This window comes from Massilia sp. SYSU DXS3249, from assembly GCF_053668055.1.
This window is the reverse complement of record NZ_JBSIPX010000025.1, coordinates 1-56,541: the sequence shown is the minus strand read 5'-3', so window position 1 is coordinate 56,541 and position 56,541 is coordinate 1. Positions and strand designations below refer to the sequence as shown.

Genomic DNA, 56,541 nt, shown 5'->3' with positions numbered 1-56,541 from the left:
GGGATGTGATGGAACACATCAAGGGATTAGCCGGGGATACCAAGTAGCCCAAAACTGGGGCTGCCGCGCATATACGGCGGTGAAGATACGCGGCGGATATCGTCATAAGGTCCGGCGAGCATGAGCCAAAAGCGCATAAATCCCACGCTGAAATACTGTCTATGCCCCCACTAGATTTAGACGCCTCGTTCTCTCCAGCGATCGTCAACGCGCACGTCGCTATAAACAGACAGTCGCCAAGCAACCAGTGTACTCAGCCTTGATGACGAAGCAATTACTGAGCAGGTGTCAACAACAGCGCCTCAATGGCTTAGTGGTGTGTGCAGAGGTACATGCTACGAAGTCTCATCGCAGTCATATAAACGGTTGACGGGAGGAGATCCTCATCAACAGCCGTGCAGTCCGACTGATTATTCATGCTCAGGCGCTGTTCGCTTCCCACATGTCTTCCAGATCGGAAAATGCCCGCAAGATCGTATGGATTTCCAGGGGCGGTCTAGGTAAGTAAGGCAACATAGAGGGCGGACATAAGAAATTAGACCCAAGCATTAACCAAGCCCAATTCCCGTTTTTTCTCTGTTGTGCAAGATGCACTTCAAACGCATGCGTGAGCCACTGAAGGGAACTGTGGCAAAGGCGGCGCGCTGCGAGCGTATCGCCATTGATCATCGCGATCGCTGCCGCGCGGTCGAACAATGGTCGCGCGAGCAGATGCAGAGCGTGCCGCGTCAGATTACAAATTTTGTCGTGCCAAATGCGAGTTGATGAAATCAGAGGCTGGTTGGTGTGCCCGGGGTCAGTCGGGAGTGTAATTCTGCAGTTCGTGAGATATCGCTGCAGGGCCCGCTGGGCTGGGGGGACAAGCACGATCTCGCGTGTAGCGCTGGAGCGACCTTCCAGCGATAAGGTCCAAATTGGGAAGGGATCCGTTGCAATTTCTCGTATCGATGCGATGCGCAACGCACTGATCTCGCCTGGTTTGATGTCGGCAAAGTAGGTCAGGTAAAAAATGGCGCGGACTCTGGCCGCTATCAGGTTTTCCTGGCTTTCTTCCATTTCCTCCAACGCAATTCGTACGTAAGACCACTCTACCGCAGTGGCTATGTCCGGATGTTCGTTGGTGCCCAATGCCGGGGCGATTCTGTTCTTTTCTACCGCACTACGCACGCACAGCGTTCGCGCCCAAGGATTGTCATAAACATATCCACGGTTCTGGAGCCACGTCCACAGGGTCGAAAGAATTCCTATCGCGCCGTCCCGGCTTCGAAGCGACATGCGCGCCTGGAAAGGACGCCACGCAGGGTCGGCACGACGGTATCGCCCAGGGCACAACCAGCGTTCGCAAGGCTGAAGGTGAAGCAGGAACTCCCCATATGTATGGGCATCCGCTTGACTCAGTGCGCTCATTGGCTTGCCAAGCTCGACTGTGGCCCACAGCAGGCAACGCTCGGCAGTCAATAAGTATGCCTTGCGTGTGGCAGGAGTCCTGGCGACGTCGGCCAGCCACATCCCAATCGCATCCATGTCATTGCGGGCCTTAATCCCCGCAGTGCCCTCATAGCCGTACTGGTGCGGAACGAGTGATCCATCCAGATGAGCAGGAAGGACCAGGCGCTCGAACGGTGCAATGGCGACCGTTGTATGCAAATCTTTGGTCATGTCCGTCGACTGTGGCGCATAAGCGTTAAAGGAAAAATCTAGGGATCCGTCTTACTCCGATACGAAAGTAGCGCTGCTTCGTCCAGATCAAGGCAACGACATTTCTTGAAGATCGTCAAAAGCCTGCAAAATAATGTCAACCGACAATGGAAGCCGCGGCGGCAGGTATGACTTGAAAGCAGATGAAGCCAGCCAGGACGCCCCAATGAGCGGCCAGCACCATTCACGGGAAATCCCATACTGAGCCGTGTGAACTTCAAACGCGTGCCTGAGCCACTGCAAGGTGGCGAGCGACAAACGGCGCGCTGCAATAAAATTGCCTTCCTCGCGCGCCAACGCCGCAGCCTGCTCCAATACCGCCCCTGTAACTGAGCGCGTCCCCAGCCCCGACAGAGGCCCTTCGGGCTCCGGCCAATCCTGGATCTCACGACTGGATGCGATCACTGGAAGGTCGGGTTGCGCGACGCAACTCCCTAGTGCGATCCCGCGGAATTGGAAATAGTGCTTGAGTGCCCGCTGAACAGGCGGCACCAATACAATTTCGCGCAGCTCTTGGGGGCGCTCCAATATGTCCAGTTTCCAGATTGGAACCACTCCCGACTCGAGCACCGATATCGCGGAAAGTCGTAAGGAGGAAATCTCACCCGGCTTTAGATCGGCGTAATAGGCAAGATACAGCACTGCTCTGCTCTTTGATGCCGCATGCTCGTCCTCTCCTGTTGCCATGGCATCCAAGGCCTTTCTGATACAGGACCATTCAACTGCAGACACAACGTTTGTCAGCCGCTCAGGCATTAATGCTGGCGTGGCATTCTTTTCGTTTGGTCTTAACAAATAGGCCGCAGGACCATTCCAGGGGTTTTCACGAAGGTAACCGGTGGTGTGCAGCCAGTCGAAAAGGGTTGCAAGTATCCCAAGGGCGCGCTCACTGCTTCGCAGTGATAATGGCGCACGAAATGGTCGCCAAGAAGTGTCATCCCGTCGCGGAGAGCCATTCGAAATCCATTGATCGCGCGGCTGCGGATGACGCATGAATCGCGAATAAGCAGCGATATCATCGTCGTTAAGGGCAGACAGCGGTTTTCTGCACACAACGGTTGCCCACAATAGGCAGCGCTCCGCTTCCAGACGATAGCTCCTAAAGGATGAATCGGACTTGGCAACTTCGTGAAGCCACCGCTGAATCGCTTCCAGATCATTGCCAACCTCAAGTCGGTGAGGGAAAAGGGCACTACCCCGTGGTTCCCTCGACCCGTCCAAGTGCGGAGGAAGCCTCAGGCGCTCAAGTGGAACAATAGTGCAACCGTCGAGAGGGGCTAACAGATCTTGGAGCATGATCGTCTACTCTCCGAGTAGGTTTGCAACGTAAGGGGTCACTGATAAATTGCTCAAACCATTTCAGCCGGTCCAGCGCTGGCTGAACTGGACACCAAGAGCCTTTCAAGACCATTTTTTGGGCCCACAACATACATAGCTTGGCCGCCTTCTGGTGAGGTGTTCCTATCGAAGAGCGCAGTTATTCGCGGTGGTACCGGCAGGCGGGACGGGCTTAACAAATTTGCGAATTCCATATGCAACTCCATAGATCTAGCATTGCCGCGATCTTCGGCGGACGACGCGGCGAGCGCTGAGGCTTTCGTCCACCATTCGGCGACAATTTCCGCCGCAGTATGGAAACTGGTCAACACGTAGTACGCAAACGCTGCTTCGTCCGCAGCGCCCTGCCAAGGCCAGTTTCGGGCCTCTTCGCGCAGCGTCAGACGTTGATGTTGCGGGTCCTGAAAGGCGATGACTGATGTAAGTTCTTCGAAGCGCAGGCGCCATAACCAGACGGTTTGCACAAACGGGCATTTATTCAAGGACAACCAGAGAATTTCGCTCCTCAAATTTACTACCTCTGGGCTTGGGCTGAACAGAATCCGTGTTCCTACGCGAGCCTCAAGCCGTTTGAACAAATGGCGGCGGATCGACTTATAAATCGAGCGATGAGGCTCAGCATCAGAGCGGGGAACTACGCGACTCGGTATGCTTGATGCCAATCCCTGACCTCTTGATACCGACAGCGGGCGTTCAGGAATTGCCAATATCTTTCCTTCTATGTCGTTGGCAATGATTCGCGTCAGCACGTTAAAGCTGGCAATCCGTTTCTCGCGCTGTTCGGCTTCGCCAAGCCAAGGCCCGAACCATTCGTCCCATCGGAACCACTCTATCTGGCCACGCTTCAGTTGGAGCAAGAAGCGGACGAGCGGCAGCTGGGCTTCTGCCACCTTTTTATGAAAGTCAGTGCACTTCCAATCGCTAGGATTAAAGCTCCCGCTATACGGCGCACCGCACCCGGGGCAGCAAAACGGGTTATCTATCGCGTCAGCGGTCAATGCATACCGCGAAGTTGGGGACATGCATTTTGGGCACGCAGATAATAGAGGAATTCGGTGTAAAGGGCAGAAAATCAGCGCGTCAATCTGAAAGAGAATGGATTGGTATCCCTGCACAATACATTCTGGGCAGTAGCGGAAATGCATATCTGAGGCCAACCATTGACCCCAGCGGCCGGCATAACGCTCGATGTTCCGCTGTGCGATTAACGCTCCGATCGAAGGCTTCCCGTCGAGTAGTGCGGTTCGAGCCCATGCTGGCACCAGGAAACTCCTGCCATGAATGCGCTGTGAATAGGCTGAGACCAAACTCTTGCCACATATGGAATTTGGAGCACTCGTACGGTCAAGGGCATTTGCCCAAACATACTTCATCGCTAATGTCATTCCGCCTTCATGCGCCCCGGCCCACTCCGTGACCCATGCGATTGGCGTGCATGTGACGTCATGCATCTGCGACCTCATAAAGAATCCTTCTCGGATTCTTCTTCGTTCTTAGCGGGAGCCGCAGCGGCAATGCTCGCCTCCGAAGAATAGGTCACCCCCAAAGTTTGCACAAAGCCGGAGCGCCCAATCGCTCGTTCCCACATTTTCTCCTCACTCCGAAAGCCGGCCCTATCGAATTCAGACTGGGCCATCAGGAAGCGGCGAATTGACGAGGCAACCCATTTCATTCCTATTTGCTTGAACCCCCCATGCGCTCGGGCAGCTTTCTGAAAGCATTCCCAGATCAACCCAGCATCCTTTTCTAGCCGCCAATTGTCCCTAAACGCTAGCGGCATGAAGAATGCACTGTAGCTAACGCCGCTACTTGCGGGATATTCTGAAATCGTCGCATCGTCATAGCATTTTAGTATTTCAATCAGATCGGAAACCGATCCGATTCCCTGAAACTCATATTGGCGCACCATAAATCGCCCGACGAGGTCAGTCCGGCCCGCTTGAAGCAGTGCGGATCGAAGGTTCACCATACTGGGGGCACCGAAGCTGTGGACGAGCAGTAGCACACGTGCGAACAGCGCAAGGTCGTTGGAAATATCGCGCAGAGCGGTAAGCTCCGACTCGTTCCAGTTTTGGGCCTCGTCAACAAACAGGACAATTCGATCGCTACCCCTCGATTCGGCAAGTGTCCACAAAAATCGGATCAGCTTGCTGCGCAGCAAACCCGCCTTGCTGTTGCCGCCCGAGGCGGGCGTACGCGTGCAGCCTTCAAGTAGTTCAGAGTAAAATGTTGCCTCTGTATACCGAGCGTGGCCCTTTGCATTTACGCAGAGCACAGGAACAGCAGGAAAACCTGCGGCCAGTTGATCGGCCAATACCGAGATTGCGAACGTCTTCCCGAAACGCGAGAACGCGACAAAAGAAATACCAGAATCGCGTTCTGCCACTGCTTCCGAGATTTCTAGATACGCGCGTCTTATCGGCGGCGTTGGCAAATAAGCCCTGTCCCCAACCACAGGATGGGAGCCGAGAAGATTGACATCAGCAGCAGTGGGCCTTGCGATACGCACGTCGTCGGAACGAGTCTGCATTGGGTTTTCCTTTTGCACCAAGTTACTTTATAACCGTCTTCCAGACAGGTCTCTTGACCAGCCGTGAGGGGGTTGTGGACGACGGTATTGAAGCCCCTAGAGTCGTGAGGGGCGACGTTGCGTCAGGAACTGACAGACCGGATACGTGGGCGATGTGAGCGACCTGCGTCGCAGATTTCGAGATTTTGTGAGGGTTCTTTCCCGCCCCTGCATATGCAGCGCTGGCGAGGTACGAAAGCGCGGCCTCAATTGGGTCCTGCCCGGCATGAATTGTTAGTTCGCCGGAGTCACGGAGCGAATTAACCAGTTTGCGCATTTCCCGCGTGTGCTTGGTGCGCGACCACCCACCGCTTGCTCTCAGGCTCCCGAGTTCTTCGCCCGAGGAGAAATAGGCACGCACGGTTCGCATATCGCTCTCGTCCATATGGACCAGCAACTCACGATTGATTAGTGCCATTGAGCTGGACAGGAGAGGACTCGTGTAATTGACACGATCAATGCAGATATAAGGCCGCTTTCCTTTTTCCTGGCTCCCCCGAACCGTCTTCCGTTCGACAACGATACCGAGTTCGGGCTGACAAGCAGTCGGCGGAGGCAACGGCCTCGGCAGAAAAGTGGGAGGCGATCCATAAAGATGATCGCGGAGAGCCGAGATGGGTGACCGGTTGCCGAGCGCCTCCGTTGGTGTAACATTGTAGTTCGCAGCGATCACGTCAATAATGTCGAGCAGGACCTCCCATTCAATCCTCGCCTCGACTGCTTTGCGCGCTGGATTCTCCCGCCGTGTATCGTCAGGCCCGGTGCCTGTTGTCGATGGCAAGCGCTGGAATCCATATTTTTCTAGCGTTTGCATAAGCCTTTCCAACACCGCGCGATGATCCCATCTACCGATCGCACCATAGGTTATGAAGCAACCAATTCGCCTGCGAGCTCGCTCCGCGATAGCTTTCGCATAGTGGGCAGCCGCGTTGTCGATGGTAAGCGTAACCCAGCCACGCTCAGCCAATTCTGGAAATACGCCGGACGGCATTCCTGCATTTGGAAGATACGTCATCCCAGGGATTATCAACTGCCGCGGCCGCCAAGTGGTCAGTGCCGACTTCAGGGCAGCCTCTATCGTGCCAGCTGAGCATTCCGTGCGGATACCGACGCTATACCCCAGTATGGCTCGGCACTCGTGTTCGAGCACGGGAACAATCCATAGTCGTTCCATTGGAACCCACTGCGGGCCTGCAGGGCCATTGATACGTACCGTTCCAATACAGTCGAGCTTATGGGCGTCAAGTCCCACTAGATCGAATGGAGCAACAGATTGAATCCTGCGCGGATTCCCAGTGCCAACGCGAAGTCGTGCGGCGGCCTCAGCCCCATAACGTGCATCTGTCCCGGCCGCAACACGGGTCTGGATCAGATCCTGCATGTAACGCTCGACGGAACGGCGCCCTTCCGACTTCGAATTCAGTGGATAGTGTTCCCGGGTCAGGCCAGCCTCCTCGCACATCCTTTTCAAAGTCGCGTGAAGTGACTTGGCTGAGATCCGGGATTCATGGATGACGCCTCGCTTGTTTCTTTTTAGAATTAACGCGTCAAGCTTTTCTTTAATATCGGGGTGCTCCGTAAGAAACGAGGAAAATGCGCCGACGAAGCCCCTGGCACGGCCCGACCGGCCCGTCGGGAGATCGGCATCACGCCGATAGGGCTCGATCCTTCCGCCTTTCAAAATCCCTGCCCATCCCATAATGCTGCCATCCGCAGAGCAAGCAACACAACGATTCAGCGCCCGGATGATTTCTTCCGGTCCGAGGTCTTCTTCTTTACCGATGGCAGTGAGCTGACCAGTGGCGATATAGGCCTCAACCGCCCGCGCGATGCGTGCGAATCGATCGCCCTCTTCCGGAGGAAGCGCGGTACTGTCGACTTGCCGCCACAAGCGCGTATCCCGCAGCTCTTGTGGCAATGTACGAAAAGTCCAGCGACGGATAGGCATAGTTAGCCTCGCGCGCGAAATGTGGTCAACATCGAAATTGGGAATTCGTCCAAGTCGCCTACTAGAGCGCCTCGCTGAATGAGCCGGAACGCCGCAGCGGCGTAGAGCGGAAAAAGATCCCGGGAACCAAGCTCTGCGATATCAGCAAGGGTTGCCGAGCCACGCGGATGAATGAACGCAGCCAGTTCGGTCATGAATGGCGCCAAAGCAGTTCCGCGTGCTGCGCTCATCCAAGCTATCGCCCGCCGCCAATTCCAGAGTCGCATTTCATGCTGGTGAAGACTTGCCTGGTCAAAACACTGGAGCTGCGCACCTGAATGCTCAGCTGCGTCACGAAGCAGAAGTAATTGCGATGGCGTCTCACCGGTCGGTATGATCGGTCCGCTGGAAACATAATGCCACTGAGTAGCGCCGTCGGCATATCGTACGATTGCGTCAAACGCAACGGTTCCTGAAACCGGAACTTTGAGCTCCGGTGAATAATCTACTTCGATCACTGTCGAATCTGCTTCAGTAAGCACGAAGTGGTCGAAACACAGGTCGCTCCGGAGTACCCAGTCCTTATCCATACGCGGACTGTAGACGTAGCACAGAGAGGAAAGCTGGTGGCCGCGCAGCCGATACGCCGCTGCGAGTTTGCCTCGCAGCTGAGTACCTAGCCGGCCAGATGCCTTGGTTCTTTTCACCTATCTTCCTCCACGTTTGGAAGATGGCTACGAACCCGTGTTCGAGCCTCCGCCGTCAATGACAGAGATATCCGGACGACGGCCCTAGTGCATAGTGGCGGTTTTCCGACCGAAGATAACGAACAACTAAGTGACCTTGTAAATACTAATCAAAAAGGGAGATGGCCAGCGCACGATACTCACAACTTTCTGTCGCCGGAGCGTCGATCGCTACAGCAGAGACAGGTTATCTTTCGAACTTGCGTCGAGCTGGTCGAATGCTAGCGTCGAGCCTAGTGCCGCAGGTTCAGCCGGGCCGCTGCTCTGAAACGATTGACCAGTAGAGCCATGATGCGCGTATAGAGGCGCCGCGGCCGGCTTGCCAAAGGTCGAGCATAGTATCCAGACCGTAACTATTGGTGTATCTTGCTGTTTATCAACAGTACAGTAGTCAGGTCAGTCACCATGCATCTCAAGCACATACGTGCAGCGAATTTTCGCGCCTTTGGCGACGGTACCGTCGGCCCAATCCTTGATTGGGAACTTTCCCCAGGACTAAATATTCTCGTTGGCGAAAATGACGCGGGAAAAACTGCAGTAGTCGATGCAATCCGACAGGTTCTCTGGACAACCAGCTACGAATTCATCCGCCTCTTCGAGACCGACTTCCACGTAAGCGGCACAGCCCGGGCGCAGACCCTATTTATTGAGGCGACGCTGGCGGATCTGCATCCTGATCACGAAGCCGCGCTCTTGGAGTGGCTGACCCACGAAGCCGACGGGTCGCTTAGCCTCATCATCCATATACAGGCGCGGTGGATCCCTCCACGGGACAACAAGCGCGGGCGTGTCGATGCCGTGACGCGGTCCGGGCGCAACGGCGCAGGCCCAGAAATTGGAGCATCAGTGCGCGAGCTCATCCGTGCGACCTACTTGCGGCCGCTCCGCGACGCGGAGGCAGAACTTCGCCCAGGCCGGCAGTCGCGCCTTTCGCAGATCCTTGGTGCTCATAAAGGTATCGACGGGCAGGAAAAAAACGACTTTGACGTCAACAAGGCGACCGACGTTCCGAGCAACCTTGTCGGATTAATGGCGTTCACCCAGCACCATCTGGGCAAGCACGAAGTAATCAGGGAAGTCCAAGCGGATATAAACGACAACTATCTCAGCAAATTTGCCTTTGCTGGGAATCACCTGTCGTCGCGTATCCAAATTACTCCCGACCTGTCGCTCCAGCCCATACTCGAAAAGTTTGAGCTGGGCCTTCTGCCTTCCGCTGGCATTCATCCGGACGAGCGATGCATGCGTGGCCTCGGCTACAACAACGTGCTCTTCATGGCCACGGAACTTGTGCTGCTACGGGACGGGGATGAGCTAGGTCTACTGCTGATCGAGGAACCGGAAGCCCATCTTCACCCGCAACTTCAAGAGCGGGTTCAAGAACTGATCGAGCGAAGCGCGTCAAAGCCCGAAGAGGGCAAACGTCGTGTTCAAGTAATCATGACGACACACAGCCCATCGCTTGCGGCCGGTGCGGACATCGCGTGCATGACCCTGGTGCACAAGGCACAACTATTCAGTCTGGCACACGGCAAGACCAAACTGAAGAAGAGCGACTACGATTTTTTGCGACGGTTTATCGATGCAACGAAAGCGAACCTGTTCTTCGCACGGGGCGTCGCCATTGTGGAAGGTCCAGCTGAAGCACTGTTGCTACCCGCGTTAGCGGAGGGGTGCGGACTGTCGTTCAATGAATATGGGATTTCCGTGGTAGACGTCGGTGGGGTCGGACTGTATCACTACGCCCGGATTCTCCAGCGAGCGGATGCGGCCATCCATTTCCCTGTGCCGGTCGTCTGCATTACAGATCGTGACGTCGTGCCGGATGTGGCCGACTACATCACTCCGCCAAAAAACGGGAAAAAGCGCTTCGAAGCCGATTACTCGGCCGACGAAGTGCAAGCGCTGGTGAAGTCAAAAGAGGACCGCGCGCAAGGAGGCAGCACGATCGTCTGCGTCTCTGACCGCTGGACCCTGGAGTATGACCTGGCCCTCTACGGTTGCGGGGAACTTATGCATACGGCCATTTACATGGCTAGGAAAGCGGACACCAAGGGTGAACGTTTAGATGAGGCAGATGAACTGGCCGCAATGGCCGAGGCGCATGATCTGTGGGAAGCGATGGTCGCTGCTGGTCATGACGCCGTGAAACTGGCAGCACTTATATACCAGCCGCTAGCCGAAGGTGACGCGTCGAAGGCAGTCACTGCACAATATGCAGCGCATCTTATAGCCACAGGCAATTACGGACACGGTGAAGTTTTGCTCAAAAAGTTGCCGCCGTATCTACAGCGGGCATTAAACCACCTCACTGGCAAGGAAGACAAGGTAGCTGGAGCATGACAGTTCCGATAATTACTGAACAGGACCTTACAGCGCTAGCAGAGCTCGCACCGGATCTCAGCTTTGATGACCCGGAGCGGCGAGCAGTTCTTCTCGAGAGTCGCTCACGCGACATTAACGCTGCTCCAGGCAGCGGTAAAACGACAGTGCTTGCGGCCAAACTGTTATTGCTAGGCCGCAAATGGAACCAAACAAAACAGGGTGTCTGCGTCCTCAGTCATACGAACGTCGCACGGGAAGAGATCCAACGACGGCTTAACGGAAGTGTGGATGGTAGCGCACTTCTGGCGTACCCCCACTTTGTGGGAACCATTCATGCCTTCGTGAATCAGTTCCTGGCATTGCCGTTCTTACGGAGCAATGGCTATGCAGTCGATTTAATAGACGATGACGTGTTCAGCCGTCGGGCGCTGGCCATCGCAAACTCGAACTGGAGTTTGCGAACGTATATGGAAAAGAATGCTAGCGTTGCCTCGGTGGTAGCCGGACTGGTTTACCGAGGTGCTGATCTGGAGGTGCAAAGTCAAGGTGGGACGCTGCCAAAAGCAGGCTCAAAAACACTTCCATTCATCCTCCGCATCAAGCAGACCCTGACGGAACAAGGTGTGTACCGGTACGAGGACATGTTCGCCTTTGCCGAGCATTTGCTGACCAAGTCTCCGCATCTCAAGGCCCGACTGTCTCGACGCTTCCCTGTCGTATATATTGATGAGATGCAAGACACATCATGGGAGCAGGAGCGATTGCTCAAGTTGATGTTTGACGACACCGTCATCATGCAGCGATACGGAGACATTAACCAACGAATCCTAATCAGCGACGTCGGTGCCGAGGACCTTACTTTTCCTGGCGCAGATGCGCTCCCGATAAGCACGAGTAAACGCTTTGGTCCGGCTATCGCCCGTTCAGTAGCGAGCGCACAGCTAGCGGGCACGCCCGTTGTGGGAGAGGCGGCCGACTACCACCCTCCCCTGCTACTGACCTACTCAACCGAAAACGTACATAAGGTAATCGCAGCGTTTGGCGTCGAGGTACTCAAGCGTTTTAGCGATCCTGCGCTTCGGGCTGGCAACGTCAAAGCGCTCTGTGCGCGAAAACAAGGCGATGCGCAGAAGGCTTTGCCCGGGCGTACGCTTCTGGATTACTGGCCGAGCTTTGCGAATCCGAAGATGACCTCAGGCCCGCGCATGGAGCAATTCTGGCCGCTCATGGAAGGGAGAGGTGTTGCTACCCAAGGGACCAGGATTTTAGCAGACCGCTCAGGTGATATTCGACGCGCCATCCTCATGTCGCTCCGTGCAGCCGGCGCGCACGTCGTCGAGAGTATCAAGGATTCCAGTCAGCTGCTGAGGCAACTGAGCCACGCGGGTTTCGATGGGATGCCTATCCGGCGATTTATTCGGAAGATCGCCCTCGCGGCCGATACAACCGCCACTACCGCTGGACGGACGCAGGTGCTGACAATGCTGTTCGACTCGCTACGAGAGATTTTGCCCGAAGGGATGACATATGCAGACTTCGCAAAATTGCCCGTCCTTGCGGAAGCATCAGCACTCGCGCAGCCGGAAGCTGCCCAAAAAGTCTGCTCAGTGAAGCACGGAGATCGACAGCTTGATGTGCACGTTAATTCTCTCGCATCAATGAAGGGAGAAACACACCTTGCTACGTTGGTGCTCGAGTCCTACGGCTGGCCAGGCAGGCGCTTTGACATCGAAGAAGCCCTGCCGATTATTGCAGGGCTTTCGGTACGAGACCCAAAACTTAAGGAGAGCCATCTTGCACAGTACAGAAATCTGTACGTCGGGATGTCGCGACCGACCAGCTTTCTTTGCTTGGCTGTAAACGCTGAGCGCGTTTCAGACGAATGCAAACAGGCCTTGATTGGTCTTGGCTGGCTCATCGCGCCCGTAACGTAGTCACGGGTGCAGCCCCACCCAACCAGGACCAAACCTGCGCCCTTGATATTGGGCTAAACATCCGAAGGAACGATCTTCCGTTCTTTGCAATAGAACCACTCAGGCCGCACCTGCTGTCGGCGCGGCCGATCTTTGCCGGCTACGGGACGGAACGAGCTGAAATAGCGGACGACATACTCACAAATTTCTGTCGCGCTCCAACTTAATCACACAATTCTGCCGGCGGTTGGCGACAGAATCATGTGAGTGATATCATCCCGTCCCGCCGGTCTCTCCTATGAGGCGACTATAAAAACGCACTCACAACATTCTGTCGGCGGACTTCCGTTGCAAGGAAACGCCCTCCAGGACAGACCACAGATCGAACTTCGCCTAGCACCCGACATCTGCCCTCGGCATCTTTCCCGATCGCCCAGTTCGTCCCGCTTTCGGGCTCGCTTGTGATCGCACATCCCGTATCGATGAAGCCCCGCGCCCCTTTGCGGATGCATGGCGCCAACGCTACCTCGCGCTCCGGGAATCGATGTGCGCATCACGGGCGTCTACGTCCTGTCTGTTGTGCAGCGGCTGAAATCGCGGCGCCAAGCCGACCGGGACGCTGGCTGCTGCGTTCCCATGTCTGGACAACTCGTGCGAACCGTCCAGCCCGGGCCCGTATCGGCGGACAGGCGGCGATCGGGCACGCCTACGCACGATTTCGCCCGTGCAGGAAAGGCTGCCTGCGCGCGTCGACGCAAACGGCGTGGAGGCGCTCGTGATCAGCAGCGGCGAGCACCGAAGCGCGGCTGCGACGATCGGTCGCCGGCAACCTGCCGCAAGGCGCCGCTGCTCTAGCGAGCGCTGGGCTTGGTGCAGGCCTGGGCCTACAGGGTCAGCTGGGCAGCGCCATCAAACGAATCTCCGGCGACGATCCGCTCTCGAGATCGCCAGACTGCCGAACCTAAAGGCGGTGTGCAGTGCGATATGTCTCGTGGACTCGACACGACGGGCCCTGGACAGGGCGCTGATCGACGCCGTGACCGGAGGCAAACCCATCCGGCCGATCCTGGCATGGATTGCCCGGGAGGCTGAAGACCTGTCAACGGAACCACCGCACCTGCCACGGCTGCGTTGCCCCGTGCCGGCATTCAGGCACAGTATTTCAGACGATGACGCCTCATGGAGAACCGTCCCTGGAAGCTTTTGTCATGCCTCTCAAGCCCCCACCTCCCGCAACAGTACACAAGGGTCTTAACTCGACAATACATTCTGTAATCTCGACTTGCATGAGTGTCGCTTCCTGGCAGGAACGGATTCGCCGACGCGGCTCTCGAACCGCACTAGGGAGGCATGACGCGCAAGAATACCAGCCTAGACTGAACTCATGCAGCTCCCTGCTGTGCTCAGCCGCCCGCTGTCGCCAGCTAACGAGACGCGAGCGCAGTGGCCGGCTCGGCCGCATCCCTCTTCCCTCTTTCAGACCTGCACCAGGAGCCCGGTCGTGATTCGATCAGATGATATGTTCGGTACGGGCGAGCACCCCGCTGCAGGCGGACTGCCCTCCCCGCAAGCACCGTCTAGCGCGCGCTTCAGACCTGGGCTGCACAGGCAACGAGACCATTTCTCGATTAAATGGTTGCGTACCCCGCGTTCCCAGTCTTCTTATTTTGACAGGCCTCATCCCTCCCCTGCGCGCTTCCCTCGCACACATTTGCCCACGCGACGATACGCGTCGTGTATCCCGTCCCGCTACCCTCACCGACCGCCGGCTGGCCGCTGTACGTGCCGAGATGAAGCAGGTGGACTGGAGGATCCGCGACCGCGACCGGAATGTGACCTTGCGCCTGTTACGTCCGCGAGAGCTGCCGGCGGCCCATCCGCCGGCAGCTCTCGCCCGCTCTTGGCGGGCGCGCTCCGAGCGCCACGCAGGCTGTGCGTCCATCCGGCGGGGACCTGGCGATGAAGCCCTTGCCTGGTGACTTCGACCTTTCAGAAAGGTCCTAATAGGCTGGCGCCGGCCTCTTGCATGGCAGAACTCGCGATCCAGCCTCGCCGCCCTGCCCGCTCAGCCGAACAGCTTCGCCGCCGTCTTCGCCACCAGTTCGCCCTGGTGCCGCGCCCCGTCCAGTTCGTTCTGGCTGGGCTGGCGCTGGCCCTGGCCGCCGGCGATGGTGCTGGCGCCGTAGGGGCTGGCGCCGGTGATCTCGTCGAGGGTCATCTGGCCGGCGAAGCTGTATGGCAGGCCGACCACGACCATGCCGAAGTGGAGCAGGTTGGTGATGATCGAGAACTGCGTGGTTTCCTGGCCGCCGTGCTGGGTGGCCGTCGAGGTGAAGGCGGCGCCGACCTTGCCGTGCAGGGCGCCGCGCGCCCACAGGCCGCCGGTCTGGTCGAGGAAGGCCGCCATTTGCGAGGGCATGCGGCCGTAGCGGGTCGGTGCGCCGATGACGATGGCGTCGTAATCGGGCAATTCGTCCACCGTGGCAAGCGGCGCCTGCTGGTCGAGCTTGAAATGGGCCTTGCGCGCGATTTCCTCGGGCACCGTCTCCGGCACCCGCTTGACCGTCACCTCCGCCCCACCCGTGCGCGCGCCCTCGGCGATGGCGTTCGCCATCTGCTCGATGTGGCCGTAAGTGGAGTAATACAGCACCAGTACCTTCGCCATGCGACTCTCCTTGGAAATGGATAGTGAAAACGCTGTCGATGCCTGTCGGCAGTGCGCAGTCCGCCTGCGCGCTGTCCTATGCTACCCCGAAGCGCCGGGGCGACCCGTCCCGCTTGGCGCGTGGCTGATTGCCTAGCGCTTGGGGTTCTTCCGGACCGAGGCGATGATCTCGTCGTGCCGCTCGTGGTCGGTCTTGTGCAGGTAGGCGGCAGTGGTGGCGATGTTGGCGTGCCCCGCCGTGTCCTGCAGCGTTTTCAGCTGTACGCCGTTATTGGCGTGGTTGGTCAGCATGCTGTGGCGCAGCCAGTGCACGGACGCGTGGCGCAGGCTGGCCGCGATGTCGGCCTCGCCGGCCCGCTCGGCCGCCGAGGCGGCCTCGGCAAAGACGCCTTTCAGCGCCTCTGCCGCCGCTTCGTCGGTGAGCCGCTTGACCGCGCGGCTGCGCGAGGACAGGACCAGCGGCATGCGGTCGGCGCGCGCGGTATGCGGCGGCAGGCCGTAGGCTTCCCGGTACTGGCGGAAGGCGTCGAGCATGTCGTCCGGCACCGGCAGGCGGCGCGGCTTGTTGCCCTTGCCGAGCACGTCGATCCACCAGCGTCCCCCGCCTTCCGTGTAAATGGCGCCCATGTTCGCGCCGACGATTTCGTTCAGCCGCGCGCCGGTGTGGGCAAAGGCGACCAGCAGGAAGCGGTCGCGCTCGCGCCGCCGCAGCGCCGCCGGCGAGTCCGGCACGCGCGCGGCGACGGTGGCAATCGCCAGTGCAATGGCCTCCGGCGTGAGGTAGCGCGTGATGCGGCTGGCGACGGGCGCGCGCACGTTGCGCACCAGGGCCGCCGGGTTGCGGCGCAGGTAGCCGGTCTGCTCGGCGAACCCAAGCAGGCCCTTGACCGCGATCATGGCCTGGCGCCGGCTGGGGTCCGACAGCGGGCCCGTGAACGGGCGGTAGCGCGGGTCGCTGCGGGGCCACTTGGTCTTCGAGATCCAGTCCGGCGGCGGGTTGCGCAGGAAATCCTTGTAGGCATTCAGGTCGGAGACGTTCAACTGCGCGAGCGATTTCTTTGCTTCCTCGCGGCACCAGGTCAGGAAGCGGTATAGTTCCTTTTCGGTATTCGCAATCGACTTGGCGCTCAGTTCGCCGTTGGCGATGAACTCGCGCGCGATCTCGATGTCGGTCTGGGCTTCGGTGATCGGATCGTCCGCGACACGGAACATCTTGACGTCGAGACGGCCGCTGGGCGCACCGTCCGCGGCGTCGGGAGCGGGCGGCGTGAGGTCGATCGGAAGGAATTTTGTCATGGCTGAAATGCAGACTACTGTATGTTTGTACAGTATAGCATGCCGGCCCGCGCTCATCCATGCCAGTCTTGCGAACATGCCAACCCGGCCTCATCTCCCGTCTCCCACATGACAAGGATCAAGCATGAAACCCTTGCACCTGACACCAACCGACGCCCTGCTCATCGTCGACATGCAGTATGACTTCCTGCCTGGCGGCAGCCTTGGTGTGCCGAAAGGAAACGAAGTCATCGGCCCGATCAACGCCTTGATCCGCCTGTTCCGCGAGCAGGGCTTGCCGGTGTACGCCTCGCGCGACTGGCATCCGGCGAACCACATCTCGTTTGCCGATCGCGGCGGTCCCTGGCCCCCGCATTGCGTCGCGGGCACCCGTGGCGCGGCCTTTTCCGATGAGCTCGAGCTGCCGCCGGATGCGGTCGTCGTGACGAAGGCGGACACGGCCGATGTGGACGCCTATTCCGCCTTCAACGGCACCGGCCTGGCCGAGCGGCTGCGCGCGGGCGGGATCGAACGCGTGGTGGTGTGCGGCCTCGCCACCGACTACTGCGTGCTCAACACCGTGCTGGACGCGCGCACGAACGGCTTCGAGGTCCTGGCCGCCGTTGACGCGATGCGCCCGGTGGACGTGAAACCGGGCGACGGCGAGCGGGCGCTGGCCGAGATGGCCGCGCGCGGGGCGCTGCCGGTGCGGGTCGGGCAGCTCGCGGCCGAGCGCGCCGTGCAATAAAAAACCCGGCCGCGGCGCAGGCCACGGTCGGGTTGATCGAACTGCCCGGCGAACCGGGCTCGCTCCCTTTGATTACGCCTGCTTGCCGTTCAGCTTCGAATGGTGGCGTGCGTAGACGAAGTAGATCACCAGGCCCAGCGCCAGCCAGACCACGAAGGCGACCCAGGTGTGCCAGCTCAGGAAGGACATCAGGGTCAGGCAGAAGAGGATGGCCAGGGCCGGCACGACCGGGACGCCAGGGCAACGGAAGGCGCGCGGCAGGTCAGGACGCTTCTTGCGCAGGATGATGACGGCCAGCGAAACCAGCGAGAACGCGGCCAGGGTGCCGATGTTGACCAGCTCGGCCAGCACGTCCAGCGGTACCACGGCGGCGATCAGGCCGAAGACGATGCCGACCAGCCAGGTGGCAAAGTAAGGGGTGCCGTATTTCGGGTGCACGCTCGAGAGCTTGGCCGGCAGCAGGCCGTCGCGCGACATGGCGTACAGGATGCGGGTCTGGCCGTAGGCCATCACCAGCATCACGGTGCTCATGCCCAGGATCGCGGCCAGGTCGACGAAACCGGCGACCCAGTCCTGGCCGGCGTACTTCAGCGCCAGCGAGACCGGGTGGTCGACGCCCTTGAAGTTCATGAACGGGACGATGCCGGTCATGATCGCCGAGACGATCACGTACAGGACGGTGCAGATGGCCAGCGAACCGATAATGCCGATCGGCAGGTCCTTGGACGGGTTCTTGACTTCCTCGGCGGCCGAGGTCACGGCATCGAAGCCGATGAAGGCGAAGAACACGAGGGCCGCGGCGCTCATCACGCTGCCGGCGCCGAAGGGCATGAACGGCTGCCAGTTGTCAGGCTTGACGTAGCCGACGCCGACGAAAATGAACAGCAGGACGACGCCGGTCTTGATCAGCACCATGATGTTGTTCACGCGCGCCGATTCGCGCACGCCGAGCGACAGCATCCAGGTCAGGACCATCATGATCAGGAAGGCGGGCAGGTTGAACAGGGTGTCCACGCCAGGCTTGGCGCCCGGGGCCGCGCGCAGCGCTTCCGGCAGAATGATGCCGAAACCTTCGAGCAGCGACTGGAAGTAGCCGGACCAGCCCACGGCGACCGTCGAGGTGGCCAGGCCGTATTCGAGCAGCAGGTCCCAGCCGATCATCCAGGCGACGAGTTCGCCCAGGGTGACGTAGGAATAGGTATAGATCGATCCGGCCACCGGCACCGAGGACGCGAATTCCGCGTAGCACAGCGCCGCAAAGCCGCAGGCCACGGCAGCGATGATGAAGGAAAGGGTCAGCGCCGGGCCGGCCGTCACCGCGCCCGTGCCGGTCAGCACGAAGATACCCGTGCCGACAATTGCCCCGATACCCATCAGGATCAGGTCTATCGGTCCGAGGACCTTTTTCAACCCGCCCGGGGCGCGGCTGTCCGCGACCATGGTATCGAGATTTTTCGTCCTAAATAAGCTCACTACGTGTTCTCCTGTTTTTCATTATCGTCCTCCTCCCAGGAAAGGCGCCGGCCTGCCGGTCGACTTTCCCCACTTTGCTGCCGTGCTACCGTCCATCCGCTGGCCCAATGTCCTGCCCTGCGCGCACCGCCCGGCCTCCCAACAATCGGGAAAGCGAATCGGACCCTGGGGAGAGCGCCCGCGATGCCACAAGCGCCGATCGACCTACCCTGTTTGCGTCCGCGTCTTTACGAGCGGGCGCAAAAAGCGATAACAATAAGCCAGCACATCCGCATTATTGCTCCGTCAACCCCTGTTGAGCAAGCACGCCGTACGGCAAGCCGTGCGCGGCCAATTTCAGGGGGACGAACGCGGCCCGGCCGGCAGCTTCCCGGCACGCCGCTGCGAGGCGCGCAGCAGCACCCAGCCGTACAGGAAAAGGTTGATCGCGGCGACGGCGCCGGCAAGCACCAGCTGGACCTCGCGCGTCAGCCCGCCCGGATACAGCAGCCACAGGATGTAGTGCTCGACGAAGCTTTCCGTGTAGCCCTCCAAGCCGGCGCGCAGGCGCAGGGCGTTCTCCAGCCCCGTCAGGGGACAGCCGCGGCCGCTCAGTTCGATGAAGACGCCCCAGGCGGCGGCCGGCAGGTGCAGCCACACGAGGCGCGGCCAGCGCGGCAACAGGAGTGCGCCGAGGACGACGAACAGGACGAAGGCCAGGTGGACCAGCAGGACCAGGGCCGAGGCGAGCGCCCAGGTCATGGCCGGACCCGCCTGGCTGGAGTGCGCGCGCGGCGCAGGGGCTGCTTCACTGGCCTCTCCATGGAAGTGACACACCGATTATGGACCCGTCCGGGCCTGCGGGGGCGCTGGTGTACCATGCGGGTTGTCGCGCCCTGCCCGCTGGCGGCACGGCGCCCATCCTGTACTTGCCTGTTCCAATGGAGGAAAACCCATGTCGCGCCCACGTTTCCTGACGGCCGCCGCCGCAGCCCTGATCGCCCTGCCTGCCCTCGCGGGGGCGGCGCAACCTGTCATCGAGGTCTACAAGACCGCCAGCTGCGGCTGCTGCAAGGGCTGGGTCAAGCACCTCGAGGACAACGGCTTCACGGTCAAGGCGCACGACGTCGAGAACCCGACCGACTACCGCCAGAAGTTCGGCATCCCGCACGCCCTGGGCTCCTGCCACAGCGCGCGCGTCGGCGGCTATGCGATCGAAGGCCATGTGCCGGCGGCCGACATCAAGCGCCTGCTGGGCAGCAAACCGAAGGCGACCGGGCTGGCGGTGCCGGCGATGCCGCTGGGTTCGCCCGGCATGGAAGGACCGCGCAGCGATCCCTACGACGTCCTGCTGGTGCAAAAGGACGGCAAGACGACGGTCTTCAAGCATTACGAGCAGAAGCTCTGAGGGCGCACGCTCCAATCGTGCCGGCACCCGGCGGGGGTATCATCGTCACCAGCTTGCTTACAGGAGATCAGGATGGGAACGAATTCGAACACGACGGGCACCAACCAGGGGAGCGGCCAGCAGGACGCTTCGACCACCATCGGTGTGGGCGGCGCGACCAGCGGCCAGGCCGGCGCCACTCCGGCGCACGAGACCCAGGCGGAAACCGGCGGCAGCGGCGGCGAACAGCTGACGCACAGCCACGGCGAGATCGAGGGCCAGCGCCCCGCCTCCCCGCAGTCCCCCAAGCAGGCGCAGCCGACCGAGAGCGACGTGCAGACCGGCTCTCGCGGATCGCTCGATACCCGCGCCGAGCAAGGCGGGGGCACCGGGACCGGCCTCGGCAGCCCCGAGACCGGCGCCAACCAGTCCCAGGACGACCTGCCGCCGCGCTGAGCTTTACAGCCTGATCCTTACAGCTTGATCATGCCGTGCTCTCCCGGATCGACGTCCGGGGTGGTTCCGGTCACGGCCGCCTTGGCCATCTGGAACAGGCGTACCATCTTGCTGTCGTTCGAGTCCCAGTATTCGGCGCTGTGCGGCGCCACGCGCACCAGCACCACGTGCTCGTCGTCCGGGCCGTGGGGGAACCAGGCCTGCACCATCGGATTCCACAGCGCGCGGATGCGTTCGCGGTCGACCACGCGCTCGGCGGTGCCGCTGATCGACACATACAGGCTGTCGTCGGGCTGGGCGAAACTCACGTTGACTTCGGGCTGGACGGCGATGTTCTGCCACAGCGGGGCATGGATCGAGGTATAGAACCACAGCCCGCCCTGCTCGTCCGTCTCCTGGTTGGTCATCGGATGGCTGATCAGGTGGCCGTGCTGGTCGACGGTGGTAAACATCGCAAAGCGCATCGAGCGGATCTTGTCGGCCAGCGCGGCCGCCTGCGCGGTAGCGTTCGTGGACATGGTTTCTCCTCAAGTTAAGTGAACCCCGATACTAGGACGCTTCGGCCCCCGATTCCGTGCGCAGCCGAACGCTCCAAGGCGCCGCGCCCTACGTCACTGTGCGCGCCACGCCCGGCTCGTAGCGTCCGGGCGCGAGGATGCCCGCCGGGTCGAGCGCGGCCTTGATGCGGGCCACGGTGCGCCAGTAGGTGTCGCCCTCCGGATCGAGCCGGCCCATCGCCTGGTTGCCGACGCGGTAAGGGATGTAGCCGGCGTCCATCATCTTCTGGAATACCTCGTCGTGGCAGGCGCGGGCGCGCGCCGTTTCCTCGGCATCTTCCTTGTCGTAGGCCACCGTCAGCACCCCGCCCAGCGCCCGCTCGTTGATCATGCTGAAGGTGGCGAACAGGTCGAAGCCATGTTTCCAGAACACGGTGCGGGCCAGGTCGTGCACCGCCAGCATGTCGGCGCCGCGCATCGGCAGCACCGGCGACACCCACAGCAGCCCGCAACCGTCGCGCGCCGGGTCGGCGGCCTGCGGGAAGTCCTGCGGCAAGCCGCCGCGCCGCCGCCAGTAGGCGCCGGCCAGGAAGCGGCCGCTGGGCGTGCCGTGGTTCATCCCGAACAGCGACCCGGCGATCTCCAGCCGGGAGCGCAGCCGGCGCCCCATCGCGCTCTCCCCAAACAGGCGGGCCGCGACAGCGCCGATGCGCAGCTTGCGCTCGGTGATGAAGACGGTGCGCGCCGGCGTGCCGCGCAGGGCCCGGCGCAGCGCCGCGCGCGCGGCCGCCACCTGGGCGTGCGAGCCGTACAGGGCGCCGGACACGGTCCAGGCCTGGACCCCGGCCGCGCGGCACATCGCCCCGCGCAGCGCATCGGGCAGGCGGGCGCCCTCGGGCACCCGGGCGCGCGGAAACACGCCGCTGCCGCTCAGGGCGCGCATGTCGTTCCCGATATGCAGGATGCTGCGCAGCGTGCCGTCGAGGCGCAACGGGCGCAGGGCGTCCACGACCGCAGCGATGTCGGCGTGCGCCGGGACGCTGCACAGGAAGTGGTTGACGCACTCGACTTTCGGCATCAGCCAGATCCCCAGCTGGGTAACGATGCCCATGTTCGACTGGGTGAACAGGCCGTCGAGGAAGGGGCCGACCCCGTACTGGAACAGGTGGGCGGTGCGCGCGTTGCGGTAGTGGCCGAAGCCGGTCTTCAGGACCTCGCCGTCGGCCAGCACGATTTCCATGCCCGCCACGTGCTGCAGCCGGTTGCCGTAGGGCGAATGGCCGAAGCCGCGCTCCATGATGTTGCCGACGTAGCTGGTGTCGGGCCCGGCTCCGGTGCAGTCGGCCCACAGCGGCAGGCCGCGTTCCCGCAGATAGCTCGACAGCTGCTGCTGGGTGACCCCGGGCTCGATGACGGCATAGGCCAGCTCCGGGTCGACCTGGACGATCCGGTTCATGCGCGACAGGTCGAGCAGGACCTGGCCGGCGCCTACCGCGCAGGCGTCGCCGTAGCCCCAGTTCCTGCCGGTGCTGATTGGGTAGACGGCGAGCGCATGGCGCGCGGCGATCCTGACCAGCTGCGCGACTTCGCCGGCGCTGCCGGGACGCACCACCGCCAGCGGCAGCACCGGGCGCGCGGCCGTGCTGCGGGCGTAGCGTTCGCGGGTCCGGTCGTCGCTGGCCAGATGCACGGCGCCGACCACGGCCGCCATGGCGGCGAGCGCTTCGTCGACACCGGTATCGCGCTGCAGGTGATGTACATCGTTCAGCTTGCTCATGCGCGTTCTCCCGTCGTACACAGCGCCGCCAGGCGCGCGGTGATTGCCGCTTCGTCGCGCAGCGGGAAGAAATAGGGATAGACGGAACGGCCGGCCCGCTGTTGTGCTTGTTGATCCTCCTGCGGCCCGGTCCGGCCGGCCCATTGCGCGATCTGGGTGCTCATGTGGGCGATGGGCAGGCGCAGCAGCACGGCCGGGGCGCCGACCCGGCTGCAGTGGCGCTCGCCGGCCAGTTCCGTGAAGCCCAGCACCTCCCGGTAAAAGGCGACGTGGCGCGGGTTGACCTCGATGACGTAGTCGGTGCACGCATGCAGCCGGGAGGCGTACAGGTGCGCGATATGCATCAGCGCGGCGAACACGCGTTTGGACATGCCCTTGTCGATGGCCAGGCGCGAGGGCTCGCACAGGCGGCGGCCCTGGGCGCGCAGGGCCGCCAGGCTGTCGCCGAAGTGCGCGTCGGCCGGCAGCAGGCCGTCGCGCTCGAGGCACAGGCTCACCGTGCCGACCAGTTCGCCGGCGGTTTCCGCGTACAGGGTAAAGGTGTTGCCCTCGCGGCGCGTTCCTGCCTCGACCGCATACCCGCGCCAGGCATACATCCGCTGCAGCAGGACGCCGGCGTCGGCGTGGCGCTCGGCCGAGATCGCAAGCCGGACATTGCATACCTGGGAGGCGGGATGGACGGGCTGGGCCGCGCCCGCGGCGGATGGGTGGGCCCGGGGCGCCGCCGGGGCGCTCGCCGGGGCGGCGGTGGGGGTTCGGAAGCTTGCGATCGGCATTTCATCTACCAGCATGGTGTCTCCTTCGAAGATGGCGTCCCGCCGTCATTGGCGAAAACGGTCTAGCTGCAAAACGATCAGCTTCGATTGAGACAAGCCCAGCAGTAGCGCAGTTCCCGCGGTTCTGCACAGATCTTTACCATCTGAATCTAGGTCAAGCTCCGGAGAAATTTGTCACAAGCATTGCGCATTTGATGCGGGGTCTGGGGCGCGTGCGGCACGCAGCGTTGCGTGGATAAATGCGTCGTTTGACAGGTATCAAGGGTCGCACCGTGTCGCCAAATGCGCCGGCGGCGCAGCCATATAATCGCCGGACGGCCTTGCGACCGTGCCGCCGCCGGGCTTTCACTGGCTTTGCCAAGCTTGCTTTTTGAAGCTTCCACCGGAGACTCTGCAATGCTGTTCGTTCGCTCCAGCGGGCCGGGGTTCCCGCCACCTTCGTTCGCTGCGCAGCCATGAAACCCGGCTTCCTTCCTGGCGGACGCGCCTCTCCACCGGACACGCGCCATGGGTAACCGCCCACCCTCCGGCCTGGCCCGCCCGCTCGACGAGCCGCGGCTGGTCGCCCACGTCGTGAACCGGCTCGACGCCCCTGGCGCCGGTCCCGCCCTGCTCGACCTGGTCAAGCATACGCCGGCCGAACGCTACCGCCATGCCGTGCTGTGCCTGCGCGAGCACAGCGTCTTCCATGCGCACTTGCGCGAGCACGGCGTCGAGGTGATCGACCTGCACCGGCGCGAGGGCGCCGATCCCGGCCACTTCCTGCGCATGGTGCGCACCTTGCGCCAGCTGCGTCCCGACCTGGTCCACACCCGCAACCTCGGCGGCCTCGAAGGCCAGCTGGCCGCCGCGCTGGCGGGCGTACGGCTGCGCGTGCACGGCGAATACGGTCGCGACCCTTCGAGCCGCGCCGCCAGGAGCAATCCGCGTTGCTGCGCCCTACTTTGCACCCTTCGTTGCGCCTCGCTTCGCGCCCGGCATTGCGCCACCTGGCCAGCAGCGGCCTGCGCCGTGTCCTGCGGCCGCTGGTCAGCCATTACATCGCCGCCAGCGCGGAACAGGAACGCTGGCTCATCGAACAGGTCGGCGCCGAGCCCTCGCGGGTGTCGCACATCGCGCACGGCGTCGACAGCCTCGAGTTCCATCCGCGCCTGGGGCCGCACGCGGCCGTCGGGCCGGACGGCTTCATGCGCGACGACGCCTTCGTCATCGGCAGCGTCGGGCGCATGGACGACGCCAACAACGACACCACCCTGGTCGAAGCCTTCCTGCGCCTGATCTCCTCGCCGCACCCGGCGCACGCGCGACTACGCCTACTGATCGTCGGCGACGGGCCGATGCGCGCCGAATGCCAGGCCATGCTCGAGCGCGCCGGCGCCAGCCATCGCGCCTGGCTGCCGGGCGAGCGCGCCGACACCGCCCGCCTGCTGCGGGCGATGGACCTGATGGTGCTGCCGGCCATTGCCGAAGGCAGCGGCAAGGTGCTGCTCGAAGCGATGGCGACCGGGCTGCCGGTCGTGGCAACCTCGGTCGGGGTGCACAAGGAACTGGTGCAGCCGGGACTGACGGGCATCCTGGTGCCGCCGATGTCGCCCGATGTCATGGCCGCCGCGATTGCCGATTACTGCCGCATCCCCGAAATGGGTGCGCGCCACGGCGCCCGCGCCCGCGGCCAGGTGATCGCCCATCACAGCCTACCGGCGATGGCGCGCAGCTACCTGGCGGTCTACGACGCGCTGGCCGCCGCCTGAGGCTTTTACTCGTCGATGGATACCGCCGGGCCGTGCCCGGCGGCGGCACATTCAGGCCGGCTGCGTCTCGCGGGACGCGCCATCGATCGCAAAGGCGCCATGCCGGCGGCGCGCGCACCACGCCTCGAGCATCATCAGCTGCCAGACGACCTGGCCGTGCAGCGCCGGTTCCTCGGGCAGGCGGCGCGCCAGCAGCAAGTCGATGAACTCGCGGCGCACGATGCCGCGTTTGGCGAAGGCGGCCAGGCTGTCGTAGGCGAGCGCGCGCAGGCGCGGATCGCCCTGCAGCCAGGCGCCGAAGGGCAAAGGCGGCGCCGGGTCGCGTGCCGGCGCCAGCCTGCAGCCGGCCTCGCGCAGGGCGCGCGTGAAGAGTTCGCGCGCGCCGCCGGCGGTTTTGAGGTGCGGGGCCAGACTGGCCGACATCGCCACCACCGCGTCGTGCAGGTAGGGAAAGGCCGGGGTCACGCCGTTCGCGGCGCATGCGGCGCTGAAGGCGGGCAGCAGGCGGCACGGCAGGTCGCCCTGCAGTTCCAGGTCGACCGAGCGGTTGACGCTGCTGCGCGCCTGCGCCAGCCACCAGGCCTGCTCCTGGGCGGCGCCCGGCGCATCGGGGTCGACCAGTTCCAGGAAGCCCGGCTCGAACACGGCGGCGGCGCCATGGGCCAGCAGCGCATTCGCGTGGCGCAGCCGCATCGGCGCCGGCGCCATCGAACGTTCGATGCGCGCACGCAGCCGGGCAAAAGCGCCGGGCAGGCTGGCGCCGGCCTTGAACAGCAGCGGTTCGATCAGCAACTGGCGCAGCGCGCCAGGCAGCCTTTCGTAGCGTCCGGCGCGCGCCAGGCCGGCGTAGCGCCGGCTGCAGCCGAACAGCTGCGCCGCGCCGAAGCCGCCGGCCAGGCGGCGCACCCCGTCCTCGCGCGCCATGCGCGCCGCGAACAGCATCGCCACCGCGGCCGGCTCGCCGCAGGGTCCGTCCGAGGCCAGGGCCAGGGCCGCGACGGCGTCGGCCACGTCGTCGGCGTCGATCACGGTCTCGCGGTGCCGGGTGTGCAGTTTCGATGCGGCCGTGCGGGCGCGCTTAAGCATGGAGTCCGCCTGCCGGCCGAAGCCGACCGTGTAGGTGGCGCAGGGCGCGCCGGTGACCCGTCCCAGCAGCGCCGCCAGCAGCATGCCGCCAGCGCCGCTGGCAAGCTGGACGCCGGCCCGGTGCTGGCCGGCCGCGGCCTTGATCCCGCAGGACAGCGCGTCGACCAGCGCGCCCTGCGGCGCGGGCTGCGGCGCATGCTCGGTATAGCGCATGCGCCAGTAGTGCAGGCGCTCGACGCGGCCGCCGCGCAGGTGCAGGCATTCGCCCGGGGCGAGCCGGCGGCTGCCCGCATGCATGGTGCGCGGGCCATGCACCGCGTTCAGGTACAGGTAGTCGAAGAGTGCCTGGGGATCGAGCTCGGCGCAGGCGCCGGGATGGCGCGCGAGTGCTTCCATGCTGCTGGAGAACAGCAGCGTGCGCCCGACCACCTGGTAGAACAGGGGCCGGGTGGCGCAGCGGTCGACCGCCAGCAGCGCCTCCGCGCGCCGCTCGTCGAGGATGGCGAAGGCGAAGTGCCCGGACAGCGCGGCACAGGCCTGGGCGCCATGGCTGCGCCACAGCCGCGCCAGCTCCTCGACGCGCTCGCCCCAGTGCACGATCAGGAGGCCGTCTTCCATATAGAGGGAGACTTCGTCGGCGTGGCCGGCGAGCGCCGCGGCGCCGAGACTGTGGGCGGCGGTGCGCAGCGCCGGTCCGCCGTCGAGCGGCGCGGCCATGTCGGCCAGCGGCAAGGCGGCCGGCTCGTTCGAAAACCATCCGCACAGCCCGGTCATGGCGTCACCTCGGCAAACAGGGGAGCCAGTTCGCCAGCCAGCAGGGCGCGGTCGATCTGGCCGTCGCCGGCGCGCGGCAGAGGCGCGCGCCGCACGTCGACCATGGCCGGCAGCATGTAGCGCGGCAGGCGCGCCTGGCAGGCGCCGAACAGGATCGTGGAATCAAGCCGCGCGCCCGGACGCGGCGTGGCCAGCACGGCGATGACCTGGCCCAGCCTTGGGTGGGCGACGCCGATCGCGGCCGCCTCGGCCACCAGCCCGGTGCCGACCACGATTTTTTCGACGTCGCGCGGACTGACGCGGTAGCCCTGGGTGACGATGACGTCGCTGCGGGCATCAAGCAGATAGAGGAAGCCCTCGCTGTCCTTGCGCGCGGCGACGCCCGGAAAGTAGCCGGTCTCGCGCCGCACCAGCCCGGGCGGCGGCGGCAGCGCGCGGAAGTGCGCGGTCGTGCGCTGCGGGTCGTTCCAGTAGCCGAGCGTGACCAGCGCGCCGCAGCGCACCAGCTCTCCGGTCTCGCCGGCAGCGCATTCGCGGCCGTCGGGCCGCAGCACCCGCCATTCTGAATACGGCAGCGCGCGGCCGATCGTGCCGGGGCGTTCGTCGAGCGCGGCCGGCATCAGGCTGGTCGAGCGGCAGGCGTCGCCGATGTCGTACAGCAGGTGGATCCGGGCGCGCGGCAGCGCATGCCGCAGGGCGTCGAGCGCGCCGCGATCGAGGCCGCCGCCGGCACACACCAGGGTGCGCAGGTGGGCGGCGGCGTGGCCGAGGTCGACCCGAATCAGCATCCTGGCGGCGGCGGGCGACGCGAACAGGCAGTCGACGGCGCCGCGCCCGAGCAGGCGCGCCAGCGCACCGGCGCCGTTCCCGTCCGGGTGGGCGCACTCGGGCTCGAGCACCAGCGCCGCGCCGGCGGCGAAGGTCGCCAGCAAGGCATTGATGCCATGGTCGCTGTGCAGGGGCAGCGCGGCCAGCACCCGGCCGCCCGGCTCCAGCCCGGCACACCGCAGGGTCGACTGGGCGCCCGCCACGAGGTTGCGGTGCGACAAGGCCATGCCGCGCGGCGCGCCAGCCGCGTCGATGCGATACAACAGTGCCGCCAGCGAGGCAGCCGCGGGCGCCGCCGGGGCGGCGGCGGCCAGGGCCAGAAAGGCATCCCACTCGAGCGTGCGCTGAGACGTGTCGGCCGGGGCGGCGCCGCCGTGGACGACCACCGTGCGCAGCATCGGGCAGCCGGGCAGTACGGTCCCCAGGGACGCGAGGTCGGCGGCATCGATGATGAGGATGCCCGCGCCGCAGTCGCGCAGCAGCGCGGCGCAGCGGGCGTGGTCGAGCTTGGGGTCGATGGGGACGACGGCGCAGCCGGCGCCGGAGGTCCCCAGCAGCGCCGCCACGAAGGCGGGACAGTCCGGCAGGCGAAGCGCGACGCGTTCATCGAGCCCGGCGCCGCAGGCGCGCAAGGCGGAGGCGACCGCGGCGGCGCTGGCGGCGAGCGCCGCATAGCTGATGCGCTGCGCGCGGTGGCGCAAGGCGGTGGCGGCCGGCGTGCGCGCGGCCGCCTCGTCCACCAGTTCGTGGGCCAGCTGGGCCATGGGTTCCTCCGATCATGCTCAAAAGAAACCTATGATTCAGAAAAACTGCAAACGGGCTATTGATCAGGGTCAACAACACGCCTGTCGCTGCTCCTGTCAGCGCGCAACATCCGGCGGTGGCACGCGTGTCTAATTGACATAAATGCACGATCGTGACACCGCCGATCCGGCTTCGACACGCGCCAACCGTGCAACACGACAACCGAGTGCAGGAGACGCCAGTCCATGAACGCGCCGCTGCTGACCACGCCCCGCGTGGAGCCGTTTTTCTTCGATGCCAGGCCGGGCACGCGCTTCAGCCTGTACCACGCGCCGAATCCCCAGGTCGCCCCGCGCGGCGCCATTCTCTACGTGCATCCCTTCGCCGAGGAGCTGAACCGGACGCGGCGCATGGCCGCCCAGCAGGCGCGCGCGTTTGCGGCGCTCGGCTACACGGTGTTGCAAATCGACCTCTTCGGTTGCGGCGACAGCTGCGGCGAATTCAACGCCGGCCGCTGGCAGATCTGGCACGACGACCTCGCCATCGCCGCCGCCTGGCTGGCCGAACGCGACAGCGGGCCGCTGACGCTGTGGGGCGTGCGCCTCGGCGGCCTGCTGGCGCTCGACGCCGCCCGGCAGCTGCAGCCGCGCCGCATCCTGTTGTGGCAGCCGTTCATGAGCGGGCGCGCCTGCATCAACGAATTCCTGCGCAGGTCGCCGCAACTGCGCGACCCGGCGCCAGGCGCTCCGCGCAGCACGGCGGCTCTGCGCGCCCAGCTCGCCGTGCATGGCGCCATCGAGGTCGGCGGCTATGAAGTCGCGGTCCCGCTGGTCAAGGCGGTGGACGCCTGCGACGCCGCCAGCCTGAACTTGCCGCCCTGCAGCGTGCACTGGTTCGCGCACGGCGCGGCGCCCTTGCGGGCCGCGGCCAGCGCCGCGCGCCTGGCCGAGCGCTGGGCGCCAGGCGGGGTGGCCCTGCATTTCCATGCGCTCGACGGCGCGCCGGGCTGGAACGGCACGGGCGAACTCGACTGCGTGGAGCTGCGCGCGGCCACCTGCGACCTGTTTTCCGGAGACCCGGCATGAAACTCGAACAGCGCGCCCTGCGCTTCCATTCCAGCGGTGTCGGCCTGATCGGCATCGTCGACGTACCCGAGCGCCCGCTCATGCGCGGCATGCTGGTCCTGCCCGACAGCACCCAGTACCGCGCCGGCAGCCACCGCCAGTTCACCTTGCTGTCGCGGATTCTGGCGGGGCGCGGCATCGCCGTGATGCGCTTCGACCGGCGCGGCTATGGCGACAGCGAAGGCGACCTCGCCAGCCGCGGCCCCGACCAGGCGGCCGAGGATCTCGAAGCGGCCATGAAAGAATTTTTCATTCACGTGCCCGAAATGAAAGAATCTGTCATCCTCGCGCCCGGCGACGCGGCCCCGCTGGCCGCCGCCTATGCCGCGCTTGATGCCCGCGTCACCGGGCTGGCCCTGCTCGATCCGCTGTTGCCGCCCGCGGTGGCCGGGACGCCGCGCGCAGGCCCGCGCTCGGTCGCACAGCGGCTGTTCCGCCGCGCCGCGGCCTTGCGCCGCGCCGCCAAGCCCGCCGCGCCCGGGCTGCCCGAGGCCGCGCCCGGCCTCTTCGGCGGGCGCGTCCTGCTGGTGGCGGCCGGCAGCGCTCCGGGGAATGGCGCCGGCACCACCTGCGCCCTCGAGCACCAGGGCCCGCGCAGCCGCCGCATCGAGATCGCCGGCTGCGCCGATTCCGGCGGCAGCGCCTGGCGCGAGGCGGTCGCCTTTGCCTGCGCCAGCTGGCTCACCTCCTGGTAGGCCCCAGGCGACGCGGAGCCGCCGCAGGACGCATCCGACGCAAATCGTCTATAGTGATGCTTCTGTACAAATATTAGACTTGCCATGAAATTTGACGTTGCAATCGTCGGCAGCGGCCTCGCCGGCCTGTCGGTGGCCCTGCATCTTGCGCAGACGCGCTCGGTTGCCATCATTTCCAAACGCGCCCTGCTGGACGGCGCCAGCAACTGGGCCCAGGGCGGGATTGCCGCCGTCCTCGATTCCGGCGACAGCCACGACCAGCACATCGCCGACACACTGGTGGCCGGCGCCGGCCTATGCGACGAAGCCGCCACCCGCTACATCGTCGAGAACGGCCGCGCCGCGATCGAATGGCTGATCGAACAAGGCGTGCCCTTCACCCGCGACGCCAGCGCCGAACTGGGCTTCCACCTGACCCGCGAAGGCGGCCACAGCCAGCGGCGCATCATCCACGCCGCCGACGCCACCGGCCACGCGGTGCAGGTCACACTCGAACAGAAGGTGCGCGCGCACCCGAACATCACCCTGTTCGAGCACCACTGCGCGATCGACGTCATCACCTCCGACAAATTGACTGGCAAAGGCGTGCAAGGCGCGGTGCATGGCGGCATCCCGCACCTGGTCGGCCAGCCGCGCTGCCACGGCCTCTACGTGCAGGACGAGCAAAGCGGCCAGGTGCTGACCTTCGAGGCCGAGCACACGGTGCTGGCCACCGGCGGCGCCGGCAAGGTCTACCTGTACACGACCAATCCCGACACCGCCACCGGCGACGGCATCGCCATGGCCTGGCGCGCCGGCTGCCGCATCTCGAACATGGAGTTCATGCAGTTCCACCCGACCTGCCTGTACCACCCCTACGCGAAATCCTTCCTGATCACCGAAGCGATTCGCGGCGAAGGCGGCCTCCTGAAGCTGCCGCCCGAGGCGGCGCTGGCCGGCGGCACCCGCTTCATGCCGGCCCACGACGAGCGCGGCGAACTGGCTCCGCGCGACGTGGTCGCCCGCGCCATCGACTTCGAGATGAAAAAGCGCGGCCTCGATTACGTCCACCTCGACATCAGCCACCAGAGCCCCGAATTCCTGAAGGAGCACTTCCCAACCATCTACGCGCGCTGCCTGGAGCTGGGCATCGACATCACGAAGGAACCGATTCCCGTCGTGCCGGCCGTGCACTTCACCTGCGGCGGCGTGGTGACCGACCTCGCCGGGCGCACCGACATCCCCGGCCTGTACGCAGTCGGCGAAACCGCCTGCACCGGCCTGCACGGCGCGAATCGCCTGGCCAGCAATTCGCTGCTCGAATGCGTGGTCGTCGGCCGCGCCTGCGCCAGCCAGATCGCGTCCGCGCCGCGCGTCGAGAACCCGCCGCTGCCGCCCTGGGACGAAAGCCGCGTCACCAATGCCGACGAGGAAGTCGTGATCGCCCACAACTGGGACGAGCTGCGCCGCTTCATGTGGAACTACGTCGGCATCGTGCGCACCACCAAGCGCCTCGAGCGTGCCCAGCACCGCATCGCCCTGCTGAAGGAAGAGATCGACGAGTACTACCGCAACTTCCGCATCACTGGCGACCTGCTGGAGCTGCGCAACCTGGTCGACGTGGCGGCGCTGATCGTCAACAGCGCGCTCTCGCGCCATGAAAGCCGCGGCCTGCATTATTCGCGCGACTATCCGGACACCCTGCCGAAGGCGCTGCCGAGCGTGCTGACGCCCTCGCGCCGCTAGGCCGGGCCGTCCCCGAAGCTGCTTTCGGACAGCCCGTCCGGCGGGTTTCCCTTATCCTGAACACGGCCCGCAACCCTGCGGGCCGTGCTCCATGCATCCATGAAAACCAAGCTCACCACCTCCACCGCCCTGCTGCTCACCACTGCACCCGCGCTCTGGGCCGGCAACGCCATCGTCGGGCGCCTCGTGCGCGAGGCGGTGCCGCCGATGACGCTCAACCTGCTGCGCTGGACCATCGCCCTCCTGATCCTGCTGCCGCTGGGGCGCGCCGCCCTGAAGCCTGAAAACGGCGTGCTGGCCAACTGGCGCCGCTACAGCATGCTCGGCCTGCTTGGCATCGGCCTTTACAACTCGCTGCAATACCTCGCCCTGCAAACCTCGACGCCGATCAACGTGACCCTGGTCGCCTCCGGCATGCCGGTCTGGATGCTGCTGGTCGGGCGCCTGTTCTTCGGCGTGCCGGTCAGGGGCAAGCAGGTCGCCGGCGCCGTGTTTTCGATCGCCGGCGTGCTGGTCGTGCTGTGCCGGGGAGAATTCGCACAGCTGGCGGCCCTGCGCCTGGTGCCGGGCGACCTCTACATGATCCTGGCGACCATCGCCTGGGCCTTCTACAGCTGGCTCTTGATGCAGCAGCGCGACGTGCCGGCATTGCGCGGCGACTGGGCCGCCTTCCTGCTGGCCCAGGTGGCCTTCGGCGTGCTGTGGTCGGCCGGCCTGAGCGGCGCCGAATGGGCCATCAAGGGCGTCGACATCGCTTGGAGCTGGCCGGTGGCAGCCGCCCTGCTGTATGTCGCGATCGGGCCGGCCATCCTCGCCATGCGCGCCTGGGGTGCGGGCGTGCAGCGGGCCGGGCCGACGGTCGGCGCTTTTTTCGTGAACCTGACGCCGCTGTTCACGGCCCTGCTGTCGTCCGCCTTCCTCGGCGAGGCGCCACACCTCTACCATGCGCTGGCTTTCCTGCTGATCGTGGGCGGGATCGCGGTCTCGGCGCGCTGAGGACCTTTCCGCGGCACATCGTCCTCCACGGAATCGTGTTCTGGCTGATCCGGCAAGGGTGCTACGATCCCATCCGAATGGAGAACGCACGATGGCCGAAGGTTTTACGCAATACAATGAAGTATGCGACAGCGAAGTACGCGACAGCGCGTCCGCGCTCGCGGACTTCCTGGAACGCCATCCGAAAACGCTGGTGCTGACCGGGGCCGGGCTGTCCACCGCGTCCGGCATTCCCGATTACCGCGACCGCGACGGCGTACGCCGCGGCAGGGAGCCGATCCAGGGTCCCGAATTCCGGCGCTCGCAGGCCGTGCAGCGCCGCTACTGGGCGCGCAGCATGGTCGGCTGGCCGGTGCTGGCACGCGCCCGCCCGAACGCCGGGCACGCAGCCCTGGCCGCGCTCGAGGCCGCCGGACGGATCGGCTCCCTGCTCACCCAGAACGTCGACGGCCTGCACCAGCAGGCCGGCAGCCATGCCGTGCTCGAGCTGCACGGCAATATCCACTCGGTGAACTGCCTGGCCTGCGGGTCGCGCGTGCCGCGCGCCTCCGTGCAGGCGCAATTGGTCGAGGCGAACCCCTTGCTGGCGGGCGCCATGGCCACGCCCTTGCCCGACGGCGACGCCCACATCGAACCCGAAGCGCTCGAGGATTTCCAGCTGCCGGCTTGCACCCATTGCGGCGGCACCTTGATGCCCGACGTGATTTTCTTCGGCGATACCCTGCCGCCCGCCCGCACGGCCCTGGCGCTGGCGCAGATGGAAGCGGCCGACGCGCTGCTCGTCGTCGGCTCCTCGCTGATGGTGTATTCCGGCTTTCGCTTCTGCCGGATGGCCGCCCACGCCGGCAAGCCGATCGCCGCCGTCAACCTCGGCCGCACCCGTGCCGACGACCTGATCTCGCTGAAAATCGAGGCCTCCGCCGAGCAACTGCTGCCGAGGGTAGTGCAACTGCTCGACGCGCACACCATGCCGGTTCCGATCGGCCTCATCCGACAAAGGGGAGTACTTTGACAAGATCGCTCAAGGATGTCAGAGCTGTTGACTCACGCCAGCGCTGGACCCAGCGCGCCATCGTGGCCGGCCTCGGGCTGGCCGCCTCCTGGCTGTTCGTACGCGGCAAGACCGCCCAGGCCGAGCAGGAGAACCCGCCGCGCGGCAAATTCGTCGAGGTCGACGGCGTGCGCCTGCACTATCTCGAACGCGGCAGCGGCCCGGCGCTGGTGCTCCTGCACGGCAATGGCGTGTACGCCAACGATTTCGAATACAGCGGGCTGGTCGACAAGCTCAGCGAGCGCTACCGCGTGATCGCCTTCGACCGTCCCGGCTTCGGCTACAGCGAGCGCCCGCGGACCACGCTCTGGACGCCGGACGCCCAGGCGCGCCTGCTGCACCATGCAATGCAGGAGCTGAAGATCGACTCCGCCATCGTGCTCGGGCATTCCTGGGGATCGATGGTGGCGCTGGCGATGGGCCTGCAGGTGCCGGACGCCGTGCGCGGCCTGGTGCTGCTCTCCGGTTACTACTACCCGACCCTGCGCCTGGACGTGCCGGTCGCGGCGCCGCCCGCCATCCCCATCATCGGCGACCTGATGCGGCACACGATCACGCCGCTGTTCGCGCGCCTGATGTGGCCGCTGACGACAAAGCACATGTTTGCGCCGCGCCCGGTGGCCGAGCGCTTCCGCCAGCTCTCGCCCTGGATGGCGCTGCGCCCGAAGCAGGTGCGCGCCGCCGCGGCCGAGGCGGCGCTGATGATCCCGGCGGCACGCTCGCTGTCGCAGCGCATCGAGCGGCTGCAGGTGCCGGTGCAGATCGTGGTCGGCACCCAGGACAAGGTGGTCACGCCGTCGAAAGCCTCGGAGCGGCTGCACGAGGAGATCCAGGACCGCCGGGGCTCGAGCGAGCTGCACCTGATGCCGGGGGTGGGCCACATGGTGCATTACGCGCATCCCGAGCAGATCGTGGCGGCGGTCGATGCGATTGCGGCGCAGGTCGGCGAGCCGGTGGCTTTGCGCAGTCCGCGGGCGGAGGCGCTCGCCCGGGCAAGCGAAAGCGGGGTTTGACCGCAAAAAAATGGGCGGGATAACCCGCCCATCTCTTCCAAGCAACCTACCTGCTTACCCGACGATCCGCAACGAATAATCCGTCGCGCGCACGTCCTTGGTCAAGCTGCCGATCGAAATCCGGTCCACGCCCGTTTCGGCAATCGCCCGCACCGTCTCCATGTTGATGCCGCCCGACGCCTCGAGCAGCGCCCGGCCGCCGTTGACCTGCACCGCCTGGCGCATCATGTCGAGGTTGAAGTTATCGAGCAGCACCGACTTGACGCCCGCCGCCAGCGCTTCTTCCAGCTGGGCGATGGTCTCGACTTCGATCTGCACGCTGACGCCGGCATTGAGCGCATTCGCGTTTTCCAGCGCGCGCGTCACGCCGCCGGCCGCCGCGATATGGTTTTCCTTGATCAGGATGCCGTCGTACAAGGCCATGCGCTGGTTCTTGCCGCCGCCGACGCGCACCGCGTACTTCTGCGCCTGGCGCAGGCCGGGGAGCGTCTTGCGGGTGTCGAGGATGGCCGCGCTGGTGCCCGCGATCACGTCGACATACTTGCGCGTGGCGCTCGCCACGCCCGAGAGCAGCTGCATGAAGTTCAGCGCCGCGCGCTCGGCCGTCAGCAGCGAACGGGGCGAACCGGCTATCGTGCAGACCACCGAGTCGGCCGTCATCATGTCGCCCTCGGCATACTGCCAGTCGATCTCGATGTCCTGGTCGACGGCCAGCATCACGCCCTCGAACCAGGGCGCGCCGCACAGCACGGCGGCTTCGCGCACAAGGACACGAGCATGAGCACGTGCCGGGTGAGGAACCAGCATGCCGGTCAGGTCGCCGGTGCCAACGTCTTCCAGCAGCGCGGCGAGGATGTTCTGCTCGAACGATGCTTGCAGCTTGTCGTCGAAGGCGTCGTGGGGATTACGGAGGGTAGTCATGCCGGCCCCACATTCGAAAACAGTTGGGTGTTCTGCTCGAGCGCGCCGGTCGGCAGCGCCTTCGCCTTCTTGGCGGCGGCAAAGTCGAGCATGCGGTCGATCGCGCGCACGGCTTCGCGGCCGATGGCCGGGTCGACGAAGACTTCATTGGCGCCGGACTCCAGCACCTCGGCCAGGTTCTTCAGGCCGTTCATCGCCATCCACGGGCAGTGGGCGCAGCTCTTGCAGGTCGCGCTGTTGCCGGCGGTCGGCGCTTCGATGAAGTGCTTGCCGGGCGCCGCCATGCGCATCTTGTGCAGGATGCCGTTGTCGGTGGCGACGATGAAGGTGGTCGCATCCATCGTCTGCGCGGCGTTGATCAGCTGGGTGGTCGAACCGACCACGTCGGCCTGGGCCACCACATTGCTTGGGGACTCGGGGTGCACCAGCACCTTCGCGTCCGGATGCTCGGCCTTGAGCAGGTCGAGTTCGATGCCCTTGAATTCGTCGTGCACGATGCACGAGCCCTGCCACAGCAGCATGTCGGCGCCGGTCTGCTTCTGGATGTACGAGCCGAGGTGCCGGTCCGGCGCCCACAGGATCTTCTTGCCCTGCTCGTGCAGGTGCTTGACGATGTCCAGGCCGATCGACGAGGTCACCATCCAGTCGGCGCGCGCTTTGACTGCTGCGCTGGTGTTGGCGTAGACGACGACGGTGCGGTCCGGGTGCTGGTCGCAGAAGGCGGCGAATTCGTCGGCCGGGCAGCCGAGGTCGAGCGAACAGGTCGCTTCCAGGTCCGGCATCAGGATGGTTTTTTCGGGGCTCAGGATCTTGGCGGTCTCGCCCATGAAGCGCACGCCGGCCACGACAAGGGTCTTTGCCTGGTGGTCACGGCCGAAGCGCGCCATCTCGAGCGAGTCGGAGACGCAGCCGCCGGTCTCCTCGGCCAGGTCCTGCAGTTCGGGGTCGACGTAGTAGTGGGCGACCAGCACCGCTTCCTTTTCCTTCAGGAGGCGGCGGATGCGTTCCTTCAGCTCGGCCTTTTCGGCGGGCGACGGCTGTTCGGGAGTACGTGCCCAGGCTTGCGCCGTGCAGGCATTGCCGCCTTGCGGGTGGTCGTATTCGTAGGTTTTGATCGGCAGGATGTTCATGCGATGTTGGTCTCACATTAGCGTAGCGACAGAGTCGCGACGTGTTGAACGCGTGGACGGCAGAGCCGTCCACCCTACGGGGAGCGGGCCCCGTTCAATACAACACAAAATCAGGCAATGCCCTGGCTCGTCAGGTATTCCTCGTACGTGCCGCGGAAGTCGACGACTTCGTTTTCCTTCACTTCGAGCACGCGGGTGGCCAGCGAGGAGACGAACTCGCGGTCGTGCGAGACGAAGATCAGGGTGCCTTCGTACTTGTCGAGCGCGATGTTGAGCGACTCGATCGATTCCATGTCCATGTGGTTGGTCGGTTCGTCGAGCAGCAGCACGTTGTGGCGGCCCAGCATCAGCTTACCGTACATCATGCGGCCCTTTTCGCCGCCGGAGAGCACGCGCACCGACTTCTTGACTTCGTCGCCGCCGAACAGCAGGCGCCCCAGGATCGAGCGCACGGCCAGGTCGTCGTCGCCTTCTTTCGTCCAGCGTCCCATCCAGTCGGTCAGGATGTCGTCCTTCATGAATTCCTCGGTCGGATCCTGCGGCATGTAGCCGACGTTCGCGTTCTCGGCCCACTTGATGCGGCCATGGTCGGCCGACAGGCCGGTGATGTCTTCGCCGCCGATGCAGCGCAGCAGCGTGGTTTTACCCGCACCGTTGGCGCCGATGATCGCGATGCGCTCGCCCGCCTCGACCATGATCGAGAAGTTCTTGAACAGCGTGCGGTCGTAAGACTTGGTCAGGCCCTCGGTCTCGACGGCCAGGCGGTGCAGCTTCTTCTCGCCTTCGAAGCGCACGAACGGATAGGCGCGCGAGGACGGCTTGAATTCCTCGATCTTGATCTTGTCGATCTGCTTGGCGCGCGAGGTCGCCTGGCGTGCCTTGGACTTGTTGGCCGAGAAGCGGCGCACGAAGTCCTGCAGTTCGGCGACCTTTTCCTTGGCCTTGGCGTTGTTCGCCAGCTGCTGGTTGCGCGCCTGGGTCGAGGCCAGCATGTAGTCGTCGTAGCTGCCCGGGTAGACCTTCAGCGTGCCGTAGTCCATGTCGGCGATGTGGGTGCAGACCTGGTTCAGGAAGTGACGATCGTGCGAGATGATGATCATCGTCGAGTTACGCTGGTTCAGCACGTCTTCGAGCCAGCGGATCGTGTTGATGTCCAGGTTGTTGGTCGGCTCGTCGAGCAGCAGGATGTCCGGGTTCGAGAACAGGGCCTGGGCCAGCAGCACGCGCAGCTTCCAGCCGGGCGCCACGGCGCTCATCGGGCCATGGTGCAGCTCGCTCGCGATTTCCAGGCCCAGCAGCAGTTCGCCGGCGCGCGCTTCGGCCGAGTAGCCGTCGTATTCGGCGACCTTGCCTTCGAGCTCGGCCGCGCGCATGTAGTCGTCGTCAGTCGCTTCCGGGTTGGCGTAGATGGCGTCGCGCTGGGCGATCGCTTCCCACAATTCGGTGTGGCCCATCATGACCACGTCGAGCACGCGCACGTCTTCGTAGGCGAACTGGTCCTGGCGCAGCTTGCCGAGGCGCTCGCCCGGGTCGAGGCTGACGTTGCCGGCCGATGGGTCGAGGTCGCCGCCGAGGATCTTCATGAAAGTCGACTTGCCGCAGCCGTTCGCGCCGATCAGGCCGTAACGATTGCCCTCGCCAAACTTGACGGAGATGTTTTCGAACAGCGGCTTGGCGCCGAATTGCATCGTGATATTGGCTGTACTGAGCACTGGTAGGACCTCTAGCGGAGTTTTCGATTAACCGCGTATTTTAGCACGCCGCGAGGACGGCGCAGGCGCCGGCGCAGCCTGCCAGGGCAGTTTTACGGCGGCGGCTGGGCTGGCCGCGCCGGGAATCAGGGAGGCGGCGGCCACCCCGGGTCGACGGCCGCGCCCTGGCAGAGCGAGGGGTCGGGCCGGGTGCCGCGCAGGTCGGCGCCGCGCAGGTCGGCCTGGCGCAGGTTGGTGCCGGTCAGGGACGCGCCCTGCAGCCTGGCGCCCCGCAGGTCGGCGCCGGACAGGTCGGCGGTGCCCAGCTTCGCGCCTTCGAGGTTGGCCTGCGACAGGTCGGCCCGGCGTGCGCGCGCCGCCCACAGGATCGCGCCGCGCAGGTCGGCCCCGCGCAGGCTGGCCCCGTCCAGCATGGCGTAGGAAAGGTCGGCGCCGGCGAGCGGCAGGCCGTGGAGATCGGCGCCGGCGAGGTCGGCGCCGTTGAGCGACAGGGCCGCGCCCGCGCGGCACAGCCCCAGTACTTCATCGCGGGTCATCGCATCAGCCGAAGATGGTCTGCTGCACCCAGTAGCGCTTGCGGTAGCCGCCGCCGAAATCGACCTCGATGCCCTTGCGCGCCACCAGCTCGCCCGAACCGTTGTGGAAGTGGTAGCCGACTTCGGTGGTGCCGGGAACGTTCTCGACGCCGTTGATGTTGGCGCCGCCCGCCACCAGGGCGCGCAGGCGCGTGCCGACGGCGGAGGCGAGCAGCGCGTCGACGTCGTCGTCGCTTGCCCCCGCCACCAGCCGCGGGATGTCCGGGCCGTCGCCGCGGCCCGCTTCGGGCGGTTGCGGCGGCACCGTGCGGGCCTGCGAGGACAGGCCCTCGACCTCGCGCAGCGAGCTGTGCAGCGTCGTGATGCTGCCGTCGTTACCGACCCCGACCCGGACGATCCCGGCGTCCGGCGTGATGACCGGGATGCCGCTGATCACCTGGCGATACTGGAAGATGGTCTCGCTGGTGTGTCCCGGCTCGATCCGCCCGTCGCCGGCCAGCGAGGCGCCGGCCGATTGCGACAGCAGCACGCGGTCGAACACCAGGCTGTTGCCGGGATCCAGGTCGAACTGGCGAATGGCGTCCTCGGCCAGGTTGCGCGCGCGCGCCAGCGGCAGCGCCGATTCGTTGTCGAGGTTGGGCAGCGCGAAACGCACGTCGACGGCGCCGCGCTCGTCGCGCGCAATGAGCCGCTCGCCGCTGTGCGCAAGGAAGCTGCCGTCCTGCTGGGCGGCCAGTCCCTTGCCTGCGAAGCCGAACCGGTCGGCCAACTGCCCGGGCTCGACCAGGCTCGCGGCCGCCGGCCGCAGCAGGGCCAGCTGGGCCTCGCGCGGGATGCGGCGGCTGGCGGCGCGCGCCGAACGCGCCACGTTGTACCAGCGCCACCACCAGTAGGCGTGGCTCACCGCGCCCCACTCCAGCTTGTTTTCGTTGAAGACGCGGTTCTTCGCTTCCTCCGCGGTGGCGCCGCAGGCGACGACAGAGGGCGCCTGGTCGTGGGCGATGTCCCAGCTCCCCTTCAGCCAGGCGGTGCCCAGCGATTCCTTGCCGTTGTTCCAGTATTTCCAGAAATTCTTGCCATAGTTCGGATTGTCCCAGCTGACCGTCTCGAAGCCGAACATCATGCGAAAGCCCGGGCTGGGCTGGTTGCCCCAGGTACGGATCGGGCTGTGTCCCGAGAGCACGCGCAGCGACTCGCAGGTCGACCAGAAGATGTAGCGCGCGTATTCGTTGCCGATGCGCATGTTCGCGGAGGTGGCCGTGCAGCCCAGGCCGCCCCAATTCGCGCCCATCGGCACATAGAACACGCCGTTCGCGTCCATGCCGCCGTGCCCGGAATGGTAGACCGCCAGCGCGGCGTCCATGCCGTAGGTGTCCTGCCAGTTGTCGAACTCCTCGTAGTAAGCCCAGGCCCGCACCCCGTCGTCCCGGTACCAGAAATTCGTCGGATGAAACTTGTTCAGGTATTCCCAGAAACCCTGGGCGTCCTCGTGCGTGTAGGTAAGCGCGCCAGCCTCGCAGAACTTCTCGATGCTGAATTCGCCGTGCACGTGCGCGCCGCCACGCGGCATTTCCGCGCGCTGGGTTTCCGCCATGATCGGGTCTTCCATGCCCATGAGCGCCATCGTAAGCTCGTGGGATCGTGACTGCTGTGTCGTCGCTGTATCCGGCATGATGTTCTCCTCCAGGCAGGCAGGCGCAGCCAGGCCGCCCCCGCATCTGCCTCTTGCACCACCTGGCGCTCCGCGTCCGTCCCGCCCGGGGAGGGCGAGCTGGCAATCGGCACTGGTGTCGGCGGCCACTGCCATAAAGGCGCGGTGCCGTTCTTGATGAAGGTGGAGTATAGGAAGCGCATCCCGCCTGCGATTGAGGTGCCTCAAATCGCGCCGGGAGCATGACGCACATTCCGCGAGGTCATTTGCCGGCGCCTAAGAGGCGCAGGGCAAGCAAAGGAGCCCGGTGGGGGCGTCGCGTTGGCAGTGGCCTGAACGGCAAGGGCGCACCCGCGTGCGCCGTTCGAACCGTTGCCGCCCCTGCCCTGGCTCTCCTCAGCCCAGGGCCAGGGTCGGATAATCCCTGAGGGTCAGCCTGAAACCCTCGTCGTGCGAGACCAGGCTGGCCGTCGCGCCGAAGGGAATCGTCACCCGGCGCGCGATGTGGCCGAAGGAGAGTCCGGTGATCACGGGAATCGGCAGCACCTCGCGCAGGTAGGCGACCATGGGTTCGAAATCGTAGCCATTGTCCAGCGGGCCCAGCCTGTAGCCGGAAAAATCGCCCAGCACCAGGGCCTGCTGACTCGCCAGCACGCCGGCCTGCATCAGCTGCAGCAGCATGCGCTCGACCCGGTAGGGGTGCTCGCTGATGTCTTCCACGAACAGGATGCCGCCCTCGACGCGCGGGAACCATTCGGTGCCGATAAGGGAGCAGAGCATGGCCAGGTTGCCGCCCCAGACTGTGCCGCGCACGTCCACGCAGGGGTTGCCGGAGGCGGCTTCGATGATCGTATGGGTCGGGCCGGCCAGGCACTGCCAGAAATTCTCCAGCGTAAAGTCGACCGCCTCGGGCGCGCCGAAGTCGCCGGCGACGAGCGGCCCTGCATAGCTGAGCGCGCCCGCCTTCGCCATCAGGCCCATCTGCAGGGCGGTGACGTCCGAATAGCCGACGAACAGCTTGCCGCTGGCCGCGAGGCGTTCGAAGTCGATGCTCGGGAGCAGGCGCGTCAGGCCATAGCCGCCACGCACCGCCATCACGACCTGGACCTCCGGGTTGTCGGCCGCGGCATACAGTTGGGCCAGGCGCGCCTCGTCGGTGCCGCCGAAGCGCTGGTGGATGGCTTGATGGTCGTAGTAATTGTGCACGCGGCAGCCATAGGCTTCGAGGCGGGCGATGCCGCGTTCGACCGCGAGCGGGTCCGGGACGCAGCCCGCAGGCGCGACGATGGCGACGCCGGGAGCATTGCGGAAGGTCTGGCCCGAGGCGTTACCGAAAGAGAAATGGGTCACTGTTTGACGAAGAGGCGCGGTGTTGAGTCCGGCGCCATCTTACCGCGCGCATGGAAGTCGATCAAGGTGAGCAGGCGCTCGTTGAGCTGGACCGGCAAATCGTGTCCCATGCCTTCGATCAGCTCGAAGCGGGCGCCCGGCACCTGGGCCGCCGTGTCGGCGCCGCAGGCCGGCGGCACCACCGGGTCGCAGGCGCCATGGATGACGAGGGTCGGCACGGTGATCGAGCGCAGCAGCGCGCTGCGGTCGGGCGCCGCGGCGACCGCCTGCATCTGGCGTGCCACCCCGGCCGGGCAATGGCAGCGCCGCAGGGCGCGCGCGGCGCGGCGCCGCAACTGCTTTTCGGGGGTCGGATAGGCCGGGCTGCCGATCGCCTGCCACAGCGCGACCGACGCGTCGACGATGGCCTCGACGTCGTTCGGGTTGGCGGGCCGGCGCTGCATGGCCAGGCGCGCTTCGGGAGTCGGGCCCGGCAGGCCGCGCCGGCTGCTGCTCGACATGATGGAGGTGAGGCTGAGCACGCGCTGCGGATGGCGCGCCGCCAGGATTTGCGCCACCATCGCGCCCATTGCGACCCCGACCAGGTGCGCCCTGGCGATCCCGAGCGCCGACAGCACGCCGAGGGCGTCCATGGCCATGTCCTCGAGGCCATAGGGCGCGCGCAGGGGCAGCTTCAGGGTGGACTTGAGCCAGTTCCAGGCGCGGTTCGGCCTGCCGCCCCGCTCGAACTTGGTGGACAGCCCGCAATCGCGGTGGTCGAAACGGATGACGTAGAAACCCAGCTCGACCAGGCCGTCGACGAATTCGTCGGGCCAGGCCGTGAGCTGCATGCCCAGGTCGTGCAGCAGCAGCACCGGCGTGGACTTGGCGTCCCCCGCGGTGTCGAAGGCGATGCGGATGCCGTTGGCGGTCAGCGTCGGCATGGCATCTGGACCGGCACCGATGGCGGGCGCCGATGTGCGTGTGGGTACAAGGCTGGTCTCCTGTCGCTGCGGCCACTGCAGCCACTGCGCAGCCATTCGGGCAGCGCGAAACCAGCATAGCATTTTTAGGGTGTCCGCGGCGCGAGCCGCGCGCCCGGCCGCGGACTGCGCGCCTAGCCCGCCACCGTCCGGCGCGCGCTGGCGCGGCGCTCGGCGAAGAAGCGCTTGAGCATGCCGCTGGCCTCCTCGGCCAGGATCCCGCCGACCACCTCGGTGTGGTGGTTCAGTCCCTCGTGGGCGAACAGGTCGAGCACCGAGCCGCACACGCCGGTCTTCGGGTCGCTGGCCGCATACACGACGCGCGCCAGGCGCGCATGCATCATGGCGCCCGAACACATCGCGCAGGGCTCGAGGGTGACGTACAGCTCGCAGCCCGGCAGCCGGTAGTTGCCCAGCTTCTCGGCGGCGGCGCGCAGGGCCACGATTTCCGCATGCGCGGTCGGATCGTGGCGGCCGATCGGCTGGTTGTGGCCGACCGCAATGACTTCCCCATCCTTCACGACGACCGCGCCCACCGGCACCTCGCCCTCGAGGCGCGCCTGCTCGGCGGCCGCCAGCGCCAGGCGCATGAAGCGGGCGTCGGCCAGGTCGGCGCCGAGCGTCGAACCGTCGAGCAGCGGCGCCTCAGCGGCGGACACGGGCAGGATCGGGCAATCTTCAGGCATCCGTGATCTCGGCCCAGCAGTTTGGCGTCTCGTGCAGCACCAGCTTGTGCAGGTGCAGGCCGGTGCCGAAGCGGTCGGTGTAGGCCGCCTTCAGGATGCCGAAGGCGACGTGCGCCAGGTTCTCGACCGTCGGGATGCGGTCGATCACGACCGTCTTGTGGCCGGGCAGGCTGGCGAGGAACTCGCGCACCTTGTCGTCCTTTTCGTAGACCAGGAAAGCATGGTCCCAGACGTCGACCAGGTGCTCCTTGGCGAGCGCCTTGATGTCGGAAAAGTCCATGATCATGCCGTTGTCCGAGTTGCCCTCGGCCTGGATGATCTCGCCGACCAGGGTGATCTCGAGCGTGTAGCGGTGCCCGTGCAGGTTGCGGCACTGGCTTTTATGGTCGGGAATCCGGTGTCCGGCATCGAATTCGAGCTTGCGGGTAATAGTTAACATCGGGTCGGCAGAAGCTTGGTAAGTGGTCAGGGAATCTGTAGGAGTTTGTGCGTCTGGAGGCTGAGCTTCCATTTCGGATTGTGTCGGCAGGTCTCAATTGCCAGGCGCGTATTGTGCGCGGCCAGCGGCCCGTCCATCGGCTGCACGAAGAAATGCTCGAAGTCCAGCCCCTCGTAGCGCGCCAGGTCCTGGTTCGCCTGCGGGATCACGACCTTGATTTCGTTGCCCTTCCCGACCACCAGCGTCGAGCCCATCTTCGGGCTGACGCAGATCCAGTCGACGCCGGGCGGCACCGGCAACGTGCCGTTGGTCTCGATCGCGATCGTGAAGCCGTGCGCATGCATGGCGTCGATCAGCGCGGCGTCGAGCTGCAGGAGCGGCTCGCCGCCCGTGAAGACCACGTACTTGCTGGCGGTATGGGCCGCCGGCCACAGGCTGTCGATCTCGCGCGCGAGGGCCTCGGCGTCGCGGAACTTGCCGCCGCGCTCGCCATCGGTACCGACGAAATCGGTGTCGCAGAACTGGCAGACCGCAGTCGCCCGGTCGGCCTCGCGGCCGGTCCACAGGTTGCAGCCCGAAAAGCGGCAGAACACGGCCGGACGGCCCGCATGGGCGCCCTCGCCCTGCAAGGTGTAGAAAATTTCTTTGATGCTGTAAGTCACGGTAAACCTCTCGTCAACCTTCCATTATACCGTGCAAGCAGGCGTCTTGCCGAGGCCCCGACCGAGGCCAGGCCCGCCGATCCGTGAAATCCGCATGCAACAAAGGTATTGACTACCGACAAGATCCAGCCTTCCGACAAGCGGTAACTTTACTAGAGGAAATTTCTGATAAACCGTCGGAAGGAGCGTCATGAAGACCGCACTTGCCAGGATAGCCGGCTGGATCCCCGCCCTCGCGATGCTCGTCGCCTGCGCCGTGGGCGCCATCGTGCCGGGTACCCCGGGTGCGCCGGGACTGTCGACCGTCACCACGATCCTGTGGCTGCTAGGCCTGGGCGGCGCGATCTGCCTGCTGCTGCGCCGCGCCATCGATGCCGACGACCGCAGCCGCGAACTCGCCTCCCAGCTTGCCCGCGAGCGCGGCGCCCGCCAGCTTGCAGACAGCCTGCTGGCCGACACCCAGACCGTCCTGTCGCGGGTGGTGCGCCAGCAGGACGTGATGCGCGACGGCGAGCGCGACCGCATTGCGCGCGACATCCACGAAGACCTCGGCCAGACCCTGCTGTCGCTGCGGATCGAACTGTCGCTGCTGCAGGTCGCCAGTAACGGGATCCACCCGATGGTGCACCAGAAGGCCGGCGCCATGGTGCGCACCCTCGACCTGGCGCTGCGCTCGCTGCGCGAGGTGGTCAACGGCCTGCGTCCGCTGGGCGCCAACGAACGCCTCGACGCGGCGATGGCGCGCCAGCTCGACGAATTCAGCCGCCTGACGGGCATCGCCCACACCTTCGATGCGGCGCCGGGCGAAGGCCGGGCCGGCGCCGCCAGCGTGGAAGCCGATTCCCTGCTCTACCGGGTGCTGCAGGAAGTGCTGGCCAACATCTCCAGCCAGGGCAGCGCCACCGAAGTGGGCGTCAGCCTGCAGCGCGGCGGCCCCCAGCTGACGCTGCAAATAACCGACAACGGCAGCACGCTGGAGGAGCCGGCCCCGGTCTGCGGCTGCGGCCTCTCCGGGATGCGTCCCCGCATCGAGGCGCTCGGCGGCGCGATGGTCGCGGCCTTCAGTCCGGGCCAGGGACGCAGCCTCACCCTGACCCTACCCGCCCGGCATGGGATGATGGCCGCCTGAGAAGTCAATCCTGTGAATATTGCTTCACATCAATAGCCCGTTCGGGCGGCGGTTGCAGAATCGGACCTTGTCAGCAATCAATAGATTGCTCAACGGACAGTTGAAAAGGCCGCCTGATGACCAGTACAGCGATGCAACGCATGAGCTCGGCAACGAATCCTGGAGGGAACCCGGCAACCCACACCGTCGCCAACGCGGTCGCGAACACGATCGCGGGTACGGTTTCCGGCACAGGCGCGGGCGCGGTGCCTGCTGCCGGGGCGGCGCCCAATCCGCTGGCCCCGGATGCCGACCTGCGCTTCACCCATCAGTTGCTGCAGATGCTGGCCGTCCCCGTATTTGTCCTCGACAGCAATGCCCACGTGCTGATCTGGAATCGCGCCTGCGAGCGCCTGACCGGCGTGCCCGCCATCGAAGTCATCGGCACCGAAGACCACTGGCGCAGCTTCTACGACCACCGCCGCCCGACCCTGGCCGACCTCGTCATCCAGAACCGCACCGATGAAATCCGCCATATTTACCCGCGCCATGGCAAGCCGCAGGCGCCCCAGGCCCCTCAGCTTCCCTTGTCCATCGAGACCTGGTGCGACATGCCGCGCGCCGGGCGGCGCCGCTACCTGGCCGCCGATGCGAGCCCGATCTTCGACGAGAGCGGGCAGCTGCGCGCGGTGGTCGAGACCCTGCGCGACCTGACCGACGAAAAGCTGGCGCAGTCCGCGCTGGAAAAGCTCGCCACCCGCGACGGCTTGACGGGACTGGCGAACCGCCGCTGCTTCGACGACACAATCGCCGCCGAATGGACGCGCGCGCTGCGCCTGCGCCAGCCGCTGTCGCTGCTGATGGTGGACGTCGACAATTTCAAGGCCTACAACGACGCCAACGGCCACCTGGGCGGCGACGAATGCCTCAAGCGCATCGCCACCGCGGTGGCCAGCGAGATGCGCGCCAACGACCTGGTGGCCCGCTACGGCGGCGAGGAGTTCGCCGTGATCCTGCCGAACCAGTCGCTCAAGGGTGCCGCCATCGTCGCCGAGCGCATCCGGCGCCGGGTCGAAAGCCTGCAGCTGCCGAACGGCCTGGCGCCGCTGCGGCAGGTGACGGTGTCGATCGGCGCCGCCACCGCGATTGCCGGCCCCGACAGCAGCCCGAACGAACTGGTCGCCATCGCCGACGCCGCCCTTTACCGCGCCAAGCACCTGGGGCGCAACCGCATCAGCCTGCCGCTGGGCGACGCCTCCTAGTTCCAATCCGCGCCGCCGCCGATACCAGACATGCATATCTGGTATCGCTTCTCATTTCCTTGGGATTAACTTATGCTTCGCGCACATATTTTTCCCAAGGAGACAGTGTGTCCAAACTCATCCCGACCGCGCTGCTGGCGCTGTCCGCGCCCGTGTTTGCCGCCTCGAACGCGCCAGCCGCGGCCGGCGGCGACGTGCTCCCGTTCAAGGCCACCGAAAAGACCCTGGCCAACGGCCTGAAGATCATCGTCGTGCCGACCGGCTTCCCCAACCTGGTGTCGGTCACCATTCCCGTGCAGACCGGTTCGCGCAACGAGATCGAGCCGGGCAAGTCGGGCTTTGCCCACTTCTTCGAACACATGATGTTCCGCGGGACCAAGGCCTACCCGCCCGAGAAATACCAGGAAATCATCACCAAAGCCGGCGCGCGCCGGAACGCCTACACCAGCGACGACCTCACCAACTATTACACCACCTTCGCCAAGGAAGACCTGGAAACCGTGCTGAAGGTCGAGGCCGACCGCTTCCAGCACCTGTCGTATCCGGTCGAAGCATTCAAGACCGAGTCGCGCGCCGTGCTGGGCGAGTACAACAAGAACAGCGCCAACCCGATGCAGAAGCTGTTCGAAACCCAGCGCGAAGCGGCCTTCACGACCCACACGTATAAGCACACCACGATGGGCTTCCTGAAGGACATCGAGGACATGCCGAACCAGTACGAGTATTCGAAGGTCTTCTTCGACCGCTGGTATCGCCCGGAAAAGACGACGATCATCGTGGCCGGCGACGTCGAACCGAAGCGCGCCATCGCCCTGGTCGAGAAATACTGGGCCGGCTGGCAGAAGGGCACGTACAAGGCCCCGGTCCCGGCCGAACCCGCGGCAAAGGGCGCGCAATACCGCCACGTGCCATGGCCGACGGCGACGCTGCCGCTGGTGACGGTCGCCTTCCGCGCGCCCGCCTTCTCGGAAACGCAGAAGGACCAGGCGGCGCTGTCCATGCTGCTCTCGCTCTCGTTCGGACGCACCTCGCCGCTGTACAAGCGCCTGGTGCAGGACGAGCAGAAGGTCGACCAGTTGTTCGACTTCACGCCGAACCGGGTCGACCCGACCCTGGCCACGATCGGCGCGCGCGTCAAGAAGCCGGCCGACGCGCTCTACGTGCGCGACGCCATCCTGCAGACGGTGGCGCGCCTGCGCGACACGCCCGTCACCGCCAAGGAGCTGCTGGACGCGAAGTCGGCCCAGAAGTACGGCCTGATCCGTTCGCTCGACAACACCGAGCAGATCGCCGCCACCCTCGCCTCCTACGTCCACTTCAACCGTTCCTACGGCACCCTGAACCGCTACTACCGCCTGGTCGACAGCCTGACCCCGGCCGACCTGCAGGCGGCGGCGCGCAAGTACCTGGTCGACGACAGCATGATCGTCACCACCCTCGCGCACGACGCCCTCCCGGCCGGCATCGAGACGCTGCCGAAGCTGGCCGCCCTCGCGCCCAAGGCGGGCGAGGCGAAGTTCGACGTGCTGGTGCAGAAATCGGCGCTGCCGCAGGTGCGCTTCAAGCTGCTGTTCGCCGCCGGTTCCGCCCACGACCCGAAGGGCAAGGAAGGCCTGGCGGCACTCACCGCCGCGATGGTCGCCTCGAGCGGCTCGCAGGGACGCAAGATCGACGAGGTGACGAAAGCCCTGTTCCCGCTGGCCGGCAGTTTCAACGAACAGGTGGACAAGGAAATGACCACCTTCAGCGGTTCCATCCACAAGGACAACTGGAACGAGTACCTCGACATCGCCCTGCCCCTGCTGCTCGAGCCGGGCTTCCGCGAAGAAGACTTCCGCCGCCTGAAGGACGCGCAGAAGAACGCCCTGCAGCTCGACCTGAAGGACAATAACGAGGAAGAGTTCGGCAAGGAGCGCCTGCAGGGCAACGTCTTCGCCGGCACCCCGTACGCGCATCCGGTGCTGGGCACCCTCAAGGGCATCGAGTCGATCACGCTGGACGACGTCAAGGCCTTCTACCGCCAGGCCTACACGGCGGGCGCGGTGCGGGTCGGCATCTCGGGCGACGTCAGCGACGCCATGACCAACGCGCTCAAGTCCAGCCTGGCGCGCCTGCCCGCGGGTCCCGGCCTGCCGGCGACGGGCAAGCCGCAGGGCCGCAAGCCGAACGGCCTGGAAGTGGAAATCATCGAGAAGAACACCCGCGCGACCGCCATTTCCTTCGGCCTGCCGCTGGAGGTGACCCGCTCGCACCCGGACTTCCCGGCCCTGTGGCTGGCCAAGACCTGGCTGGGCGAACACCGCGCCTCGAGCTCGCACCTGTACCAGCAGATCCGCGAGCTGCGTGGGCTGAACTACGGCGACTACGCCTATATCGAAGCCTTCCCGCGCGGGATGTACCAGTTCTTCCCGAGCCCGAACCTGGGCCGCAAGGCGCAGCTGTTCGAGGTCTGGATCCGCCCGGTCGCCCCGCAGAACGCCCACTTCTCGCTGCGCCTGGCCCTGTCGGAACTCGGCAAGCTGGTGAACGGAGGCATGAGCCAGCAGGACTTCGAGACCACCCGCGGCTACCTGATGAAGAACGTGTTCGTGATGACCGCCACCCAGGACCAGCGCCTCGGCTACGCGCTCGACTCGCAGTGGTACGGCACGCCGGAATTCACGCAGATGATGCGCGATGGCCTGGCGAAGCTGACCGTGGCGGACGTGAACGCGGCGATCAAAAAGCAACTGTCGGCCCGCAACCTGTCGGTGGTGTTCATCACGAAGGACGCCGCCGGGCTGAAGCAGGCGCTGGTGTCCGACGCCTTCTCACCGATCAAGTACGACGCGCCCAAGCCGCAGGCGGTGCTGGACGAAGACCAGGTGATCGGCAACATGAAGCTGGGCATCAAGGCGGAGAACGTGAAGATCACGCCGGTGGCGCAGGCCTTCGCCGAGTAAGCAGTGAGCCGGGCCGCGGCGCATCCGCCGTGGCTTGGCGAAGATAAAACCGGACCGCCGAAAGCAGGTCCGCCAAAGAAAAGCGGGCGCCCTCGGGCGCCCGCTGTCGTTCGGGGCGGCCGGCAATCGACACCGGCCGTTCCGTCCTTCCTGCATTACTTCGTCATCTTGTTCCAGCCGTGACGCACGGCGTCCTTCATGTTTTCCCAGGTCGAGCCGGTCTGGCCCGCATGACGGGTTTCCCAGTCGCTGCGCAGGCTCGGTTCGGCTTCATCCCATGGGCGGTTACGGTACATGTCGCTCTGGCGCATCTGCGAGCCGTAGCTGTAGGCAGGCTTGTAAGTGTCGTACGAGCTGCCGGTGTTGCCGTAGGTGCTGGTGTAGTGGTTGCGGTAGTAGGAATCGTCATCGTCGTCGGTCATTCGGTCCCAACCGTGACGGACGGCCGCCTTCATCTTTTCCCAGGTCGAGCCGGCGCTTCTGCCGGTGCTGCGGCTTTCCCAGTCGGTGCGCAGGTCGCTTTCGACGTCGTCCCACTGGCGGCCGCTGTACTTCTGGTTGCGGCGCATTTCCGAACCGTAGCTGTAGGCCGGCGCATAGTCGTCGTAGGCGCCGCCGCTGCTGCCGTAGGTGCTGGTGAAGTGGTTGCGGTAGTAGTCGTCGTCGCCCATCATGTTCGAGGAAGCCTTGCCGGCGCCGAGCTGCTCGACCTCGACTTCGGTATGGCGCACCGTGTCGTGGATCTGCTGTTCGCGCTGGGTGACTTCCTTGTTGACCATGACTTCCTCGACGACGCGGGCCGATTTCTGGACCACGGCTTCCTCGGCCGTTTCGCGCATCTCGATCGACTGCTCCTTGAAGGCGGTGGCGTCGGCGCCGCTGATCGGCTCGTTGACCGGGCGGCGCTCGACGTTCACGTGCTCTTCGCGCAGGCCGATGCTCTCGTTGACCGGGGTTTCGACGATGCGCGAGTACACGCGTACGCCGCCGCGCTGGACTTCACGCTTGCCCACTTTCAGCTGCTCCTGCACCACGGGGATGGCGGTCGAGGTGTCGCGCTGCTGCGAACCGGTCAGGGAGCCGGTGCGCGAAGCCGAACCCTCGAGCGAGGAACCGGTGAGCGACGAGCCCGACTGGTTCTGCTGCAGGCTCGAGCCCGTGCCGGCGCCGTAGCTGCCCACGCTCAGCTCGTCGCGCGAGCCCAGCGGCTCCTGGTAGGTAGTGCCCATCGGGTTCGGGTCGTTCAGCGACTGCTGGTTCATCGGCAGGCGGTCGGTGTCGGACTGCAGGGACATCGACTGGCCGCCGCTCATGCTGCCGGCGCTGCCCATCATGGCGCCTGAGCTCATACCCGAGCCCATGCCCCATTTTTCGGACTGTTCGTCGATGTCGATCGGGCCGTAGCGCTCGACGATGTCGGCGGCGCGCTCGACTTCCGGCTCGCTGTCGGTGTTCACGGTCAGCACGTGGTTGCCGCGCTCGACGGCGGTCGAATACTTGGTGCTGTGGGTGGTGTCGTCGCTGCCGAAGATGTCGCTGAAGAAGTTCTTGATGCTGGCGCCGATGCCTGGCTCGTTGTCGGTATCGGTGGTGGTGGTCGTGCTGCTGCCTGCCATCGAGCCGCCCGGAGCGGTTTCGTCGCCGTGCGAGAGGCGCACGTCCGAGCTGGAGAAGCCCGACGAGAGCAGTTCGTTCTTGGCGCTCACTGCGTCGGCATGATTGTCAAAGACGGCGATCAGGGTATGTTGCATGATGGATCCTCCAGATACTGTTGGTCACTTCATTGGCGGGGTTCGGATTCGTCGAAGCGTTCGACATTCACCTGCTCGGCCTTCAGTACGACCGATTCCTGGTGCTGCCGCTCGTGACGGACCCGGGTGATGTGAAGCTCTTCCTTGATGCGCACGCGGCGCTCCACCACCAGCACCTCCTCGAGGACGGGTACGACCAGCGTGTCGCCCTCGTAGCGGGTGGCGGGTACCTCGTCGGGCGCGACGATGCGGTCGACCGCGACGTGCCGGATCGCCACCTCGTCGTGCCCGAGGGCCTCGTCGATGGTGACCGGTTGTTCGACGACGGTCTTGTGAACGCGGACGCCGCGCCCCGTGTCTACCGTACGGGTGCCGACGGCAAGCTGCTCCGCGATGACCGGGATCCGAAGCGGATCCTGACCTGTTGGATCTTGTGGATTAGCTGGACTGACTGCCATCGGTGATACTCCCTTCGGTTGCTGGCGCGAGACCATTTCAGACTACTCCAAACAGCCGGGGCATAGCGCACCATTGACGCTGGTAAATGTCGAGCTTGGTCGCAGGTAAACGGCTGTTTCCAGGAGGGGATAAAACAGGGACGAAACGGTAGTCGGATCGAGGCTGCGGCGGGGGGGCGTGGCCGGAAAAAAACGGAAACCGAGGAAGGAAAAACGAAGAGCAGCCAACCGGGCGTCGGCGACCCCGGGCCGGCTCAGCCGAACGGGTTCTCGACCGTCTTGACCTCGGGCGGCGGCAGCCGCTCCGGCAGCGGCTGCGCTTCCAGCCGCGCGACGACAGCGCCGAGGATCTCGTGCAGGCGCCGGGCATGCGCCAGGCCGGCCGCGTCCATGGTCAGGTCGACGTCGCCCGAGATCGTAATCCGGTCGAGACGGTTCTCGAGCATCAGGTTGCCGATCTCGACGACGTCGGCTTCGTTCGCGTACGGCACAAAGGCCTTTCTCTTCGCATTCATCGTGCTCTCCAGGAGGATCGGTTCAGGAATAGGTGCGCTGCTTCTTCTGGCGGATGGCCGGCAGGCGCAGCATGCGCTCCTTCTGCTGCTGGGTCAGCGTAGGCAGGAAGGTGATGCCGACGATGCGCTCGAGTTCGGCCACAGGAATGACCTGGATCGGCGCACGGGCGCGGTTCTCGGTGAACCAGGCCGCCGCCGCTTTCTGGCGCGGGCTGTACACCACCTTGTACAGGTGGGTCGGCACCAGCACGTTGCCCACCTTGCGCAGGTTGGTGCCGAGGAAGGCCGGCCCGGTAATCACGTAGAGCTGCCCTTCCTTCTTCGCCATCTTGCGCACCGCGCCTTCGATCGGCGCCCAGATGTGCCGGTTGTGCTCGCCGTCCTGGGGCACCATGTTCGCCAGCGAAAAACTCTCGCGCTGGGCGCGGCGGTCCGGCATGTCGCCGTTCGGGGCCATGTGGCCGCGGTCGTAGCCGCTGCGCGCATAGTCGTCGAGTTCGGCGCGCTGCGAGCGCGGCAGGCGCGGCTCGGCGTGGAAGGCGTTGTCGCGCTTGAGGCCTTCGGCGGACTCGAGGCGGTCGGCCCGCAGGTGCTCGGCCGACCACAGGGGCGTGCGCGTGACGCCCGAATGCATGACGCCGAACACGCCATAGCACAGCTCGCGGGTGGCGACCGCCAGTTTCGGGTTGCGGATCTCGGGCGCGCGGCCCTCGGCGTAATGGTTGGGGCAGCCCGAGGACAGTGCGGCCGCGGCCGCGGGCGCCAGGCCGGGAACCAACAGCGCGGCGACCAGGCCCGCGCCGGCTAAGAATCGTTGGAACATGTTTCGAAGGTAAATGTGACAGCGCGCTGACAAAGCGGCATTGTAGCCGACACAGATTTACCTTGGCGACCGGTTGCGATGGCAAGGATGAGCTGGCAATGCGCTGCCGATGCGCTGTCAAGACGGCGCACGATTCAACAATAGATTGGATGCATTGTTACAAAGAATGGTCTAGAATTACGGGCTCTTAGACAACATTCCATATCGGAAACACCGACCGTCAATGGAAAATGTCCCGTTCCCGGAGGACCTGCGGCGGTTCGTGCTGACCAGCATCCCGTCCGTGCCCTTCCTCGAAGCGCTGCTCCTGCTGCGCGCCAATCCGACCCAGCAGTGGCATGCGGCCACGCTGGCGGGGCGCCTGTACGTGCGCGAGCGCACCGCCGAAACCTTGCTGGAGGACCTGTGCCGCGCCGGCATGGTCGCGCAATGCGAAGCGCCCGCCCAGGACTGTTACCGGTACAACCCCAGTTCAGCCCAGCTGCGCGAACGCATCGACGCGCTGGCCAACCTGTATTCAAGGCACCTGGTCGAAGTCACCATGCTCATCCATTCCTCCCTGGACCGCAAGGCGCAGCAGTTTGCCGACGCCTTCAAATTGCGAAAGGATTCGTAATGGCAGAAACCATCTACGTCCTGTGCATCCTGACCTCGCTGGCCTGCGCCTGGCTGCTGTTCGCCAGCTATCGCCGCACCCGCTACCGCCTGCTGTTCTGGAGCGGCTCGTGCTTCGCGGTCATGACCCTGAATAACGGCTTCCTGCTGCTCGACAAGATCGTGTTCCCGAACATCGACTTCCTGCCCGCCCGCCTCATCAGCGCGCTGGTGGCCATCTCGCTGCTGCTGTACGGCCTGATCTACGAAAAGGAATAAGCATGACCGACCTGTTCACCGGCGCGATCTGCATGGGCTCGCTCGTCATCGCCCTCTTCTTCCTGCGCTTCTGGCGCAATTCGGGCGACCGCTTCTTCCTGTATTTCGCGCTCTCCTTCTTCATCGAAGGCCTGCACCGCCTGTATTCGGCCGTGCACGACGCTGGCGGCGAAGATTCGCCCCTGCATTACCTGATCCGCCTGCTGGCGTACGGCCTGATCCTGTGGGCGATCCTGGAAAAGAACCTGCCGCGCGAAGGCTCGCGCAAGTAGCAAGGCGGGCATGCCCCGGGGCGGGGCGGTTAGCGTGCGCCCGCCGGGGCAGCGCTCGGTGATAATGAAGCCATGACATCAACCAGACCGGAGGACATCATGGCCACGAACGATCCGCGCGGGCAGCCGCAGGCGCCGCAAACCCAGACCGACGACCACAACCGCTCCGAAAACCTCCTGCCGGGCGAAGAAGGCGCCGAGGACGGCCGCTTCGAGGTCGCCGAGGAAGTCAACCTCGACATGCAGTCCGACGACACCCGCCGCGTCGGCCAGGTTCCCGGCAACATCCACGACTCGATGCCCGACACCGTCGACACCGAGCCCGAGGACGAGAACAAGGGCACGCCTTAATCACCATGCCTGCATGCCTCACAGGGTGGACGGCTCCACCCTGCGGTGCGCATGACGGCGACGCGTACGCCGTCCACGCGTTCAACCGGCAGAGCCGTTATCCCGACGCTTTACCCGAGGTTTGAACGCGTAGCAGGCGATCCGCCGCCGTTGCGGCGTAGCCGACCGCCCTACGCGCCCGTTTCATCTACATCGTCAATCCCATCTTCAGCCCTTCGATCGTGTGCGCCTGCACGATCGGCTCGAGGCGCTCGACCACGCGGCAGGTGATGTGGCGGCGCAGCTCGGGCGCGAGCGACTCGTAATAGGCGTGGGTCAGCTGCAGGTCGTGCTTTTCCGCGTTGCGCGCGTCGGGCGCGTCGACGCCGAGCACGAATACCGGGCGCGAGCGGTTCGACTGGTTGGCGGTGCCGCGGTGGATCGTCAGCGCGGAACGCGCGGAAATGTCGCCCATCTGCGGCAGCTTGCGCTGGCGCCGCGCCTCGTAGCGCGGCCACAATTCCTTGGACGGGAACATCGGGTCGCCGCCGGCCAGGTCGTCCCACTGGGTTCCCGGCGCGATCTCGAAGGGTCCCATGTCCTCGCTGACGTCGACGGTGGTGATGTTGAAGGCGAGCGAATTGAGGCGCCGGCCCACCAGCGTCGCTTCCGGTGCCGGGAAGTCGCGGTGCCAGGGCTGGTGCAGCGCGCCCGGCCCGGGCACGGGGGGGGGGGGGGGGGGGGCGGGGGGGGGGGGGGCGGGGGGGGGGGGGGGGGGGGGGGGGGCCGCCTGCGGGGGGTTGTTGTGGGGGGTGGGGCCGC

Annotated in this window: 51 protein-coding genes (1 of these 51 only partly in view); 20 read left to right on the top strand and 31 right to left on the bottom strand. The window is 65.2% G+C overall.

Translation table 11 applies throughout. The features are described 5' to 3' along the window. Window positions 1-47: the 3' end of a hypothetical protein gene (locus ACWCIA_RS21655; protein ID WP_454166553.1), read on the top strand. Its footprint begins 778 nt before the window's first position; only the last 47 of its 825 coding nucleotides appear in the window; its start codon lies off the left edge, out of view; the stop codon is at window positions 45-47. A gap of 373 nt (window positions 48-420) precedes the next feature. Here ACWCIA_RS21655 and ACWCIA_RS21650 read toward each other — a convergent pair whose 3' ends face one another. From ACWCIA_RS21650 to ACWCIA_RS21625, 6 genes are all read right to left on the bottom strand, one after another. Continuing rightward, the gene (locus ACWCIA_RS21650) at window positions 421-1,659 is read right to left on the bottom strand and encodes a hypothetical protein (RefSeq protein ID WP_454166552.1); all 1,239 of its coding nucleotides are present in this window, start codon (window positions 1,657-1,659) and stop codon (window positions 421-423) included. A gap of 87 nt (window positions 1,660-1,746) precedes the next feature. Then, entirely contained in the window at window positions 1,747-2,766 is a 1,020-nt protein-coding gene (locus ACWCIA_RS21645; RefSeq protein ID WP_454166551.1) for a hypothetical protein, read from the bottom strand. Window positions 2,767-3,047: 281 nt separating this feature from the next. Further along, a complete protein-coding gene (locus ACWCIA_RS21640) occupies window positions 3,048-3,926 on the bottom strand; it encodes a hypothetical protein (RefSeq protein ID WP_454166550.1) in 879 nt (292 codons plus the stop codon). A 569-nt stretch (window positions 3,927-4,495) separates the two neighbouring features. Then, the gene (locus tag ACWCIA_RS21635; protein WP_454166549.1) at window positions 4,496-5,566 is read right to left on the bottom strand and encodes an ATP-binding protein; all 1,071 of its coding nucleotides are present in this window, start codon (window positions 5,564-5,566) and stop codon (window positions 4,496-4,498) included. A 22-nt stretch (window positions 5,567-5,588) separates the two neighbouring features. Next, window positions 5,589-7,553, bottom strand: a complete 1,965-nt coding sequence (locus ACWCIA_RS21630; protein ID WP_454166548.1) for a hypothetical protein — start codon at window positions 7,551-7,553, stop codon at window positions 5,589-5,591. A 2-nt stretch (window positions 7,554-7,555) separates the two neighbouring features. Continuing rightward, window positions 7,556-8,239: a hypothetical protein gene (locus ACWCIA_RS21625; RefSeq protein WP_454166547.1), complete on the bottom strand. Its 684-nt coding sequence runs from the start codon at window positions 8,237-8,239 to the stop codon at window positions 7,556-7,558. Window positions 8,240-8,683: 444 nt separating this feature from the next. Between ACWCIA_RS21625 and ACWCIA_RS21620 the strand changes: the two genes are divergently transcribed. Both ACWCIA_RS21620 and ACWCIA_RS21615 read left to right on the top strand, forming a co-directional pair. Then, entirely contained in the window at window positions 8,684-10,621 is a 1,938-nt protein-coding gene (locus ACWCIA_RS21620) for an ATP-dependent nuclease (RefSeq protein WP_454166546.1), read from the top strand. After that, on the top strand, window positions 10,618-12,537 hold the full coding sequence (locus ACWCIA_RS21615) for a UvrD-helicase domain-containing protein (protein WP_454166545.1): 1,920 nt from the start codon (window positions 10,618-10,620) through the stop codon (window positions 12,535-12,537). Before ACWCIA_RS21620 ends, ACWCIA_RS21615 begins: the two co-directional genes overlap by 4 nt. A gap of 2,044 nt (window positions 12,538-14,581) precedes the next feature. On the opposite strand, the gene wrbA is transcribed toward ACWCIA_RS21615, so the two are convergent. Together wrbA and ACWCIA_RS21605 are read right to left on the bottom strand one after the other, a co-directional pair. Beyond that, window positions 14,582-15,181: an NAD(P)H:quinone oxidoreductase gene (gene wrbA, locus ACWCIA_RS21610; protein ID WP_454166544.1), complete on the bottom strand. Its 600-nt coding sequence runs from the start codon at window positions 15,179-15,181 to the stop codon at window positions 14,582-14,584. A gap of 132 nt (window positions 15,182-15,313) precedes the next feature. Further along, window positions 15,314-16,477 (bottom strand): tyrosine-type recombinase/integrase, encoded by a 1,164-nt coding sequence (locus ACWCIA_RS21605; RefSeq protein WP_454166543.1) that lies wholly within the window; start codon window positions 16,475-16,477, stop codon window positions 15,314-15,316. A gap of 124 nt (window positions 16,478-16,601) precedes the next feature. On the opposite strand from ACWCIA_RS21605, the gene ACWCIA_RS21600 reads away from it, so the two are divergent. Next, window positions 16,602-17,204, top strand: a complete 603-nt coding sequence (locus ACWCIA_RS21600; protein WP_454166542.1) for a nicotinamidase — start codon at window positions 16,602-16,604, stop codon at window positions 17,202-17,204. A gap of 72 nt (window positions 17,205-17,276) precedes the next feature. Here the strand turns inward: ACWCIA_RS21600 and ACWCIA_RS21595 are convergent, their stop codons facing one another. Together ACWCIA_RS21595 and ACWCIA_RS21590 are read right to left on the bottom strand one after the other, a co-directional pair. Further along, the gene (locus ACWCIA_RS21595; RefSeq protein ID WP_454166541.1) at window positions 17,277-18,677 is read right to left on the bottom strand and encodes an amino acid permease; all 1,401 of its coding nucleotides are present in this window, start codon (window positions 18,675-18,677) and stop codon (window positions 17,277-17,279) included. A 336-nt stretch (window positions 18,678-19,013) separates the two neighbouring features. Beyond that, window positions 19,014-19,418: a DUF2784 domain-containing protein gene (locus ACWCIA_RS21590; protein ID WP_454166540.1), complete on the bottom strand. Its 405-nt coding sequence runs from the start codon at window positions 19,416-19,418 to the stop codon at window positions 19,014-19,016. A 193-nt stretch (window positions 19,419-19,611) separates the two neighbouring features. On the opposite strand from ACWCIA_RS21590, the gene ACWCIA_RS21585 reads away from it, so the two are divergent. Then, complete coding sequence (locus ACWCIA_RS21585; protein WP_454166539.1) at window positions 19,612-20,064, top strand: DUF411 domain-containing protein; 453 nt, start codon at window positions 19,612-19,614, stop codon at window positions 20,062-20,064. 72 nt (window positions 20,065-20,136) lie between these two features. Next, window positions 20,137-20,499, top strand: a complete 363-nt coding sequence (locus tag ACWCIA_RS21580) for a hypothetical protein (protein ID WP_454166538.1) — start codon at window positions 20,137-20,139, stop codon at window positions 20,497-20,499. A 17-nt stretch (window positions 20,500-20,516) separates the two neighbouring features. On the opposite strand, the gene ACWCIA_RS21575 is transcribed toward ACWCIA_RS21580, so the two are convergent. From ACWCIA_RS21575 to ACWCIA_RS21560, 4 genes are all read right to left on the bottom strand, one after another. Beyond that, entirely contained in the window at window positions 20,517-21,017 is a 501-nt protein-coding gene (locus tag ACWCIA_RS21575) for a pyridoxamine 5'-phosphate oxidase family protein (protein ID WP_454166537.1), read from the bottom strand. A gap of 88 nt (window positions 21,018-21,105) precedes the next feature. Then, window positions 21,106-22,773, bottom strand: a complete 1,668-nt coding sequence (locus ACWCIA_RS21570; protein WP_454166536.1) for an FAD-binding oxidoreductase — start codon at window positions 22,771-22,773, stop codon at window positions 21,106-21,108. Then, window positions 22,770-23,564, bottom strand: coding sequence for an N-acyl amino acid synthase FeeM domain-containing protein (locus tag ACWCIA_RS21565; protein WP_454166535.1), 795 nt, complete (start codon window positions 23,562-23,564; stop codon window positions 22,770-22,772). Before ACWCIA_RS21565 ends, ACWCIA_RS21570 begins: the two co-directional genes overlap by 4 nt. Before the next feature lie 330 nt (window positions 23,565-23,894). Continuing rightward, a complete protein-coding gene (locus ACWCIA_RS21560) occupies window positions 23,895-24,428 on the bottom strand; it encodes a hypothetical protein (RefSeq protein ID WP_454166534.1) in 534 nt (177 codons plus the stop codon). Window positions 24,429-24,478: 50 nt separating this feature from the next. Between ACWCIA_RS21560 and ACWCIA_RS21555 the strand changes: the two genes are divergently transcribed. Beyond that, window positions 24,479-25,300: a glycosyltransferase gene (locus ACWCIA_RS21555; RefSeq protein ID WP_454166533.1), complete on the top strand. Its 822-nt coding sequence runs from the start codon at window positions 24,479-24,481 to the stop codon at window positions 25,298-25,300. Between the two features lie 51 nt (window positions 25,301-25,351). Here ACWCIA_RS21555 and ACWCIA_RS21550 read toward each other — a convergent pair whose 3' ends face one another. Both ACWCIA_RS21550 and ACWCIA_RS21545 read right to left on the bottom strand, forming a co-directional pair. Beyond that, window positions 25,352-27,160: an asparagine synthase-related protein gene (locus ACWCIA_RS21550; protein ID WP_454166532.1), complete on the bottom strand. Its 1,809-nt coding sequence runs from the start codon at window positions 27,158-27,160 to the stop codon at window positions 25,352-25,354. Continuing rightward, window positions 27,157-28,752: an AMP-binding protein gene (locus tag ACWCIA_RS21545; protein ID WP_454166531.1), complete on the bottom strand. Its 1,596-nt coding sequence runs from the start codon at window positions 28,750-28,752 to the stop codon at window positions 27,157-27,159. The genes ACWCIA_RS21550 and ACWCIA_RS21545 overlap by 4 nt, the downstream gene beginning before the upstream one ends. Before the next feature lie 225 nt (window positions 28,753-28,977). Between ACWCIA_RS21545 and ACWCIA_RS21540 the strand changes: the two genes are divergently transcribed. The 6 genes from ACWCIA_RS21540 to ACWCIA_RS21515 all read left to right on the top strand — a co-directional run bounded on the left by ACWCIA_RS21540 (window position 28,978) and on the right by ACWCIA_RS21515 (window position 35,336). Next, the gene (locus tag ACWCIA_RS21540; RefSeq protein WP_454166530.1) at window positions 28,978-29,817 is read left to right on the top strand and encodes a hydrolase 2, exosortase A system-associated; all 840 of its coding nucleotides are present in this window, start codon (window positions 28,978-28,980) and stop codon (window positions 29,815-29,817) included. Beyond that, window positions 29,814-30,551 carry a hypothetical protein gene (locus ACWCIA_RS21535; protein WP_454166529.1) on the top strand — a complete coding sequence of 246 codons (738 nt, stop codon included), beginning with the start codon at window positions 29,814-29,816 and terminating at the stop codon, window positions 30,549-30,551. Before ACWCIA_RS21540 ends, ACWCIA_RS21535 begins: the two co-directional genes overlap by 4 nt. 84 nt (window positions 30,552-30,635) lie before the next feature. Beyond that, complete coding sequence (nadB, locus tag ACWCIA_RS21530) at window positions 30,636-32,276, top strand: L-aspartate oxidase (protein ID WP_454166528.1); 1,641 nt, start codon at window positions 30,636-30,638, stop codon at window positions 32,274-32,276. Window positions 32,277-32,375: 99 nt separating this feature from the next. Continuing rightward, on the top strand, window positions 32,376-33,272 hold the full coding sequence (locus ACWCIA_RS21525) for a DMT family transporter (protein ID WP_454166527.1): 897 nt from the start codon (window positions 32,376-32,378) through the stop codon (window positions 33,270-33,272). A 91-nt stretch (window positions 33,273-33,363) separates the two neighbouring features. Continuing rightward, window positions 33,364-34,284 (top strand): NAD-dependent protein deacetylase, encoded by a 921-nt coding sequence (locus ACWCIA_RS21520; RefSeq protein ID WP_454166526.1) that lies wholly within the window; start codon window positions 33,364-33,366, stop codon window positions 34,282-34,284. Beyond that, on the top strand, window positions 34,281-35,336 hold the full coding sequence (locus ACWCIA_RS21515) for an alpha/beta fold hydrolase (RefSeq protein WP_454166525.1): 1,056 nt from the start codon (window positions 34,281-34,283) through the stop codon (window positions 35,334-35,336). The genes ACWCIA_RS21520 and ACWCIA_RS21515 overlap by 4 nt, the downstream gene beginning before the upstream one ends. A 54-nt stretch (window positions 35,337-35,390) precedes the next feature. Here the strand turns inward: ACWCIA_RS21515 and nadC are convergent, their stop codons facing one another. From nadC to queE, 10 genes are all read right to left on the bottom strand, one after another. After that, complete coding sequence (gene nadC, locus ACWCIA_RS21510) at window positions 35,391-36,257, bottom strand: carboxylating nicotinate-nucleotide diphosphorylase (RefSeq protein ID WP_454166524.1); 867 nt, start codon at window positions 36,255-36,257, stop codon at window positions 35,391-35,393. Then, the gene (gene nadA / locus ACWCIA_RS21505) at window positions 36,254-37,387 is read right to left on the bottom strand and encodes a quinolinate synthase NadA (RefSeq protein ID WP_454166523.1); all 1,134 of its coding nucleotides are present in this window, start codon (window positions 37,385-37,387) and stop codon (window positions 36,254-36,256) included. The genes nadC and nadA overlap by 4 nt, the downstream gene beginning before the upstream one ends. A 110-nt stretch (window positions 37,388-37,497) precedes the next feature. Beyond that, window positions 37,498-39,099 (bottom strand): ABC-F family ATPase, encoded by a 1,602-nt coding sequence (locus ACWCIA_RS21500; protein WP_454166522.1) that lies wholly within the window; start codon window positions 39,097-39,099, stop codon window positions 37,498-37,500. A 125-nt stretch (window positions 39,100-39,224) separates the two neighbouring features. After that, complete coding sequence (locus ACWCIA_RS21495; RefSeq protein ID WP_454166521.1) at window positions 39,225-39,635, bottom strand: pentapeptide repeat-containing protein; 411 nt, start codon at window positions 39,633-39,635, stop codon at window positions 39,225-39,227. Window positions 39,636-39,639: 4 nt separating this feature from the next. Then, window positions 39,640-41,259, bottom strand: coding sequence for a DUF6345 domain-containing protein (locus tag ACWCIA_RS21490; RefSeq protein WP_454166520.1), 1,620 nt, complete (start codon window positions 41,257-41,259; stop codon window positions 39,640-39,642). A 423-nt stretch (window positions 41,260-41,682) separates the two neighbouring features. Continuing rightward, a complete protein-coding gene (gene ldcA, locus ACWCIA_RS21485; protein ID WP_454166519.1) occupies window positions 41,683-42,636 on the bottom strand; it encodes a muramoyltetrapeptide carboxypeptidase in 954 nt (317 codons plus the stop codon). After that, window positions 42,633-43,559, bottom strand: coding sequence for an alpha/beta fold hydrolase (locus ACWCIA_RS21480; protein WP_454166518.1), 927 nt, complete (start codon window positions 43,557-43,559; stop codon window positions 42,633-42,635). Before ACWCIA_RS21480 ends, ldcA begins: the two co-directional genes overlap by 4 nt. 173 nt (window positions 43,560-43,732) lie before the next feature. Continuing rightward, complete coding sequence (tadA, locus tag ACWCIA_RS21475) at window positions 43,733-44,284, bottom strand: tRNA adenosine(34) deaminase TadA (protein WP_454166517.1); 552 nt, start codon at window positions 44,282-44,284, stop codon at window positions 43,733-43,735. Beyond that, window positions 44,277-44,723, bottom strand: coding sequence for a 6-carboxytetrahydropterin synthase QueD (queD, locus tag ACWCIA_RS21470; protein ID WP_454166516.1), 447 nt, complete (start codon window positions 44,721-44,723; stop codon window positions 44,277-44,279). Before queD ends, tadA begins: the two co-directional genes overlap by 8 nt. Window positions 44,724-44,749: 26 nt before the next feature. Then, window positions 44,750-45,385 carry a 7-carboxy-7-deazaguanine synthase gene (queE, locus tag ACWCIA_RS21465; RefSeq protein ID WP_454166515.1) on the bottom strand — a complete coding sequence of 212 codons (636 nt, stop codon included), beginning with the start codon at window positions 45,383-45,385 and terminating at the stop codon, window positions 44,750-44,752. Between the two features lie 190 nt (window positions 45,386-45,575). Here queE and ACWCIA_RS21460 point away from each other — a divergent pair, with 190 nt between their 5' ends. The 3 genes from ACWCIA_RS21460 (at window position 45,576) to ACWCIA_RS21450 (ending at window position 50,697) form a co-directional block, all read left to right on the top strand. Next, a complete protein-coding gene (locus ACWCIA_RS21460) occupies window positions 45,576-46,514 on the top strand; it encodes a sensor histidine kinase (protein ID WP_454166514.1) in 939 nt (312 codons plus the stop codon). Window positions 46,515-46,834: 320 nt separating this feature from the next. Continuing rightward, window positions 46,835-47,755, top strand: coding sequence for a diguanylate cyclase (locus tag ACWCIA_RS21455; protein WP_454166556.1), 921 nt, complete (start codon window positions 46,835-46,837; stop codon window positions 47,753-47,755). 107 nt (window positions 47,756-47,862) lie between these two features. Further along, window positions 47,863-50,697, top strand: a complete 2,835-nt coding sequence (locus ACWCIA_RS21450; protein ID WP_454166513.1) for a M16 family metallopeptidase — start codon at window positions 47,863-47,865, stop codon at window positions 50,695-50,697. A 155-nt stretch (window positions 50,698-50,852) separates the two neighbouring features. Here the strand turns inward: ACWCIA_RS21450 and ACWCIA_RS21445 are convergent, their stop codons facing one another. The 4 genes from ACWCIA_RS21445 to ACWCIA_RS21430 form a co-directional block, all read right to left on the bottom strand. Beyond that, the gene (locus tag ACWCIA_RS21445) at window positions 50,853-52,448 is read right to left on the bottom strand and encodes a YsnF/AvaK domain-containing protein (RefSeq protein ID WP_454166512.1); all 1,596 of its coding nucleotides are present in this window, start codon (window positions 52,446-52,448) and stop codon (window positions 50,853-50,855) included. 29 nt (window positions 52,449-52,477) lie between these two features. Continuing rightward, window positions 52,478-52,906 carry a DUF2382 domain-containing protein gene (locus ACWCIA_RS21440; protein WP_454166511.1) on the bottom strand — a complete coding sequence of 143 codons (429 nt, stop codon included), beginning with the start codon at window positions 52,904-52,906 and terminating at the stop codon, window positions 52,478-52,480. Window positions 52,907-53,160: 254 nt separating this feature from the next. After that, window positions 53,161-53,421: a hypothetical protein gene (locus ACWCIA_RS21435; protein ID WP_454166510.1), complete on the bottom strand. Its 261-nt coding sequence runs from the start codon at window positions 53,419-53,421 to the stop codon at window positions 53,161-53,163. A gap of 22 nt (window positions 53,422-53,443) precedes the next feature. Beyond that, a complete protein-coding gene (locus ACWCIA_RS21430; protein ID WP_454166509.1) occupies window positions 53,444-54,244 on the bottom strand; it encodes a DNA/RNA non-specific endonuclease in 801 nt (266 codons plus the stop codon). A 223-nt stretch (window positions 54,245-54,467) separates the two neighbouring features. Between ACWCIA_RS21430 and ACWCIA_RS21425 the strand changes: the two genes are divergently transcribed. The 4 genes from ACWCIA_RS21425 (at window position 54,468) to ACWCIA_RS21410 (ending at window position 55,740) form a co-directional block, all read left to right on the top strand. After that, complete coding sequence (locus ACWCIA_RS21425; RefSeq protein ID WP_454166508.1) at window positions 54,468-54,860, top strand: hypothetical protein; 393 nt, start codon at window positions 54,468-54,470, stop codon at window positions 54,858-54,860. Continuing rightward, window positions 54,860-55,117, top strand: a complete 258-nt coding sequence (locus ACWCIA_RS21420; RefSeq protein WP_454166507.1) for a DUF5985 family protein — start codon at window positions 54,860-54,862, stop codon at window positions 55,115-55,117. Before ACWCIA_RS21425 ends, ACWCIA_RS21420 begins: the two co-directional genes overlap by 1 nt. 2 nt (window positions 55,118-55,119) lie before the next feature. After that, on the top strand, window positions 55,120-55,389 hold the full coding sequence (locus tag ACWCIA_RS21415; RefSeq protein ID WP_454166506.1) for a DUF5985 family protein: 270 nt from the start codon (window positions 55,120-55,122) through the stop codon (window positions 55,387-55,389). A 99-nt stretch (window positions 55,390-55,488) separates the two neighbouring features. Beyond that, on the top strand, window positions 55,489-55,740 hold the full coding sequence (locus ACWCIA_RS21410) for a hypothetical protein (RefSeq protein ID WP_454166505.1): 252 nt from the start codon (window positions 55,489-55,491) through the stop codon (window positions 55,738-55,740). Between the two features lie 187 nt (window positions 55,741-55,927). Here ACWCIA_RS21410 and ACWCIA_RS21405 read toward each other — a convergent pair whose 3' ends face one another. After that, window positions 55,928-56,443: a phytanoyl-CoA dioxygenase family protein gene (locus ACWCIA_RS21405; RefSeq protein ID WP_454166504.1), complete on the bottom strand. Its 516-nt coding sequence runs from the start codon at window positions 56,441-56,443 to the stop codon at window positions 55,928-55,930. Between the last annotated feature and the right edge of the window lie 98 nt (window positions 56,444-56,541).

What these genes read in the sequence shown, in the direction of transcription:
- ACWCIA_RS21620 (WP_454166546.1), top strand. Translation starts at nt 8,684, where the DNA reads ATGCATCTCAAGCACATACGTGCAGCGAATTTTCGCGCCTTTGGCGAC.
- ACWCIA_RS21580 (WP_454166538.1), top strand. Translation starts at nt 20,137, where the DNA reads ATGGGAACGAATTCGAACACGACGGGCACCAACCAGGGGAGCGGCCAG.
- ACWCIA_RS21525 (WP_454166527.1), top strand. Translation starts at nt 32,376, where the DNA reads ATGAAAACCAAGCTCACCACCTCCACCGCCCTGCTGCTCACCACTGCA.
- ACWCIA_RS21590 (WP_454166540.1), bottom strand. Translation starts at nt 19,418, where the DNA reads ATGACCTGGGCGCTCGCCTCGGCCCTGGTCCTGCTGGTCCACCTGGCC.
- ACWCIA_RS21545 (WP_454166531.1), bottom strand. Translation starts at nt 28,752, where the DNA reads ATGGCCCAGCTGGCCCACGAACTGGTGGACGAGGCGGCCGCGCGCACG.
- ACWCIA_RS21565 (WP_454166535.1), bottom strand. Translation starts at nt 23,564, where the DNA reads ATGCTGGTAGATGAAATGCCGATCGCAAGCTTCCGAACCCCCACCGCC.
- ACWCIA_RS21410 (WP_454166505.1), top strand. Translation starts at nt 55,489, where the DNA reads ATGGCCACGAACGATCCGCGCGGGCAGCCGCAGGCGCCGCAAACCCAG.
- queD (WP_454166516.1), bottom strand. Translation starts at nt 44,723, where the DNA reads ATGTTAACTATTACCCGCAAGCTCGAATTCGATGCCGGACACCGGATT.
- ACWCIA_RS21460 (WP_454166514.1), top strand. Translation starts at nt 45,576, where the DNA reads ATGAAGACCGCACTTGCCAGGATAGCCGGCTGGATCCCCGCCCTCGCG.
- ACWCIA_RS21455 (WP_454166556.1), top strand. Translation starts at nt 46,835, where the DNA reads ATGCTGGCCGTCCCCGTATTTGTCCTCGACAGCAATGCCCACGTGCTG.
- tadA (WP_454166517.1), bottom strand. Translation starts at nt 44,284, where the DNA reads ATGCCTGAAGATTGCCCGATCCTGCCCGTGTCCGCCGCTGAGGCGCCG.
- ACWCIA_RS21520 (WP_454166526.1), top strand. Translation starts at nt 33,364, where the DNA reads ATGGCCGAAGGTTTTACGCAATACAATGAAGTATGCGACAGCGAAGTA.
- ACWCIA_RS21490 (WP_454166520.1), bottom strand. Translation starts at nt 41,259, where the DNA reads ATGGCGCTCATGGGCATGGAAGACCCGATCATGGCGGAAACCCAGCGC.
- ACWCIA_RS21630 (WP_454166548.1), bottom strand. Translation starts at nt 7,553, where the DNA reads ATGCCTATCCGTCGCTGGACTTTTCGTACATTGCCACAAGAGCTGCGG.
- ACWCIA_RS21575 (WP_454166537.1), bottom strand. Translation starts at nt 21,017, where the DNA reads ATGTCCACGAACGCTACCGCGCAGGCGGCCGCGCTGGCCGACAAGATC.
- ACWCIA_RS21615 (WP_454166545.1), top strand. Translation starts at nt 10,618, where the DNA reads ATGACAGTTCCGATAATTACTGAACAGGACCTTACAGCGCTAGCAGAG.
- ACWCIA_RS21440 (WP_454166511.1), bottom strand. Translation starts at nt 52,906, where the DNA reads ATGGCAGTCAGTCCAGCTAATCCACAAGATCCAACAGGTCAGGATCCG.
- ACWCIA_RS21600 (WP_454166542.1), top strand. Translation starts at nt 16,602, where the DNA reads ATGAAACCCTTGCACCTGACACCAACCGACGCCCTGCTCATCGTCGAC.
- nadB (WP_454166528.1), top strand. Translation starts at nt 30,636, where the DNA reads ATGAAATTTGACGTTGCAATCGTCGGCAGCGGCCTCGCCGGCCTGTCG.
- wrbA (WP_454166544.1), bottom strand. Translation starts at nt 15,181, where the DNA reads ATGGCGAAGGTACTGGTGCTGTATTACTCCACTTACGGCCACATCGAG.
- ACWCIA_RS21435 (WP_454166510.1), bottom strand. Translation starts at nt 53,421, where the DNA reads ATGAATGCGAAGAGAAAGGCCTTTGTGCCGTACGCGAACGAAGCCGAC.
- ACWCIA_RS21540 (WP_454166530.1), top strand. Translation starts at nt 28,978, where the DNA reads ATGAACGCGCCGCTGCTGACCACGCCCCGCGTGGAGCCGTTTTTCTTC.
- ACWCIA_RS21650 (WP_454166552.1), bottom strand. Translation starts at nt 1,659, where the DNA reads ATGACCAAAGATTTGCATACAACGGTCGCCATTGCACCGTTCGAGCGC.
- ACWCIA_RS21430 (WP_454166509.1), bottom strand. Translation starts at nt 54,244, where the DNA reads ATGTTCCAACGATTCTTAGCCGGCGCGGGCCTGGTCGCCGCGCTGTTG.
- nadC (WP_454166524.1), bottom strand. Translation starts at nt 36,257, where the DNA reads ATGACTACCCTCCGTAATCCCCACGACGCCTTCGACGACAAGCTGCAA.
- ACWCIA_RS21550 (WP_454166532.1), bottom strand. Translation starts at nt 27,160, where the DNA reads ATGACCGGGCTGTGCGGATGGTTTTCGAACGAGCCGGCCGCCTTGCCG.
- ACWCIA_RS21425 (WP_454166508.1), top strand. Translation starts at nt 54,468, where the DNA reads ATGGAAAATGTCCCGTTCCCGGAGGACCTGCGGCGGTTCGTGCTGACC.
- ACWCIA_RS21495 (WP_454166521.1), bottom strand. Translation starts at nt 39,635, where the DNA reads ATGACCCGCGATGAAGTACTGGGGCTGTGCCGCGCGGGCGCGGCCCTG.
- ACWCIA_RS21570 (WP_454166536.1), bottom strand. Translation starts at nt 22,773, where the DNA reads ATGAGCAAGCTGAACGATGTACATCACCTGCAGCGCGATACCGGTGTC.
- ACWCIA_RS21585 (WP_454166539.1), top strand. Translation starts at nt 19,612, where the DNA reads ATGTCGCGCCCACGTTTCCTGACGGCCGCCGCCGCAGCCCTGATCGCC.
- nadA (WP_454166523.1), bottom strand. Translation starts at nt 37,387, where the DNA reads ATGAACATCCTGCCGATCAAAACCTACGAATACGACCACCCGCAAGGC.
- ACWCIA_RS21635 (WP_454166549.1), bottom strand. Translation starts at nt 5,566, where the DNA reads ATGCAGACTCGTTCCGACGACGTGCGTATCGCAAGGCCCACTGCTGCT.
- ACWCIA_RS21445 (WP_454166512.1), bottom strand. Translation starts at nt 52,448, where the DNA reads ATGCAACATACCCTGATCGCCGTCTTTGACAATCATGCCGACGCAGTG.
- ACWCIA_RS21605 (WP_454166543.1), bottom strand. Translation starts at nt 16,477, where the DNA reads ATGACAAAATTCCTTCCGATCGACCTCACGCCGCCCGCTCCCGACGCC.
- ACWCIA_RS21535 (WP_454166529.1), top strand. Translation starts at nt 29,814, where the DNA reads ATGAAACTCGAACAGCGCGCCCTGCGCTTCCATTCCAGCGGTGTCGGC.
- ACWCIA_RS21415 (WP_454166506.1), top strand. Translation starts at nt 55,120, where the DNA reads ATGACCGACCTGTTCACCGGCGCGATCTGCATGGGCTCGCTCGTCATC.
- ACWCIA_RS21480 (WP_454166518.1), bottom strand. Translation starts at nt 43,559, where the DNA reads ATGCCGACGCTGACCGCCAACGGCATCCGCATCGCCTTCGACACCGCG.
- ACWCIA_RS21420 (WP_454166507.1), top strand. Translation starts at nt 54,860, where the DNA reads ATGGCAGAAACCATCTACGTCCTGTGCATCCTGACCTCGCTGGCCTGC.